General features: G+C 53.5%; 54 protein-coding genes, 3 tRNA genes and 1 pseudogene (2 of these 58 running past the window's edge). 23 read left to right on the top strand and 35 right to left on the bottom strand.

Annotated elements, in window-relative coordinates; genetic code table 11:
• On the top strand, nucleotides 1–523 hold the 3' portion of the coding sequence (gene comR, locus OGY10_RS18380) for a TetR family copper-responsive transcriptional repressor ComR (protein ID WP_008784432.1). Its footprint begins 113 nt before the window's first position; the window shows 523 of its 636 coding nt (coding positions 114–636); the start codon falls outside the window, past its left edge; the stop codon is at nucleotides 521–523.
• 254 nt (nucleotides 524–777) lie between these two features.
• Nucleotides 778–2958 carry a TonB-dependent siderophore receptor gene (locus tag OGY10_RS18375; protein ID WP_103014556.1) on the top strand — a complete coding sequence of 727 codons (2181 nt, stop codon included), beginning with the start codon at nucleotides 778–780 and terminating at the stop codon, nucleotides 2956–2958.
• Between the two features lie 57 nt (nucleotides 2959–3015).
• Here the strand turns inward: OGY10_RS18375 and OGY10_RS18370 are convergent, their stop codons facing one another.
• From OGY10_RS18370 to hinT, 8 genes are all read right to left on the bottom strand, one after another.
• Complete coding sequence (locus OGY10_RS18370) at nucleotides 3016–3555, bottom strand: glycine zipper 2TM domain-containing protein (protein ID WP_003030814.1); 540 nt, start codon at nucleotides 3553–3555, stop codon at nucleotides 3016–3018.
• Nucleotides 3556–3723: 168 nt separating this feature from the next.
• A complete protein-coding gene (gene ndh, locus OGY10_RS18365) occupies nucleotides 3724–5028 on the bottom strand; it encodes an NADH-quinone dehydrogenase (protein ID WP_003832263.1) in 1305 nt (434 codons plus the stop codon).
• Nucleotides 5029–5264: 236 nt separating this feature from the next.
• Nucleotides 5265–5807, bottom strand: a complete 543-nt coding sequence (gene ycfP / locus OGY10_RS18360) for an alpha/beta hydrolase YcfP (RefSeq protein WP_003030817.1) — start codon at nucleotides 5805–5807, stop codon at nucleotides 5265–5267.
• 21 nt (nucleotides 5808–5828) lie between these two features.
• Nucleotides 5829–6854, bottom strand: coding sequence for a beta-N-acetylhexosaminidase (gene nagZ, locus OGY10_RS18355; RefSeq protein ID WP_103014555.1), 1026 nt, complete (start codon nucleotides 6852–6854; stop codon nucleotides 5829–5831).
• 10 nt (nucleotides 6855–6864) lie between these two features.
• Nucleotides 6865–7689, bottom strand: a complete 825-nt coding sequence (gene thiK / locus OGY10_RS18350) for a thiamine kinase (RefSeq protein ID WP_071444742.1) — start codon at nucleotides 7687–7689, stop codon at nucleotides 6865–6867.
• Entirely contained in the window at nucleotides 7670–8311 is a 642-nt protein-coding gene (lpoB, locus tag OGY10_RS18345; protein WP_057066440.1) for a penicillin-binding protein activator LpoB, read from the bottom strand. Before lpoB ends, thiK begins: the two co-directional genes overlap by 20 nt.
• A gap of 13 nt (nucleotides 8312–8324) precedes the next feature.
• Nucleotides 8325–8699 carry a YcfL family putative periplasmic lipoprotein gene (locus tag OGY10_RS18340; protein ID WP_008784425.1) on the bottom strand — a complete coding sequence of 125 codons (375 nt, stop codon included), beginning with the start codon at nucleotides 8697–8699 and terminating at the stop codon, nucleotides 8325–8327.
• A gap of 2 nt (nucleotides 8700–8701) precedes the next feature.
• On the bottom strand, nucleotides 8702–9061 hold the full coding sequence (gene hinT / locus OGY10_RS18335) for a purine nucleoside phosphoramidase (protein WP_003030826.1): 360 nt from the start codon (nucleotides 9059–9061) through the stop codon (nucleotides 8702–8704).
• 349 nt (nucleotides 9062–9410) lie between these two features.
• Between hinT and fhuE the strand changes: the two genes are divergently transcribed.
• On the top strand, nucleotides 9411–11576 hold the full coding sequence (gene fhuE / locus OGY10_RS18330; RefSeq protein ID WP_191226156.1) for a ferric-rhodotorulic acid/ferric-coprogen receptor FhuE: 2166 nt from the start codon (nucleotides 9411–9413) through the stop codon (nucleotides 11574–11576).
• Between the two features lie 22 nt (nucleotides 11577–11598).
• On the opposite strand, the gene paaY is transcribed toward fhuE, so the two are convergent.
• The 13 genes from paaY to paaA all read right to left on the bottom strand — a co-directional run bounded on the left by paaY (nucleotide 11599) and on the right by paaA (nucleotide 22814).
• The gene (gene paaY, locus OGY10_RS18325; protein WP_191221591.1) at nucleotides 11599–12195 is read right to left on the bottom strand and encodes a phenylacetic acid degradation protein PaaY; all 597 of its coding nucleotides are present in this window, start codon (nucleotides 12193–12195) and stop codon (nucleotides 11599–11601) included.
• 11 nt (nucleotides 12196–12206) lie between these two features.
• Nucleotides 12207–13133 carry a phenylacetic acid degradation operon negative regulatory protein PaaX gene (gene paaX, locus OGY10_RS18320; RefSeq protein WP_020996484.1) on the bottom strand — a complete coding sequence of 309 codons (927 nt, stop codon included), beginning with the start codon at nucleotides 13131–13133 and terminating at the stop codon, nucleotides 12207–12209.
• Between the two features lie 157 nt (nucleotides 13134–13290).
• Nucleotides 13291–14610, bottom strand: coding sequence for a phenylacetate--CoA ligase PaaK (paaK, locus tag OGY10_RS18315; RefSeq protein ID WP_003832244.1), 1320 nt, complete (start codon nucleotides 14608–14610; stop codon nucleotides 13291–13293).
• Nucleotides 14611–14638: 28 nt separating this feature from the next.
• Nucleotides 14639–15844, bottom strand: coding sequence for a 3-oxoadipyl-CoA thiolase (gene pcaF, locus OGY10_RS18310; protein ID WP_191226157.1), 1206 nt, complete (start codon nucleotides 15842–15844; stop codon nucleotides 14639–14641).
• The gene (paaI, locus tag OGY10_RS18305) at nucleotides 15844–16266 is read right to left on the bottom strand and encodes a hydroxyphenylacetyl-CoA thioesterase PaaI (protein ID WP_003832239.1); all 423 of its coding nucleotides are present in this window, start codon (nucleotides 16264–16266) and stop codon (nucleotides 15844–15846) included. The genes pcaF and paaI overlap by 1 nt, the downstream gene beginning before the upstream one ends.
• Nucleotides 16259–17677: a 3-hydroxyacyl-CoA dehydrogenase gene (locus OGY10_RS18300; RefSeq protein ID WP_191226158.1), complete on the bottom strand. Its 1419-nt coding sequence runs from the start codon at nucleotides 17675–17677 to the stop codon at nucleotides 16259–16261. The genes paaI and OGY10_RS18300 overlap by 8 nt, the downstream gene beginning before the upstream one ends.
• A 3-nt stretch (nucleotides 17678–17680) precedes the next feature.
• Nucleotides 17681–18469: a 2-(1,2-epoxy-1,2-dihydrophenyl)acetyl-CoA isomerase PaaG gene (gene paaG / locus OGY10_RS18295; protein ID WP_100272613.1), complete on the bottom strand. Its 789-nt coding sequence runs from the start codon at nucleotides 18467–18469 to the stop codon at nucleotides 17681–17683.
• Between the two features lie 2 nt (nucleotides 18470–18471).
• On the bottom strand, nucleotides 18472–19239 hold the full coding sequence (paaF, locus tag OGY10_RS18290; protein ID WP_191226159.1) for a 2,3-dehydroadipyl-CoA hydratase PaaF: 768 nt from the start codon (nucleotides 19237–19239) through the stop codon (nucleotides 18472–18474).
• A complete protein-coding gene (gene paaE, locus OGY10_RS18285; protein WP_008784414.1) occupies nucleotides 19236–20306 on the bottom strand; it encodes a 1,2-phenylacetyl-CoA epoxidase subunit PaaE in 1071 nt (356 codons plus the stop codon). Before paaE ends, paaF begins: the two co-directional genes overlap by 4 nt.
• 7 nt (nucleotides 20307–20313) lie before the next feature.
• Entirely contained in the window at nucleotides 20314–20811 is a 498-nt protein-coding gene (paaD, locus tag OGY10_RS18280; RefSeq protein ID WP_191226160.1) for a 1,2-phenylacetyl-CoA epoxidase subunit PaaD, read from the bottom strand.
• A 12-nt stretch (nucleotides 20812–20823) separates the two neighbouring features.
• On the bottom strand, nucleotides 20824–21579 hold the full coding sequence (paaC, locus tag OGY10_RS18275; protein ID WP_191226161.1) for a 1,2-phenylacetyl-CoA epoxidase subunit PaaC: 756 nt from the start codon (nucleotides 21577–21579) through the stop codon (nucleotides 20824–20826).
• 7 nt (nucleotides 21580–21586) lie between these two features.
• The gene (gene paaB, locus OGY10_RS18270) at nucleotides 21587–21874 is read right to left on the bottom strand and encodes a 1,2-phenylacetyl-CoA epoxidase subunit PaaB (RefSeq protein WP_032943000.1); all 288 of its coding nucleotides are present in this window, start codon (nucleotides 21872–21874) and stop codon (nucleotides 21587–21589) included.
• Nucleotides 21875–21884: 10 nt separating this feature from the next.
• Complete coding sequence (gene paaA / locus OGY10_RS18265; RefSeq protein WP_032942998.1) at nucleotides 21885–22814, bottom strand: 1,2-phenylacetyl-CoA epoxidase subunit PaaA; 930 nt, start codon at nucleotides 22812–22814, stop codon at nucleotides 21885–21887.
• A 285-nt stretch (nucleotides 22815–23099) separates the two neighbouring features.
• Here paaA and paaZ point away from each other — a divergent pair, with 285 nt between their 5' ends.
• Nucleotides 23100–25145, top strand: coding sequence for a phenylacetic acid degradation bifunctional protein PaaZ (gene paaZ / locus OGY10_RS18260; protein WP_191226162.1), 2046 nt, complete (start codon nucleotides 23100–23102; stop codon nucleotides 25143–25145).
• 82 nt (nucleotides 25146–25227) lie between these two features.
• On the opposite strand, the gene OGY10_RS18255 is transcribed toward paaZ, so the two are convergent.
• Nucleotides 25228–25303: transfer RNA gene (locus tag OGY10_RS18255), tRNA-Asn, on the bottom strand.
• Nucleotides 25304–25463: 160 nt separating this feature from the next.
• Here OGY10_RS18255 and OGY10_RS18250 point away from each other — a divergent pair.
• Nucleotides 25464–26951 (top strand): EmmdR/YeeO family multidrug/toxin efflux MATE transporter, encoded by a 1488-nt coding sequence (locus tag OGY10_RS18250; RefSeq protein WP_003846749.1) that lies wholly within the window; start codon nucleotides 25464–25466, stop codon nucleotides 26949–26951.
• Nucleotides 26952–27050: 99 nt separating this feature from the next.
• Nucleotides 27051–27126 (top strand) — tRNA-Asn (locus OGY10_RS18245).
• Nucleotides 27127–27744: 618 nt separating this feature from the next.
• Here the strand turns inward: OGY10_RS18245 and cbl are convergent.
• Nucleotides 27745–28695, bottom strand: coding sequence for an HTH-type transcriptional regulator Cbl (cbl, locus tag OGY10_RS18240; RefSeq protein ID WP_032942990.1), 951 nt, complete (start codon nucleotides 28693–28695; stop codon nucleotides 27745–27747).
• Between the two features lie 101 nt (nucleotides 28696–28796).
• On the bottom strand, nucleotides 28797–29714 hold the full coding sequence (nac, locus tag OGY10_RS18235) for a nitrogen assimilation transcriptional regulator NAC (RefSeq protein WP_286577150.1): 918 nt from the start codon (nucleotides 29712–29714) through the stop codon (nucleotides 28797–28799).
• 326 nt (nucleotides 29715–30040) lie between these two features.
• Here nac and OGY10_RS18230 point away from each other — a divergent pair.
• The 11 genes from OGY10_RS18230 to OGY10_RS18180 all read left to right on the top strand — a co-directional run bounded on the left by OGY10_RS18230 (nucleotide 30041) and on the right by OGY10_RS18180 (nucleotide 41514).
• Nucleotides 30041–30116: transfer RNA gene (locus OGY10_RS18230), tRNA-Asn, on the top strand.
• 346 nt (nucleotides 30117–30462) lie between these two features.
• A complete protein-coding gene (locus OGY10_RS18225; protein WP_191226163.1) occupies nucleotides 30463–31446 on the top strand; it encodes an alpha/beta hydrolase in 984 nt (327 codons plus the stop codon).
• A 289-nt stretch (nucleotides 31447–31735) separates the two neighbouring features.
• Nucleotides 31736–32257, top strand: a complete 522-nt coding sequence (fecI, locus tag OGY10_RS18220) for a ferric citrate uptake sigma factor FecI (RefSeq protein ID WP_008784388.1) — start codon at nucleotides 31736–31738, stop codon at nucleotides 32255–32257.
• A complete protein-coding gene (fecR, locus tag OGY10_RS18215) occupies nucleotides 32254–33207 on the top strand; it encodes a ferric citrate uptake sigma factor regulator FecR (protein WP_286577148.1) in 954 nt (317 codons plus the stop codon). The genes fecI and fecR overlap by 4 nt, the downstream gene beginning before the upstream one ends.
• 86 nt (nucleotides 33208–33293) lie before the next feature.
• On the top strand, nucleotides 33294–35618 hold the full coding sequence (fecA, locus tag OGY10_RS18210) for a TonB-dependent Fe(3+) dicitrate receptor FecA (protein ID WP_286577146.1): 2325 nt from the start codon (nucleotides 33294–33296) through the stop codon (nucleotides 35616–35618).
• 73 nt (nucleotides 35619–35691) lie between these two features.
• Nucleotides 35692–36591, top strand: a complete 900-nt coding sequence (locus OGY10_RS18205) for a Fe(3+) dicitrate ABC transporter substrate-binding protein FecB (protein WP_267445817.1) — start codon at nucleotides 35692–35694, stop codon at nucleotides 36589–36591.
• Nucleotides 36588–37586, top strand: a complete 999-nt coding sequence (fecC, locus tag OGY10_RS18200) for an iron-dicitrate ABC transporter permease FecC (RefSeq protein ID WP_060682377.1) — start codon at nucleotides 36588–36590, stop codon at nucleotides 37584–37586. The genes OGY10_RS18205 and fecC overlap by 4 nt, the downstream gene beginning before the upstream one ends.
• Nucleotides 37583–38539, top strand: a complete 957-nt coding sequence (fecD, locus tag OGY10_RS18195) for a Fe(3+) dicitrate ABC transporter permease subunit FecD (RefSeq protein ID WP_191226167.1) — start codon at nucleotides 37583–37585, stop codon at nucleotides 38537–38539. The genes fecC and fecD overlap by 4 nt, the downstream gene beginning before the upstream one ends.
• Nucleotides 38540–39307, top strand: a complete 768-nt coding sequence (fecE, locus tag OGY10_RS18190) for a Fe(3+) dicitrate ABC transporter ATP-binding protein FecE (RefSeq protein WP_060682379.1) — start codon at nucleotides 38540–38542, stop codon at nucleotides 39305–39307.
• A gap of 371 nt (nucleotides 39308–39678) precedes the next feature.
• Nucleotides 39679–40281 carry a TetR/AcrR family transcriptional regulator gene (locus tag OGY10_RS18185; protein WP_032942979.1) on the top strand — a complete coding sequence of 201 codons (603 nt, stop codon included), beginning with the start codon at nucleotides 39679–39681 and terminating at the stop codon, nucleotides 40279–40281.
• A gap of 78 nt (nucleotides 40282–40359) precedes the next feature.
• A complete protein-coding gene (locus OGY10_RS18180) occupies nucleotides 40360–41514 on the top strand; it encodes an MFS transporter (protein WP_191226168.1) in 1155 nt (384 codons plus the stop codon).
• Nucleotides 41515–41708: 194 nt separating this feature from the next.
• Here the strand turns inward: OGY10_RS18180 and OGY10_RS18175 are convergent, their stop codons facing one another.
• Nucleotides 41709–41930, bottom strand: coding sequence for a hypothetical protein (locus tag OGY10_RS18175; RefSeq protein WP_111465785.1), 222 nt, complete (start codon nucleotides 41928–41930; stop codon nucleotides 41709–41711).
• Between the two features lie 97 nt (nucleotides 41931–42027).
• On the opposite strand from OGY10_RS18175, the gene OGY10_RS18170 reads away from it, so the two are divergent.
• From OGY10_RS18170 to OGY10_RS18145, 6 genes and pseudogenes are all read left to right on the top strand, one after another.
• On the top strand, nucleotides 42028–42540 hold the full coding sequence (locus tag OGY10_RS18170) for a GNAT family N-acetyltransferase (protein ID WP_032942975.1): 513 nt from the start codon (nucleotides 42028–42030) through the stop codon (nucleotides 42538–42540).
• Nucleotides 42541–42668: 128 nt separating this feature from the next.
• Nucleotides 42669–43313 (top strand): annotated as a pseudogene (gene leuE / locus OGY10_RS18165) (leucine efflux protein LeuE).
• A 191-nt stretch (nucleotides 43314–43504) separates the two neighbouring features.
• Nucleotides 43505–43957, top strand: coding sequence for a GNAT family N-acetyltransferase (locus tag OGY10_RS18160; protein WP_191226169.1), 453 nt, complete (start codon nucleotides 43505–43507; stop codon nucleotides 43955–43957).
• Between the two features lie 244 nt (nucleotides 43958–44201).
• Nucleotides 44202–45518 carry a shikimate transporter gene (gene shiA, locus OGY10_RS18155; protein WP_003832199.1) on the top strand — a complete coding sequence of 439 codons (1317 nt, stop codon included), beginning with the start codon at nucleotides 44202–44204 and terminating at the stop codon, nucleotides 45516–45518.
• A gap of 118 nt (nucleotides 45519–45636) precedes the next feature.
• Nucleotides 45637–47091, top strand: a complete 1455-nt coding sequence (locus OGY10_RS18150; protein ID WP_191226170.1) for an AMP nucleosidase — start codon at nucleotides 45637–45639, stop codon at nucleotides 47089–47091.
• Between the two features lie 15 nt (nucleotides 47092–47106).
• On the top strand, nucleotides 47107–48885 hold the full coding sequence (locus tag OGY10_RS18145; RefSeq protein ID WP_191226171.1) for an aminopeptidase P family protein: 1779 nt from the start codon (nucleotides 47107–47109) through the stop codon (nucleotides 48883–48885).
• Nucleotides 48886–48940: 55 nt separating this feature from the next.
• Here OGY10_RS18145 and ptsG read toward each other — a convergent pair whose 3' ends face one another.
• The 10 genes from ptsG to fabD all read right to left on the bottom strand — a co-directional run.
• Entirely contained in the window at nucleotides 48941–50374 is a 1434-nt protein-coding gene (ptsG, locus tag OGY10_RS18140) for a PTS glucose transporter subunit IIBC (RefSeq protein WP_003836725.1), read from the bottom strand.
• 416 nt (nucleotides 50375–50790) lie between these two features.
• Nucleotides 50791–51588, bottom strand: a complete 798-nt coding sequence (locus OGY10_RS18135; protein ID WP_020996495.1) for a metal-dependent hydrolase — start codon at nucleotides 51586–51588, stop codon at nucleotides 50791–50793.
• 10 nt (nucleotides 51589–51598) lie between these two features.
• The gene (gene holB / locus OGY10_RS18130; protein WP_191226172.1) at nucleotides 51599–52603 is read right to left on the bottom strand and encodes a DNA polymerase III subunit delta'; all 1005 of its coding nucleotides are present in this window, start codon (nucleotides 52601–52603) and stop codon (nucleotides 51599–51601) included.
• Nucleotides 52600–53241, bottom strand: a complete 642-nt coding sequence (gene tmk / locus OGY10_RS18125) for a dTMP kinase (RefSeq protein WP_048214457.1) — start codon at nucleotides 53239–53241, stop codon at nucleotides 52600–52602. The genes holB and tmk overlap by 4 nt, the downstream gene beginning before the upstream one ends.
• Nucleotides 53231–54253 (bottom strand): cell division protein YceG, encoded by a 1023-nt coding sequence (yceG, locus tag OGY10_RS18120; RefSeq protein ID WP_008784373.1) that lies wholly within the window; start codon nucleotides 54251–54253, stop codon nucleotides 53231–53233. The genes tmk and yceG overlap by 11 nt, the downstream gene beginning before the upstream one ends.
• 2 nt (nucleotides 54254–54255) lie before the next feature.
• Nucleotides 54256–55065, bottom strand: a complete 810-nt coding sequence (gene pabC, locus OGY10_RS18115) for an aminodeoxychorismate lyase (protein ID WP_079934888.1) — start codon at nucleotides 55063–55065, stop codon at nucleotides 54256–54258.
• Between the two features lie 135 nt (nucleotides 55066–55200).
• Complete coding sequence (gene fabF / locus OGY10_RS18110; protein ID WP_003036260.1) at nucleotides 55201–56442, bottom strand: beta-ketoacyl-ACP synthase II; 1242 nt, start codon at nucleotides 56440–56442, stop codon at nucleotides 55201–55203.
• Between the two features lie 85 nt (nucleotides 56443–56527).
• A complete protein-coding gene (gene acpP / locus OGY10_RS18105) occupies nucleotides 56528–56764 on the bottom strand; it encodes an acyl carrier protein (protein WP_000103754.1) in 237 nt (78 codons plus the stop codon).
• 154 nt (nucleotides 56765–56918) lie between these two features.
• Nucleotides 56919–57653: a 3-oxoacyl-ACP reductase FabG gene (gene fabG / locus OGY10_RS18100; protein WP_003036255.1), complete on the bottom strand. Its 735-nt coding sequence runs from the start codon at nucleotides 57651–57653 to the stop codon at nucleotides 56919–56921.
• A gap of 12 nt (nucleotides 57654–57665) precedes the next feature.
• Nucleotides 57666–57671 carry the end of an ACP S-malonyltransferase gene (fabD, locus tag OGY10_RS18095; protein ID WP_003832182.1) on the bottom strand. Its footprint extends 924 nt past the window's final position, so 6 of the gene's 930 nt are visible here — the last part of the coding sequence; its start codon lies off the right edge, out of view — the gene reads right to left on this strand; the stop codon is at nucleotides 57666–57668.

Here is a 57671-nt window from a genome sequence, read left to right as displayed (position 1 = left end):
AGCGACCTCGCTCGCCGATCTCGTGGAAGCCACCGGCGCAAAAGCGCCCACGCTGTATGCGGAGTTCACCAATAAAGAAGGGTTGTTCCGTGCCGTACTGGACCGCTACATCACCCGCTTTGCGGCGAAACACGAAGCTCAGCTGTTTTGTGAAGAAAAAAGCCTTGAGTCCGCACTGGAAGACTATTTCACCGCTATAGCGACCTGCTTTACCAGCAAGGACACCCCGGCGGGATGTTTCATGATTAATACTTCTGCGACGCTGGCAGCCTCTTCCCGCGATATTGCACACACGGTGAAATCCCGCCATGCAATGCAGGAACAGACGCTTACCCAGTTCCTTCACCAGCGCCAGCAACGAGGCGAAATTCCGGCCCATTGCGACGTGCAAAAACTGGCCGAATACCTGAACTGTATTTTACAAGGTATGTCGATCAGCGCCCGTGAAGGCGCAACGTTTGAAAAACTGATGCAGATCGCACACACAACCCTGCGACTGTGGCCCGAACTCGTCAAAGCTTAAGCCTTTCCCGCAATTCCCCCCTGTACTCACACCACCGGGAGCTGATAAAGCCCCCGGTTAGATTCCCGTTCTATTGTCCCTACATTTCTCATTGTTTTCATCGTGTTACCCGATCATTTTTTGTAAAAAGTATTGATAACGACAATTATTATCAGCAATATTCGCATTTGTTTTAATGCCTGTTTCACAATGTAACCATCGGTTTCTCTACCGCTATAACAAAAACAGACCGACTTTTTTTAAAAGGAATACAAATGCATAAGCGTCTCTGGGTGCTCAATCCTCTTCTGTTATCTTTAACTCTACCCGCTGTTGCGGCTGAGGAAGAGAACCTCATCGTCAGCGCCAACCGTAGCCAGCGCACCGTGGCAGAAATGGCGCAAACGACATGGGTTATTGAAGGAAGCGAGATTGAACAACAGGTTCAGGGAGGAAAAGAGTTCAAGGATGTTCTTGCTCAGCTAATCCCAGGAATCGATGTTAGTAGCCAGGGACGCACAAACTACGGCATGAACATGCGCGGTCGCGCCATTGTCGTGCTAATTGACGGCGTCCGTCTGAACTCCTCGCGAACCGACAGCCGTCAGCTTGACTCCATTGACCCATTTAACATTGCGCATATTGAAGTCATTTCAGGCGCAACCTCTCTTTATGGCGGTGGCAGTACCGGCGGATTAATCAACATTGTCACCAAAAAAGGTCAGCCGGAGCGTGAAGTAGAACTCGAACTGGGGAGCAAAAGCGGCTTCAACAATAGCAACGATCATGATGAACGCGTTGCCGCGGCGGTGAGTGGCGGAACCGATCGCGCTTCCGGGCGTATGTCCGTCGCGTATCAACGATTTGGCGGCTGGTATGACGGTAATCACGATGCCCTGCTGCTCGATAACACCCAAACCGGGTTACAGCACTCCGATCGTCTGGACGTCATGGGCACAGGGACGATTGAACTTGACGACAACCGTCAGTTGCAACTGGTTACGCAGTACTATAAAAGTCAGGGGGATGACGATTACGGGCTGGATCTCGGCGAGAACATGTCCGCCGTGACCGGAAACGGCAAAGCATATACCAGCAGCGGACTGAATTCCGATCGTATTCCCGGCACCGAACGTCATCTTATTAGTCTGCAATATTCAGATGCAGATTTTTTTGGCCAGAACCTGGTCAGCCAAATCTATTACCGTGACGAATCGCTGAAATTCTACCCCTTCCCTACGCTCAGCAAAGGCAAAGTCACCAGTTTCTCCGCATCACAGCAGGACACCGACCAGTTTGGTGCCAAAATTACCCTCAACAGCCAGTTGATGGATAACTGGGAGCTGACGTGGGGTGTCGATGCCGATCACGAAACCTTCGACTCCAATCAGAAATTCTTCGATCTGGCCTGGTCCCTGCCCTCCGGCGGTATGGATAACCGTACAGCTTATACCACCGGGCGTTACCCCGGTTACAGCATCACCAACTTCGCGCCTTTCCTGCAAAACAGCTATGACATTAACGATATCTTTACCCTCAGCGCCGGCGTGCGCTATCAGTGGACCGAAAACAGGGTTGATGATTTCGTTGGCTATGCTCAACAGCAGGGAATCGCGACCGGGCTTGCGAACTCTGCCGATACCATTCCAGGCGGCAAAACCGATTACGATAATTTCCTGTTCAACGCCGGTATCCTTGCCCACCTGACCGACCGTCAGCAAACGTGGTTTAACTTTTCTCAGGGCGTGGAGCTTCCGGACCCAGGGAAATATTACGGTAACGGTACCTATTCGCTGGTTGGCGATCATTACCAGCTCCAGCGCAGCGTCAACGTGGCGGATTCACGTCTGGAAGGGATTAAAGTTAACTCGTACGAACTGGGGTGGCGCTATACCGGCGATAGTCTGCGCACGCAACTGGCCGCTTACTACTCGACTTCAGATAAATCGATCGTTATCAACCGCAGCGATATGACCATTAACGTTCAGCCCGACGATCGCCGCATTTATGGCCTTGAAGGTGCGGTGGATTATTTCATTGCGGACACGGACTGGAGCCTGGGTGGCAACTTCAACGTCATTAAATCGGAAGTGAAACAGAACGGTAAATGGCAAAAATGGGATGTCACGCTGGCCTCACCGTCAAAAGCAACCGCGTGGGTCGGCTGGGCACCAGAACCGTGGACCTTGCGCGTACAGAGCCAGCAAACATTTGATCTGACCGACGCCAGCGGTAACAAGCTGGATGGCTATAACACGATGGACTTTATCGGCAGCTATCAGCTCCCGTTGGGTAAGCTGACCTTCAGCGTGGAAAACCTGCTGAATGAAGAGTACACCACACTGTGGGGACAACGTGCGCCACTACTGTATAGCCCAACCTACGGCAGCCCGTCACTGTATGAATACAAGGGCCGGGGTCGTACTTTTGGTCTGAACTACGCCTTAACCTTCTGATAAAAAAAGCCCCCCAGCCTGAGCGAATGGGGGGCTAATGTTCAGGATAATGCTATTTTACGCTTTGTTATTCAGTACCAACTGTCCGTTGTTATCCAACGGAATTTGCGCGCCGGGGTCCTTATCCATACGGATTTTCCCCTGCTGATCGCCAATTTTGTACGTCACGTCGTAGCCCAGCATCTTTTCAGATTTGTCATACACCGTTTTACAACGCTGCTGCGTGGTGGTGTAAGTATCGTTTTCCTGCATCGAACCCTGAATCTGGTTACCTGCATAGCCGCCGCCTAAAGCACCGGCCACGGTGGCAATATCTTTACCACGTCCGCCGCCAAACTGATGCCCAATTACACCACCCGCAACCGCGCCCAGTACGGAACCCGCGATACGGTTTTCATCTTGTACCGGCTTGCGGTGGGTGACCGTTACGTTCCGGCACTCCTGACGCGGTGTTTTTACCGACTCTTTAATCGGTGTTGCAGAGACAACTTGCGCATACTGTGGGCCACGCTCGAAAACGTTCAGACTGGCCACCGCTGCAACACCCAGCGCAGCAGCTACGCCAATCCCTATACCCGCCAACATTGATTTATTCACGGGACTACCTCCTTTTTTGCTATTAGCAACAACTTTGCAACAGAAGGTAAGGAATGCCAATCAGATTACGGATGAAAATAGCGGGAGGTGGAGAGAAAGCGGAATGATTCAGACAACTCTGAAGGAAGGCGTCGGATGCGTAAAATCATCCGACGCCACAGGTCGATATTAATGCAGTTTCAGACGCGGGCGAATCACCCGGTTGATACTGCCGACCAGCATCATCAGGCCGGTTTTGAAGTAGCCGTGCAAAGCAATCTGGTGCATGCGGTACAGTGAGATGTACACAAAGCGCGCAATACGTCCTTCCACCATCATCGAACCACGGGTCAGGTTGCCCATCAGGCTACCCACGGTAGAGAAGTTAGAGAGCGAGACCAGAGAGCCGTGATCTTTGTACTGATACGCTTTCAGCGGCTTACCGTTCATCTGTGCCAGAATATTGTTCATCGCGCAGGTCGCCATCTGGTGTGCTGCCTGAGCGCGCGGAGGCACAAAACCGCCTTCCGGGCGAGCGCAGGAAGCGCAGTCGCCAATCGCGTACACGTCAGGATCGCGCGTGCTCTGCAGAGTTGGCTCAACCACCAGTTGGTTAATACGGTTCGTTTCCAGACCGCCAATGTCTTTCATAAAGTCTGGCGCTTTGATACCCGCCGCCCACACCATCAGATCGGCTTTAATGTATTCGCCATCTTTGGTGTGCAGTCCCCCTTCGTCAGCGCTGGTTACCATCGTCTGGGTCAGTACGCGTACGCCCAGTTTGGTCAACTCATTATGCGCAGCACCGGAAATACGCGGCGGCAACGCAGGCAGAATACGCTCACCGGCTTCGACCAGCGTAACGTTCAGCGCGTCATTGGTCAGCCCTTTGTAACCATAGCTGTGCAGTTGTTTTACCGCATTGTGCAGCTCAGCGGAGAGTTCAACACCCGTCGCACCGCCACCCACAATGGCGATATTCACTTTTCCGTTAGCGCCCAGATTCGCGGAATACTTCAGGAACAGATTCAGCATCTCCTGGTGGAAACGACGCGCCTGATGCGGGTTATCGAGGAAAATGCAGTTTTCTTTCACGCCAGGGGTGTTAAAATCGTTGGACGTACTGCCCAACGCCATCACCAGCGTGTCATACGGCACTTTACGCTCAGGAACCAGCAGCTCACCCTTCTCATCGCGCAGCTCAGCGAGAGTAATGGTCTTCGCTTCACGATCGATATCCACCACCGAGCCTAACTGGAACTGGAAGCCATGGTTACGGGCATGAGCCAAATAACTCAGCGCATCCACACCTTCGTCCAGTGAACCCGTCGCCACTTCATGCAGTAACGGTTTCCACAAGTGACTGTGGTTTCTGTCTACCAGTGTGATTTTGGCCTTTTTCTTACGCCCGAGTTTTTTACCCAGCTGCGTCGCCATTTCCAGTCCGCCAGCACCGCCGCCGACAATCACGATCCTTTTCAATGGTGTAGTCAACGTGACCCCCTCAAATTTATTAACCAATTGTTAATTAAAAGTTATGAGTATAGCCTTTAATTAACAACAAGTTACGGTAATGAAAATGTTCTTCGAGAGTGAGAATAACACGAACGGTGCATTGGTCATACCAAAATTGATATGTATCAAGTTTTGATGCTGAAAAGATAGACAACCGGAACTTTAAGAACAAAAAAAACAGCCTGGCGGCTGTTTTTTTAAACGCTCAATAAGGATTAACCTAACGTCTTGAACGCTTTAATGCGCTGCAAATGCGGAGAGATATTCTTAAACTTATGCGTCTGCTCTTCGTCCCAGACTATCTCGTAAAAATGATGCAGCTCTTCCGACGAACGCTGACTGTTAAGCGCTTCATCATGACGTGACAGGATCACCAGGCAGCGATCGCGATTCTTCTCACGGAAATTGGTCACGCATTTTGTTGCGATGTCTGCATACTCCTCAGGTCTGTCGATTTTGCCTTCCATGTTCTCATACGGGAACAGGTTGGGATTAAACACTACCTGACGAATATCACACAGGAAACCAATCCGTTCAGCCCAATATCCCCCGAGCCCCACACCACAAATCAGCGGACGGTCATCCACATTCAGCTGCAGCATTTTGTCCACTTCTTTCAGCAGATGCTGCATATCATGTTTAGGATGCCGCGTACTGTAGCTAATCAGCCTGACATCCGGGTCGATGAATTGCAGCTGCAACACCTTCTCATGGTTGCCCGGGCTGTTAGAGTCAAAACCGTGTAAATAGATAATCATCGCATCCTCGCCAAACTTGCGTTAATGACCTGCTTTCTCTTCCTGCCAGCGCTCATGAAGTTGGTTAAGCTGAGTGCTTACCGTCTTCCAGCGTGCCGAGTCCATCAGTTCCTGACGTGAAAATGAACCTTTATGATACAAACGTGTAACACGTTCTGCATTGATCGGCGACAGATTATCTAACACACTGACCGCTCCCTTACGATTATTGCAGACCAGGATCATATCGCAACCTGCATCCAGCGATGCCTGTCCACGCTCCGCATAGCTTCCCATAATCGCCGCCCCTTCCATCGACAAATCGTCGGAGAAAATGACACCATCGAAGCCAAGCTCCTGGCGTAGCACCGTTTTCAACCAGTGAGGTGAGCCACTCGCCGGACGCGGATCGACATCACTGTAGATGACATGCGCAGGCATAATGGCATCCAGTTTGTTTTCCGTAATCAACGTCTGGAACACGGACATATCTTTCGCACGAATCTCGGCTTCTGGGCGTGGATCGGTTGGCGTTTCTTTGTGTGAATCCGCCGTCACCGCCCCATGTCCTGGGAAATGTTTACCGGTCGTTTTCATGCCAGCAGCATGCATCCCGTCAATGAAGCGGGTCGCCATCGCCAGCGCTTTTAGCGGATCGGCATGGTAAGAACGCTCGCCGATTGCCGCGCTGATATGGCCCACATCCAGCACGGGTGCAAAGCTGATATCAATGTCCATCGCGATCATTTCGCTGGCCATCAACCACCCGGCGTCCTGAGCCAGTTTGCCGCCCTCTTCCAGGCCGTGCAACGCAGCAAAGGATTGAGCCGCAGGCAGGCGGGTAAAGCCCTCACGAAAACGCTGTACGCGTCCACCTTCCTGATCTACCGCCACCACCAGATGGTTACGTGACGCAGCCCGGATCTGACGCACTAATTCACGCAGCTGTTCCGGGTCATGATAATTTCGGGTAAAGAGGATCAACCCACCTACCAGCGGATGTGCCAGAATCTCACGCTCTTCAGCGTCCAGCTCATACCCTTCGACATCCAACATTACTGGGCCCACACTGCTCTCCTTATCCTTTCATTGTTAGCTGCCGCCAGGTTTCATCGGCCAGCCTGATAAATTGTCGATCGCCGGTTTGCCGCCAGCGATACTCAAACCACCCCGCCTTCAGCATCATTATCCAGGGTTGCCATTGTCTGACCTGTCGCCACAAAACGTCTGGCTCAATGTGCGCTCGTTGGGCGTAGGTGCTAACCAACTGTTGGTGCTGGGATTCATCGCTAACCCATACTGCCGCCAGCTCCAGGGCAATATCACCGTCTCCGGCGTATTCCCAGTCAATCAGCCGCAACCCTGAAGTTGTACGTACGATGTTGTCACCGTGAACATCCATATGCAGCGGCCCCAGACGCAAAGGTCGAGGCTCACCTCGTTTCCTTAGCCGCTTCAGCGCGCGCAGCCAGCATGGTGTACGACGCGCCGGATCGCCACACTGCCAGTACTGTTCAAGTAGCGGAAGCAGGCTGATTCGCCAGCCCAATCGGGGTTGCTGGTGCAGATGATACAGTAAGCCTGCGAGTTCGTCGGCGTCCGGTAATCTGGATTCTACCTTACCGTGAAAAAACTCGACTGCCATCCACCCACGCGTATAAAAGTGAGGACGTGGCGCAAGGCTTTCTGGCAGGTGTTTTAGCGCATGATATTGGCGTAAGAAATGAGATTCCGGCGCGTCAGGATCGTGATGGCAGCGCAGTACCAGCCGGTGGGAACGGTGTTCAATGATGCAGCTCCCGCCGCTCAGACCGGTTTGGCTGGTTGCGACGGGATGATACTGCGGGAAATAGCGCGACAACACTTCGCCGCGCGTGAGTCTGTTATTGTTGCTGAACGGCACCTTTACCTGACCAGATTATCTCGCCAGTTTGTACCAGCATTAATTGCATTTGCAGCGCAGGCGAATTGACGTTGCCGGATGCGCTGGAATAAAGCACATACTGCGCGCCAACGTTACGGGCGATACCAATCGCTTTACTGCGCGTTCCCAAACTGTCATTCGGCGACAGACCTAACTGCTGTTTGGCGACAGCCAGCTGTTGGGCAGAAATCAGCGTAAACTTACCGTTATTCGCCAGCGCGTTACGTAAGGTTTCGGTGGCTTCACCCGCGTTCAACGAGCCGTTGGTGCGGTTATTCACGCTATCAACCAGCAGAACGCCGCCCGCTTTGACGCCGTCTGCCTGCAGCATTTTGCCGACCATCGGCTGCATAGCCCCGTTCCAGTCATAGTGACGTTGACGTGGCGTAGGCTGCGCCGTTTGGTCTTCATGCTCAATTGGACCCGGCTGCTGCGGTATGCTTGGCACCGTTGGCACAACCGGCACCGGCTGTTGCGGCTGCGCAGGCTGTTCCGGTACCGGCTTCACTTCCTCTACCGGCGCGGGCTCACGTTGCACCACACAGCCTGAGAGAAACATCGCCAGCGCGGCAATCAGTGCGTAGCGATTCATTTTGTTCATCAAGATTCACCCCTTACAAATAAAGATAAAGTCTAACCTTGTGCGCCCCCAGAAAATTGGCGCTGCCGTACAGCGTCACCGACGAATGAGCCGGAATAGTCACACTGCGTGGCGCTTCCAGAGGGTGCATTTCCAGCCCTCTGGCGTCATACCAGTAAAACCGATAATGAACGGTAACGGGTTCTTGCCTTTCGTTATAGAGTCGCGAGGATGCCGAGGCCTGAATATCAGACGTTGTTAACGTGGGCTGCTCTGCTGTAATACCCGCCGCCAGAATTGTTGATTCCATCACCAGCGACTGTTCATCACTTACCGGGATTTCAGGATGTGTTCGACAACCCGCCAGCAACAACAAACCTAGTGAAAGCGCAATGCATCCTCTGGTCATGCTTACAGACCTTTATGCGCAAGCATTGGGCCAAGCGCACGTCCACCCAGCAGGTGCATATGAATGTGATACACCTCCTGCCCCCCGTGGCGGTTGGTGTTCATGATTAAGCGGTACCCATCTGCAGCAATGCCTTCCTGCTCAGCAATTTTCGCCGCAACGGTGATCATGCGGCCCAATGCCTGTTCATGTTCCGCCGTCACATCATTGACAGTGGGGATCAGAATGTTAGGAATGATCAGGATATGCGTTGGTGCCTGAGGGGAAATATCACGAAACGCAGTGACCAGTTCATCCTGGTATACGATATCCGACGGAATCTCACGACGAATAATTTTGCTGAATATAGTTTCTTCTGCCACGACGTTTTCCTTTTTCATTAACAGCCCAAGCGTTTTGCCATGCTACGCCGGGTAACTCTGCGAGTATAGAGTATGAGCGAGTTACTCACGCTCTTTCAACTTTAACCCTCGATTTTTTAAGCGAAAACCCCAGTCAGTGCTGCTCTTATAACCATTTCCCTGCGCTATTGCTCAAGCATAGTACTGAAACAATATTTCATTTATGCCGTAGCATCTGTTTACACATTGAGTGCTAATGCGTATATTTCGCATTTGTATTTACATGCGCATTTAATAATTTACAACCAAAGGGTTCATCACAACTACCGGTGATTTGAACTTAATATTAATAATTATCAAGGACTTTTCGATGTCTTTCACAACACTCAACGGGAATGTTCAACGCCAACCGGGCCTTGCCCCTTCTTTGCTGGCAGCATGCATCACGCTAGCGCTTTTACCTTCCACCAGCCTCGCAGCCCCTGCTGAAGAGACAGTGATCGTGGAGGGTTCTGCTCCAGCCGCATCCAGTGAGGAGCAGGATTACAGCGTTAAATCGACGACCGCTGGCACAAAAATGCAGATGACACAGCGCGATATCCCGCAATCAGTCAGCATTGTCAGCCAGCAGCGCATGGAAGATCAGCAGTTGCAAACGCTGGGCGATGTGATGGATAACACGTTGGGGATAAGCAAAAGCCAGGCGGATTCAGATCGCAGCAGCTATTACTCGCGCGGATTTCAGATTGATAACTATATGGTCGATGGGATCCCGACCTATTTTGAATCCCGCTGGAATCTCGGTGACGCCCTTTCTGACACCGCCCTTTTTGAGCGTGTCGAAGTGGTCCGTGGCGCAAACGGGCTAATGACCGGGACGGGTAACCCTTCAGCCTCCATTAACATGATCCGTAAGCATGCCACCAGCCGCGAGTTCACCGGTAATGTTTCAGCGGAATATGGCAGTTGGAACAAACAACGCTATGTGACCGATCTGCAAAGCCCGCTTACAGCAGACGGCAACGTGCGCGGCCGCATCGTGGCGGGTTACCAGAATAACGACTCCTGGCTTGATCGCTACAATAGCGAAAAAATGTTCTTCTCCGGGATTGTCGATGCCGATTTGGGTGACACCACCAGCCTGTCTGCGGGCTATGAATATCAGCGCATTGATATCAACAGCCCAACCTGGGGTGGATTGCCGCGCTGGAATACCGATGGCAGTAAAAACAGCTACGACCGCTCGCGTAGCACTGCGCCGGACTGGGCTTACAACGATAAAGACTTCAACAAAGTGTTTGTCACCATCAAACAACGTTTTGCCGATACCTGGCAGGCGACCATGAACGCCACCCACTCCGAGGTCAAGTTCGACAGTAAAATGATGTACGTCGATGCCTATGTTAATAAGGCCGACGGCACGCTGATTGGCCCATATGGTAACGTCGGAGGAACCGGCTGGAACAGCGGCAAACGTAAAGTGGATGCTGTCGATCTATTTGCCGACGGCGGTTACGATCTGTTTGGTCGTCAGCATAATCTGATGCTGGGCGGCAGCTACAGTAAACAGAATAACCGTTATGAAAGCTCGTGGGCGAACGTTTTCCCCAACGAAATCGGCAGCTTCTATACCTACGATGGTAACTTCCCGGAAACCAACTGGAACCCGCAGTCATTGGCTCAGGACGATACCACGCACATGAAATCGCTATACGCCGCAACGCGTATTTCGCTGGCCGACCCACTGCATTTGATTGTTGGCGCACGTTACACCAACTGGCGTATCGACACCCTGACCTACAGCATGGAGCAAAACCACACCACGCCGTATGCGGGTCTGGTCTATGACATTGACGATAACTGGTCTACCTACGCCAGCTATACCTCAATCTTCCAGCCGCAGAACAAGCGCGACAGTTCCGGTAAATATCTATCTCCGATCACCGGCAACAACTATGAGCTTGGCCTGAAGTCCGACTGGATGAACAGCCGTTTAACCACCACGCTCGCGGTGTTCCGCATTGAACAGGATAACGTAGCGCAATCAACCGGTGTGCCAATCGCCGGTAGCAATGGCGACACGGCCTTTAAAGCGATGGATGGTACGGTCAGCAAAGGGGTCGAATTCGAGATTAACGGTGCGATCACCGATAACTGGCAGATGACGTTTGGTGCGACACGCTATGTTGCAGAAGACAACGAAGGCAATGCAGTAAACCCAAACCTGCCGCGGACCACGGTAAAACTGTTTACCCGTTATCGCCTGCCAGCCATGCCGGAACTGACCGTCGGCGGTGGAGTTAACTGGCAGAATCGTGTTTACAGCGATACGGTCACGCCTTATGGCACATTCCGCGCGGAACAAGGAAGCTACGCCCTGGTAGATTTGTTCACCCGCTACCAGGTAACAAAAAACTTCTCAGTGCAGGGTAACCTTAATAACCTGTTCGATAAAACCTACGACACGAATATCGACGGTTCTATCGTTTATGGTGAGCCGCGTAACGTCAGCGTTACCGCCAGCTATCAGTTCTGACACCGGGTATTGCGTAGAATCGCTAACTCGCTGACTTAGGTTGCAAATTCTCATCAAACTCCAGCCGCTTTCTGTCGGGTTCTACCGCAGTCAGCGGCTTCACTTCTGCAAGCGTCTGCTGACAGCGCTCCACCAGCACCTGATACTCGCGAGTGCCCTGTTTTTTCCACACCAGTTCCTGCTCAGTTAACATGCGAATCGCTTTTGCCGGGCTGCCGACAATCAGATGGTTGGCAGGCATCTCAGCGCGCGCTTTCACAAACGCCGAAGCACCAACGATACTGTTTTCACCGATGGTCGCGCCATCGATAATCACCGCGCTCATGCCGACCAGCGCGTTACGCCCAATCACACAGCCATGCAGAATCGCGCCGTGGCCGATATGTCCGTCCTCTTCCACCACCGTATCCTGGCCGGGAAATCCGTGCATCACGCAGTTATCCTGGATATTCGCCCCATCTTTAACCACGATACGCCCAAAATCTCCGCGCAGGCTGGCGTTGGGACCAACATAAACACCTTTGCCGAGAATGACATCGCCAATCAGCACTGCGGTTGGGTGAACATAGCTTTCTGCAGGAACTACCGGGATCATCCCGTCAATCTGGTAAATCGGCATGGCTTCTCCTGTTACACCTCGGCTAATCCGCCGAAGCGTTGATAATAGAGCGGACCCGGCGCGGGCAGTTCCCCCACCGAGCTCTCGCCTTTTTCGCTGACGAAAACCTGGGCGCCGGGCGCAACACGTTGATAAATATTAATGCACAGCTGACGCGCCGTCTGACCCAGCCAGTGAGCAGGCAACAATTCTTCCGGCAACAGCGGATCTTTGAGCACAACCCGACGATAGAAGTGAATGAGCAACAGGCGGATCTGGAAGCAGCGCTCTGGCGTAAGTTCGTCCGGCCCGGCGTCACGCAGTAGCGGTAACAACGGACGGAACAGCGTGATAAACGCCTCGTACATGGCATTTTGTTCGGTTAAGTGCCAGCACCCTTCTACCCGCTCACGCAGCGCAGCGCGGGAGAGTGCCAACGGCGAATGCGCCTCAAAAACGATGACGTTTTCCGCTACCCCAGCTTCATGAAGCAGCGACTGTACGTCCGCCAGCTTTTGCGATGGCGACGCCAGCAGACTCGGCGCCAGTACGCCAAAACCTTGCCATAACAGCTGCTTTTTAACTTCGGCCAGGGTATTTTTCTCCAGCCCCTCCGACAGCAGCAGCAGCCAGGTACCGTCCCACTCAGGGGCACTGGCACGGTAGATTTTGCTCTCGGCGCGGCGCGTCAAGCGTAGCCCTTTATCACTCAGGCGGTAGAAACTGCGGCGGCCGATACGTACTACGTCCAGCCATTCTTCTTTATTAAGGCGAAACAGCGCGGTACGTACAAAACGTTCACCAAAGCCAAGCCCTTCCAGCAGCGCGGCAACGCTACCAAGCCAGACTTCTCCACCGCGTTGCGATAAACAGTCTCCGTAAAGCGAGGCGATAAGAGAGGTGCCGCTGACCGGCATTGCGGTTACCGCCTGCTGAATAAAACTATCGAGTTTTTCCATATGATTCATACTGTTGTCTTTTTTGTCCTTTTTGAATCATAGCACAGGATAATTTGCGCGATATGGCAGGAATTTGTAGGCCGGATAAGGCAACGCCGCCATCCGGCAACTTGTGCGCTCTCGCCTGGTGGCGCTGCGCTTATCAGGCCTACGAGTCTTAACCGTTGGCGGCAACTTTGCGCAGGTCGAACACCCGGCACGCCTTTCCTTCTGAGCGCGGGATGCTGCCGCAGTTAACAATGCTTACGTCCGTTGAAATACCGACCATCGACTTAATACGATGACGCAAATGATGGCAAATCTGGCAGCGCTGCTCATGGCTTAGCACCAGGCTACTCTCTTTAAGCTCCACGCGTACCGAAAGCGAATCAAGATGTCCTCGGCGATCCACTTCCAACTGGTAATGCGGAGCCAGATGTTCAATCTTGAGGATCTCTTCTTCCACCTGCGATGGGAAGACGTTGACGCCGCGAATAATCAGCATATCGTCGCTGCGCCCGCTAATGCGATCCATACGACGCATCGTGCGTGCGGTACCCGGCAGCAGGCGGGTCAGGTCGCGGGTACGATAACGAATGACCGGTAGCGCTTCTTTCGTCAGCGTGGTGAACAGCAGTTCGCCGTGCTCTCCGTCGGCCAGTGGCGTACCGTCATCCGGATTGACCACTTCCGGGAAGAAATGATCCTCCCATATTGTCGGACCATCACCCGTTTCGATGCACTCCATCGCCACGCCCGGCCCCATCACTTCCGAGAGGCCATAAATATCCAGCGCCGTAATACCCAGGCGACGTTCGATCTCCGCGCGCATCCCCGTTGTCCACGGCTCTGCGCCAAAGACACCGGTACGCAGCGAACAACCCCGCGCGTCACCGCCCATCTGGCGCTCCAGCTCTTCAATCAGGTTCAGACAGTAGGATGGCGTGACCATAATCATGTCAGGTTTGAAATCGCGAATCAGCTGCGCCTGTTTCTCGGTTTGACCGCCGGACATCGGGATAACCGTTGCCCCCAGGCGTTCCGCGCCGTAGTGCGCGCCCAGTCCGCCGGTGAAAAGGCCATAGCCATAAGCGACGTGGATTTTATCTTTCGCGGTACCGCCTGCGGCACGCAGCGAGCGGGCGACGATGTTAGCCCAGGTATCGATATCATTTTGCGTATAGCCCACCACTGTCGGTTTACCCGTGGTGCCGGATGATGCATGGATACGCACCACCTGCTCCATCGGTACCGCGAAGGTGTCGAAGGGATAGTTGTCACGCAGATCCTGCTTGGTGGTGCAGGGAAACTTGCTCAGATCGCTCAGCTCACGGAAATCATCCGGGTGAACCCCCGCCGCGTCGAACTTACGGCGGTACATCGGGACATTTTCATAGGCGTGTTTTAACGTCCATTTCAGGCGCTCGGTTTGCAAAGCCTGTAATTCGTCACGCGATGCGGTTTCAATCGGATCTAATTTTGTTGTTGTCGTTGTCATTTTGTAGGGCACTCGCAGGTCAATTAGCTCACACTCGCTCAAGGATCATGGCAATGCCCTGACCCACGCCAATACACATCGTACACAGCGCATAACGTCCATTGCGTCGTTCCAGCTCCAGCGTTGCAGCCAGCGCTAACCGCACACCGCTCATCCCCAGCGGGTGACCTAAAGCGATAGCCCCCCCATGGGGATTCACGTGTTCTGCGTCATCTGCCAGTCCAAGCTGTCTCATCACACCCAACGCCTGGGCGGCAAAGGCTTCATTCAGCTCAATCACATCCATATCGTTGATATTCAGCCCGGCGCGCTCCAGCACTTTTCGTACCGCAGGAACTGGCCCAAGCCCCATAAACTTCGGCTCCACGCCCGCCGTCGCCATCGCGACAATGCGTGCACGCGGCGTTAGTCCCTGGGCCTTTATGTGTTGCTCGCTGGCTACGATCATTGCTGCCGCGCCGTCGTTCACCCCAGAGGCATTGCCTGCGGTAACCACGCCGTTCTTACGAAACGGTGTTTTCAGTTGTGCGAGTTGCTCCAGCGTGGTTTCTGCACGCGGATGTTCATCTTCACGTACTGCGCTAACTGCCCCTTTCTTGCCAATGATTTGTACCGGCACAATTTCCTGCGCCAGAATGCCGTCACGCTGGGCTTTCGCCGTGCGCTGCTGGCTGCGATACGCAAAGGCGTCCTGGTCCTCTCGGCTTATATTTAACAATTCAGCTACATTCTCCGCCGTTTCCGGCATGCTGTCAGTTCCGAATTGTTGCTGCATGAGCGGGTTCACAAAACGCCAGCCAATGGTGGTATCAAACATTTCTGCCTGACGCTGGTATGGCGTCGTTGCCTTACCCATCACGAACGGCGCGCGGGACATTGACTCAACACCACCAGCGATCAGCAGGTCGGCATCACCGGCTTTGATCGTGCGAGCAGCGAAGCCGATCGCATCAAGCCCGGAGCCGCACAGACGGTTGATGGTCGTGCCGGCAACACTGTGCGGATAACCCGCCAGCAGGGTCGCCATATGCGCCACGTTGCGGTTATCCTCGCCCGCCTGGTTGGCGCAACCGAAGATCACATCGTCAATAGCGCTGGGATCCAGGCGTGGGTTGCGGTTGAGTAATTCACGCAACGGGATGGCCGCCAGATCGTCGGCACGCACGCCTGCCAGCGCCCCGCCGTAGCGACCAATCGGGGTACGAATACCGTCACAAATAAATGCGTCACGCATTAGACTTCTCCTGTAATCGTGCCACCGATGCGGTGGGATTTGCCGCGAAACAGAGCCACGGTTTTGTGTTGCTGATTGACAATTTCAATGTCGTAAACGCCAGTGAGTTTGCCTTGCTGCTTGACCCGCGCGGTGGCGGTCAGTTTGTCACCTGCAAAGGCCGGACGCAGAAAGTCGATACTGGCTGCTGAGGCTACTGCTGCCAGTCCCTGACTGTTGCAGGCGTAAGCAAAGGCGGTATCCGCCAGCGAGAACAGTTGCCCGCCGTGACAGGTCTGATGGCCATTCAGCTGCGACGGCGACACGGTCATAGTCATCTGCGAATAACCGTCGTCCATCTCAATAATTTCAATCCCCAGCGCCTGCGCGCAGGTGTCTTTCACATACATGGCGCGGGCGTTGCGCCAGGCTTCATTACTCATGACGCATCTCCATCAGCGCTTTCTGGCGCAGCAGCGCACTCGGGCGATAGCGTTCCTCGCCATAGTGCTGTTGTAGATTTTCCAGCAGACGCAGCACACGTCCCCAGCCGAGCGATTCACCCCAGGCCAGCGGCCCGTGCGGGTAGTTGACCCCCAAGCGCATGGCGGTATCGATATCCTCGGCGCTGGCGACTCCTTTTTGCAGCGCATCCAGCGCTTCGTTCGCCAGCATCGCTACCGTGCGCCATACCAACAGCCCTGGGTAGTCGGCAATACGCAGCACTTTTTTGCCCTGCTGCTGGAAGTAGTACACCGCTTTGTCGGTGGCTGAAGCCGGGTTGGTTGGTGCGCTTGCCAGAACGACGGTGTCGCCCGCAGCATGGTCATACACCACCACCGGGCGCTGGTGCTGCGCGCTTAAGGCCAGCGCGGTTTCACCGGTCGTTTCAAGGAGCAGCACATCATCCAGTTCAGTGACAACGTCACGCTTGATATTTTTTGCTGCATTTCCAGGCGCTACCGCTGCAACAGCCAGTTCAGGCGATACCTCAGCAGGCCAGCAATAGACGCCGTGGCCACTCTTCTTGCCCAGACGCCCCGCCAGAGCGAGCTCCTGTTGCAGCAAAGACGGTAGAAAACGGCGGTCCTGCCAGAAGGCGTTAAACACCGAACAGGTCACGGCAAAGTTGACGTCCTGACCAATCAAGTCGGTCAGCGCCAGCGGTCCCATCGGGAAGCCGCCGCCGTCACGCAGCGCCGCATCAATCACTTCCGCTGACGCAACCTGTTCTTCCAGCGCGCGCCAGGCTTCAGCGTAATACGGACGTGCCACGCGGTTGACGATAAAACCCGGCGTTGAGCGGCAGCGCACCGGCTGCTTGCCCCAGGCAGTCACGCACTGGCAAAGCTGCTCGACTACCTCGGTTGAGGTGGCAAGCCCGCTCACCACTTCCACCAGTTTCATCACCGGTGCCGGGTTAAAGAAGTGCAGCCCCGCCACACGTTCCGGATGCTTCACTCCCGCCGCAATCGCGGTAATTGAGATCGACGAGGTATTACTGGTTAGCAGCGTTGACGGCAAACAGATCTCCGCCAACTGACTAAACAGCGCTTTTTTAATTTCCAGCTGCTCGGAAGCGGCTTCAATCACCAGTTGTGCATCGGCAAACTGATTCAGTTCAGTCGCGGGGGCGATCCGTGCCAGCAGCTCACTGGCCTGTTCCGCACTGATTTTTCCACGACCAACACGAACGTCGAGTCGCTGGCGAATACCCTCAATGGCGCGAGTAATCGCCTCAGCGGAAATGTCATACAGCAGGACCGAATGTCCGGCGCTGGCAGCCACCTCGGCAATACCTGCACCCATTGTTCCGCCGCCGATCACGGCAACGCGATGAAGAGTTTGCGTCATGGCTTATTTCCCGCTGAACTGTGGTGGGCGTTTGCCGAGAAAGGCGCTGACCCCTTCGCGGTAGTCGTCGCTGCGACCGGCCATGCGCTGGTAGTCGCGCTCAAGCTCAAGCTGCTGATCCAGCGTGTTGGTTTCGGAAAGCTGCAAGGCTTTCTTAATCAGCCCCAGGCCATAGGTCGGCTGCGTCGCGAAATGGCGCGCCATGGTCAACGCGGTATCTTTCAACTCGGCATCGTCGACCACTTGCCAGATCATGCCCCACTGCGCGGCCTGTTCGGCGCTGAGGTTATCGCCAAGCATCAGCAAACCCACGGCGCGAGCGCGACCGACTACGCGCGGCAGCACCCAGCTTCCGCCGCAGTCCGGCACCAGGCCGAGTTTGCTGAAGGCCATGACAAACTTCGCCGAGCGCGCGGCGAGGACGATGTCGCAGCCCAAGGCCAGTGTGGCACCAGCACCAGCGGCAACGCCGTTGACGGCGCAGATAACCGGCTTCGGCAACGCGGCTAAGCGGCGCACCAGCGGGTTGTAGAAGCGTTCCACCGACATGCCCAGATCTGGCGCGGGGCCGCTCGGGTCAACGTTACGGTCGTTCAGATCCTGTCCGGCGCAAAATCCGCGTCCGGCGCCGGTGATCAGCAGGCAACGAATGGTGTCGTCGCGCTCGGCCTGTTTCAGGCAATCGGCAAGCTGCTGGTGCATCACGTCGTTAAAGCTGTTGAGTCGGTCCGGGCGGTTCAGGATGATAGTCATCACGCCCTGCTCCACTTCGCTGAGAATAAATGCGTCCACGATTAGCGTCCTTTAAATTCCGGTGTGCGTTTTTCTAAAAAGGCGCTGACGCCTTCACGACGATCTTCGGTGCCGCTCAGCAGCGTAAACAGCTGACGTTCCTGCACCAGACCGGCCTGGAGCCCCACTTCTTGCGCAGCGCGTAGAGACTGTTTTGCCGCCCGCAGCGCCAGCGGTGAGTGACGGGCGATGGTCGCCCCCAGCTTGAGCGCGTATTCATCGGAGAGATTCACCGGGTGAATGTCACTCACCAGCCCGGCCTGTTGCGCTCGTTCTGCATCAATGCTTTCACCGCTCAGCACCATTCGGCTGGCCAGCGCTTTACCAACACAACGGATAAGCCGCTGCGTACCGCCCGCCCCTGGCATGGTGCCGAGAGTAATTTCCGGCAGGCCGAAGCGCGCGTTATCCCCGGCAATCACCAGGTCGCACAGAAGAGCCAGCTCGCACCCGGCTCCCAGCGCGTAACCGTTAACCACCGCGATCAGCGGCTTGTTGAAGGCATCAATACGTGCCCACAGGCGAGGACGAACATCGTCGAAAGTGGCGGGCAGATCTTTTTCCGCCATTTCGTTGAGATCGGCCCCGGCGGCGAAATAGCGCGTGTTGCCGCTAATCACGCAAACGCTGATGCTGGCGTCCGCCGCCGCGCTTTCCAGCGCGTCAGCAATCTGCGTTAGCAGCGCATTGTTCAGGGCGTTACGCGCCTGCGGACGGTTCAGAGTCAGTTGCAGTACACGGTCGTGACGGGAAATCAGCAGTTCGCTCATGCCATCCCCCGCGCATCGAAGTCGACCACTACGTCACCGCTGGTTGGCAGCGCCTGGCAGCTCAGCACATAGCCCGCCGCCAGTTCATCGGCTTCAAGGCTATAGTTGGCGGCCATCGCCACCTCGCCGCTGACCACCTTGCATTTGCAGGTGGCGCACACGCCGCCTTTACAGGCGAACGGCAGGTCAGCGCCCTGGCGCAACGCGGCGTCGAGAATGCTGTCATCTTCCGCATTCAGTGAAATCAGGCGATCGCGCCCATCCTGACGAAGGGTGACCGTGCGGCCTTCCGCCTGCACGCCGGTGGCGCGTTTCACGCTGGTCCCCGGCGTATTGAAACGCTCAAGGTGAATGGATTTTTCCGCTATGCCCAGTTCGCGCAGTGCCACTTCGGCTTCATCCATCATTGCCGATGGGCCACAGATAAAGGCGTCGTCAAAGCGGCTGAAATCGAGCAGGTTTTTGCCCAGCGCACGCAGTTTGTCGCCGTCAATACGACCCTGTAGCAGATCGCTGTCCATCGACTCCTGACTGAACAGGTGCACCACCTGTAAACGCTGCGGATAGCGGTCTTTCAGATCGGCCAGCGCCTGACGGAACATCATGCTGTGGCTGCTGCGGTTGCCGTAGATCAGCGTGAACTGGCTGGCCGGTTCGGTCGTCAGCGTCGCTTCAATAATCGCCATCATCGGCGTAATGCCGGACCCGGCGGCAATCGCCAGATATTCGGCTTCGCGCTCGGCCTGCGGCTGGTAGCCGAAGTGCCCCTGCGGCACCATCACTTCCAGCGCCATACCCTGCTGGATATCCTGCTGGGCATAGCGGGAGAAACGCCCACCGTCGATAGCTTTAACCGCGACGCTAATTTCCGACGGCGAGCGGCTGCGACAAATGGAGTAACACCGACGCAGCTCTTCTCCACCGAGGTGAGCTTTCAGCGTCAAATGCTGGCCCGGTCGAAAGGCGTAGTCATTACGCAGCGCGTCAGGAATGGTGAAAGTGATGGTCACCGCATCGCGCGTTTCCGCTTCGACGTTGGCCACGGTAAGCGAATGAAATGTTGTCATCGCAACCTCAAATACATTTAAAGTAATCAAAGGGTTCACGGCAGCTGTCGCAGCGATACAACGCTTTACAGGCCGTGGATCCGAATTCGCTAATCAGCGAGGTATGGGTGCTGGCGCAGCGCGGGCACTGTACGTCAGTTGGCATTTCGGCATGGCAGGCGTGGGCCTGCGGCGGGCTGATACCATACTGGCGCAGGCGTTCGCGGGCGTCCGGGCTCATCCAGTCAGTGGTCCACGGTGGGTCAAGCTGCAGGACGATATGTACTGGCGTATAGCCGTGCTCCGCCATCACCATGCGAATTTCACCCAGTAGATGCTCGGTGGCCGGGCAGCCGGAGTACGTCGGCGTAAAGCCAATCACCCAGCCGTCGCCGTGACGCTCAACGCGGCGCACCATGCCGAGGTCGGTAATGGTCAACACCGGGACTTCCGGGTCTGGAATGGCGCTTAGCAATCCCCAGACGGTACGCACCTCCGGGGGTGCGATAGCGGCGAGACGTTGCATAGCCACCTCCTGTTACCACTGCTGGCCGGGATACGACCGCTGCAAGTACTGCATCTCGGCCAGCATCGGGCCGAGATGTTCGCTGTGCAGCCCCTGCTTGCCGCCGCGACGGAACGCCGCTTCTTCAGGGATTTGCAGACCCGCATCGAGCAGCGCGGTGTGCACCGTGGTCTGCCATTCAGCTTCTAATTCGCGCGGGTCAACGGCGATGCCCTGCTCGCTCAGGCTGATGTCCAGCTCGTCGGCCATAAACAGTTCACCGGTGAAGCGCCACAGGTTGTTGACCGCCTGCTGCATCAGTTGCGCGGAGTAGTCAGTACCATTCCCCAGTCGTTCCAGCCAGCCGCGGCTGAAGCGCAGGTGATAACGCACTTCTTTCAGTCCTTTGGCAGCGATAGCCGCAATCTGCTTATCGCGGCTGTTAACCAAACGAGTGAACAGCGCCACATGCCAGACATCGATAAAGAACTGGCGAGCGATCGTGTCGGCAAAGTTGCCGTTAGGCTGTTCCACCAGCAACAGATTGCGGAACTGACGCTCGTCACGACCAAAAGCCAGTGTGTCTTCGTCGCCGCTACCCGCCAGTTCGGCGGCGTAGCTGAGGAAGTTGCGCGCCTGCCCCAGCAGGTCGAGGCCGATATTAGCCAGCGCCAGATCAATCTCCAGCTCCGGCGCATGACCGCACCAGGCACCCAGACGCTGAGCCAGCACCAGGCCGTTATCGCCCAGACGCAGGGCATAGGTTGCAACGGTATTCAGGTTATTCATCGTTGCCTCACATATGTTCCATGCCGTCCGGCACGGTGTAGAACGTGGGATGGCGATAGACTTTGCTCTCCGCCGGGTCAAAAAATTCACCGCGTTCTTCCGGCTGTGACGCAACAATTTCGCTGGCTTTCACCACCCAGATGGAGCAGCCTTCGCTGCGGCGTGTATAGGCATCGCGTGCATTTTCCAGCGCCATCTGGTCATCGGCGGCATGCAGACTGCCAACGTGACGGTGTGATAACCCCTGTTTGCTGCGGACAAAAACTTCGTATAACGGCCAGTATGTTTTGCTCATGACTCTCTCCTTACGCCGCGTCGCGGGCCTGTTGCTTTTCGGCGTGCGCCAGTGCGGCCTCGCGCACCCATGCCCCTTCTTCCCAGGCCTTACGCTTTGCGCCCAGACGTTCGTGGTTGCAGACACCACGACCGTTGATGACCTCATTAAATTCCTGCCAGTCGATCTCACCGAATCGATATTTCCCCGTCGCTTCATCAAGCTGTAGGTCGGCGTCCGGCACGGTCATACCGAGGATTTCTACCTGCGGGACCGTGTTATCAACAAAGCGCTGACGCAGTTCGTCATTGGAGTGCAGTTTGATTTTCCACGCCATGCTGCGGGCACTGTTCGGTGAGTTGTCGTCGTTCGGGCCAAACATCATCAACGCAGGCCACCAGAAACGGTTGATGGCGTCCTGCAGCATCTGACGCTGTTCCTCGCTACCAGTAGCCAGCGCCATACACGCTTCGAAGCCCTGACGCTGATGGAAGCTCTCTTCTTTGCAGATTTTGACCATCGCCCTGGCATACGGGCCGTAGGAGGTACGACACAGCGCCACCTGGTTAACAATCGCCGCGCCATCGACCAGCCAGCCGATCACACCGATATCCGCCCAGCTAAGGGTTGGGTAGTTGAAGATGGAGGAGTATTTCATCTGGCCGTCGAGCATCTTCTGGTACAGATCTTCACGCGCGCAGCCCAGTGTTTCCGCCGCGCTGTAGAGGTACAGACCGTGTCCGGCCTCGTCCTGTACTTTTGCGAGCAGAATGGCCTTACGCCTCAGCGTGGGTGCGCGGGTTATCCAGTTGCCTTCCGGCAACATGCCGACAATTTCCGAGTGCGCATGCTGGCCAATCTGGCGGATCAGCGTCTTACGGTATGCGTCCGGCATCCAGTCCTGCGGCTCGATGGCCGTTTCCTGCGCGATGCGCTGGTCAAAGCGTTGTTCTTCTGTCACGACATCACCTTATGATTCCGATAATTTCAACAAATCAATATTTGTGAATCACTTTGTTTTATAAAAGTTACATCTTGGTTAAATAAAACCACAAATTTTGTTTGCTGGTTTTGCGATACTTGTCGCAAATGGTTTTTGTTTATCCATTAATAACAGATAGATAACCAATGAAGGTAAAGTGTTCGCGATCTCATTGTTAATAAATTATTAAAATCTCGCTTGCATTTTGTGATTCATAAAAGAACTATTTAAAGAGATATTACGGAACACATCTGGAGATTAACGATGCAGCAGTTAGCCAGTTATTTATCCGGTGCCTGGCAGACAGGCCGGGGCCGCACCCGCACCATCCACCACGCCCTTACCGGTGAAGCGCTTTGGGAAGTGACAAGCGTTGGACTGGATATGGCGCAGGCGCGCCGCTTTGCTATTGAGCACGGCGGCAAAGCGTTACAGGCAATGAGTTTTATTGAGCGCAGCGCGATGCTAAAAGCGGTGGCGAAGCATTTAATGGAACTGAAAGCCGATTTCTATGCCTTATCCGCGCAAACCGGAGCAACGCGCGGTGACAGCTGGGTCGATATCGAAGGCGGCATTGGCACGCTTTTCACTTATGCCAGTCTCGGTGGCCGCGAGCTGCCGGACGATACGCTGTGGCCGGAAGACGAACTGATCCCGCTGTCCAAACAGGGCGGTTTTGCCGCACGCCACGTGCTGACCTCCAAATCCGGTGTTGCGGTGCATATCAACGCCTTTAACTTCCCCTGCTGGGGTATGCTAGAGAAGCTGGCGCCAACCTGGCTTGCCGGGATGCCAGCCATTATCAAACCTGCAACCGCCACCGCGCAGCTCACTCAGGCAATGGTGAAAGCGATTATCGACAGTGGCCTGGTACCGAACGGCGCAATTAGCCTTATCTGTGGCGGCGCGGGCGACCTGCTCGATCACCTCGACAGCCAGGATGTGGTGACCTTTACCGGTTCTGCTCATACCGGGCAACAGTTGCGCGTGCACCCCAATCTGGTGGCTAAATCGGTTCCATTCACCATGGAAGCGGATTCACTCAACTGCTGTGTGCTGGGTGATGACGTCACCCCAGAACAGCCTGAGTTTGCATTGTTTGTACGTGAAGTAGTGCGCGAGATGACGACCAAAGCCGGGCAGAAATGTACCGCTATCCGCCGCATTATCGTGCCACAGGCGCAGGTGAAAGCGGTCAGCGAGGCGCTGATTACCCGTCTGCAAAAAGTGGTAGTGGGCGATCCGGCGCAGGAAGGCGTGAAGATGGGGTCGCTGGTGAATAACGATCAGCGTCAGGACGTACAGGATAATGTGAATCGTCTGGTTGAAGCCGGGTGTGAGGTGCTGCTGGGCGGAAAAGCAGATCTGAGCACGGCTGGGGCTTTCTTCCCGCCAACGCTGCTGTTTTGTCCGCAGCCGGATGAAATTGCCGCGGTACATGCAATTGAAGCCTTTGGTCCGGTCGCCACGCTGATGCCGTATCAAAATACCGGGCATGCCATGACGCTGGCGCGCGCCGGTGAAGGCAGTCTGGCAGGAACACTGGTGACGGCGAGCGGCGAACTGGCGCGAGAGTTTGTCCTCGGTGCGGCCCGTGCCCACGGGCGTATTCAAGTGCTGAACGAAGAGTCCTCGGCGGAATCGACCGGTCACGGCTCTCCGCTGCCACAGCTGGTCCACGGCGGGCCTGGACGTGCAGGCGGCGGTGAAGAGCTGGGTGGGCTGCGCGCGGTGAAACACTACATGCAACGCACCGCCATTCAGGGCAGCCCAACCATGCTCGCGGCGGTAAGCCAACAGTGGGTGCGTGGCGCTCGGGTGGAGGAAGATCGTATTCACCCGTTCCGTAAATACTTCGAAGAGATCCAGCCGGGCGACAGCCTGCTGACGCCACGTCGTACACTGACCGAAGCGGATATCGTTAACTTTGCCTGCCTCAGCGGTGACCACTTCTACGCCCATATGGACAAGATTGCAGCAGCCGATTCCATTTTCGGCGAGCGCGTGGTGCACGGTTACTTCCTGATTTCCGCCGCAGCCGGTCTGTTTGTTGACGCGGGCGTCGGTCCGGTGATTGCCAACTATGGCATGGAAAACCTGCGCTTTATCGAGCCGGTTAAGCCGGGCGACACTATCCAGGTGCGTTTAACCTGCAAACGCAAAACGGTGAAACATCAGCGCAATGCCGAAGAAAAAGCGACCGGCGTGGTGGAGTGGTCGGTGGAGATCTTTAATCAGCACCAGCAGGCGGTGGCGCTGTATTCCATTCTGACGTTGGTTGCGCGTCAGCATGGGGATTTCCCGGCGTAAGATTCCGGTTTAGCTTCGCTCGATCAGGTTTGAAACATAAAGCAAAAAGCCTGCTTAGTTTCCTAAGCAGGCTTCTTAAATATGGCTCCTCTGACTGGACTCGAACCAGTGACATACGGATTAACAGTCCGCCGTTCTACCGACTGAACTACAGAGGAATCGTTGTGGAGGCTTATCTTAGCGGCGAAAAAAATTTTGTCAAACCCCATTTCCTCGAATGCGAATCAATTGATGCTTCTCTCGACAGTTTGTTGCATTTACAGACATTTTAAATAGAAAAAACTTTGCAGCTTTTTTGATTCTCCCTCATCATTTGAAATGAGGTTTCAACTTTCTTCGTTAAGGTCCACTTTGAACGTCTCCGCTGCCTTACGCCAGGTCGCTTCCCGCACGCCCTGGTATGCCAAACGCAAGAGTTATAAGGTTCTCTTTTGGCGCGAAATCACTCCGCTGGCTGTCCCCATTTTTCTGGAAAACACCTGTGTGCTATTGATGGGTGTTCTCAGTACCTTCCTGGTCAGTTGGTTGGGAAAAGAAGCGATGGCCGGTGTCGGACTCGCCGACAGCTTTAATATGGTCATCATGGCATTTTTCGCCGCCATCGATCTGGGCACCACCGTGGTTGTAGCATTTAGCCTCGGGAAACGAGATCGTCGACGGGCCAGAGCCGCGGCCAGACAATCACTGGTGATCATGACAATTTTTGCTACCGTTCTGGCAGCTGTCATTCACTATTTTGGTCAACAGATTATTGACGTTGTCGCAGGTGAAGCAACGCCAGACGTTAAAGCTTTGGCACTCACCTATCTGGAGCTGACGGTGCTCAGCTACCCGGCGGCAGCCATTGCGCTGATCGGCAGTGGCGCACTACGTGGAGCCGGAAATACAAAAATACCGTTGTTGATTAACGGCGGCATGAACATCCTGAATATCATCATCAGTAGCATCCTGATTTACGGGATCTTTTCCTGGCAAGGTCTGGGATTTGTGGGAGCAGGCCTGGGACTGACCATTTCGCGCTACATCGGGGCGATTGCCATCATCTGGGTACTGATGATTGGTTTTAACCCCGCGCTGCGAATTCCCTTCAAAAGCTATTTTAAGCCACTCAATCTCGCCATTATCTGGGAGGTGATGGGGATCGGCATTCCGGCAAGTATCGAGTCAGTGCTGTTCAATGGCGGTAAACTTTTGACGCAGATGTTTGTTTCAGGCATGGGAACCAGCGTTATCGCCGGGAACTTTATTGCATTTTCTATCGCCGCGCTTATCAACTTACCGGGGAATGCTTTAGGTTCCGCGTCGACAATCATTACCGGCAGGCGTTTGGGAAATGGCCAGATTGCCCAGGCTGAAATCCAGCTACGGCATGTATTCTGGCTGTCGACGATCGGCCTGACGGCAATTGCCTGGTTAACCGCTCCTTTCGCCGGGGTGATGGCCTCATTTTATACCCACGATCAGGATGTAAAAGAGGTCATAGTCATCCTGATTTGGCTCAACGCAGCATTTATGCCGATATGGGCAGCCTCCTGGGTGTTACCAGCAGGCTTTAAAGGTGCGCGAGATGCACGTTTTGCTATGTGGGTATCGATGCTGGGCATGTGGGGCTGCCGCGTAGTCGCGGGTTACACCCTGGGTATTGTATTAGGATGGGGAGTTGTCGGCGTTTGGTTAGGTATGTTCTTCGACTGGGCCGTACGCGCTGCGTTATTTTACTGGCGTATGGTCACCGGCCGCTGGTTGTGGAAATACCCGCGCCCCGAACGCGAAAAGTGCATAAAACAACCGGTTGCGTCTGAATAAGCGGCGAAATGGGGAATATTTCAGCAAACGATCGCATTTATCTATTCAGGCTTTGACAACGCTGAGCGGCATCGCTAATATTCGCCTCGTTCAAACGATTCCTCTGTAGTTCAGTCGGTAGAACGGCGGACTGTTAATCCGTATGTCACTGGTTCGAGTCCAGTCAGAGGAGCCATATTTAAGAAGCCTGCTTAGGAAACTAAGCAGGCTTTTTGCTTTTCTGCGATCCCATTCGCCAGGTAGAGCGCTTCACTCCACACCAGGTTTTTCCATACTGCCGACGGGAGAATGTCCGTCTGCTTATGCAAAATGTCTCTATGATCCAATTCGTTAACGTCAGGGTTAAGTATCTTATCGTGCAACGACATCAGAATGAGACCCATACTTGCCCATGCCGATACTGCTGAAAGCAGCGCTAACCGCTTTATTAGTAATCCCACTGAGTACAATAGCCGGTGAGAAAGTCACGCTACGTTGCCCGGACAGAGGCTGGGCGGAGGTGACATTTCATTTGTTCCAGCACGTTAGCGTGCTGTGGGAAAACAATAGTTTTTATATTTCCGATGCCCGCCGTAGTCAGAGTAATAAATTCTATACGTTTACCAATCGAGATGTTCTTTCGGTGAAGAATGGATTTCAGTTTATTTATGCGGATTCGGGCCGGGCGGTGTCTTGTTCGATATTGTCGCGGGTGCCGACGCAGGATCTGAGGCTGGAGACCTTGAGGTAACGCAGCTTTCTACCCGCCATTCAGCAACGTCAGAGAAGCCCGTTCGCTCACGGGCTTTTGTAGTTAAATCTGATAATCAATCACCGCTTCATCTGGCTCCATCGCCTGGCGCTTAATTTCATCGACGGATAGCCCTGCATTGCATAGCTCGATGAATCGCCAGACGTAGTTGCGCTGCAGCTGTCCGCGTTTAAGCCCTAGCCAAACGGTATTTGCATCAAACAAATGCCGGGTATCCAGACGGGTTAAGGTCCCCTCTTCCTGCTCGCCGCTGGATTGCTCTGCCACCAGCCCAATCCCCAACCCCAGCGACACGTAAGTTTTAATCACATCCGAGTCCTGGGCGCTGAGAATAATATCCGGTATCAGCCCTTTGCGAGCAAATGCTTCATCGATGCGGGAACGCCCTGTAATCCCCTGACGATAGGTAATTAACGGCCAGTGAGCAATAGACTCCAGCGTGAGCGGAGAGGCTTTCACTAATGGATGGTCGTGAGGAACAAGCAGGCTGTGGTGCCAACGAAACCAGGGAAAAGCCACCAACAATGGATCGCTGCTCAGCCGCTCACTGGCAATTCCGATATCTGCCCCGCCATTTTGTAGCAGGACATCAATCTCCTGTGGCGTACCCTGAATAAGTTCCAGACGCACCTCAGGGAACAGCTCACGAAAATCTTTTATCACCGCAGGCAAGCTATAGCGTGCCTGGGTATGCGTGGTGGCAATCGTCAGAACGCCGGACGTGTCATTGGTAAACAGATCCGCCAGTCGACGAACATTGCTGGCCTCATTCAGAATACGCTCGGCAATAACCAGCAAGGCTTTACCCGGTTCGGTCATGCCCAACAGGCGTTTACCGCGACGGATAAAAATCTCGATACCAAGTTCATCTTCAAGTTCACGAATGTGTCGGCTGACGCCCGACTGCGAGGTGTACAGTATATTCGCGACCTCTGTCAGGTTGTAATCCTGACGGGCCGCCTCGCGGATTATTTTAAGTTGCTGGAAATTCACGTTTCGCTCCGGGCACATCAGACATTACGCTATTGTTAAAGTCTGATGCCCGGCATAACAAATAATAAAAACCTGCATCTTATTCCTTGCGGGAATAAGGTTTAGCTGACCAGTTGCAGCTCGCGATTTTCCAGCGCCGGACGGCTGACCAGCGACAACAGGATCTCCTTCACGGCCTGCGCCTGGGGCGATAAACTCCCTCTGGCTGATACGTTCAACGATAATGGCAGATTCATCGATGGTGTTGTGATGCGCGCCATCCAGCCGTTAGCCGCATTGCATAATGAACGGGCGGCCGACTCAGGCAACACTGTGACACCCATACCACTGGCAATGGCGGCCGTTAGGGTGGAGATAGACTCAATTTCGCCAATCACTTTAGCCGTTAAGCGACGTAGCGAAAAAGCTTCATCCACGCGCAGGCGAACCGCGCTGTAATCCCGTGGCAAGAACAAATTCATCTGCGCCACTGCGGCTAAATCGACGCTTTGCCCCGGACACTCACGCGTGCCAACCAGGTACAGATCCTCTTTAAGCAACGGTTGACTGCTGATGCCCGCCACGGGTGAACGCTCATAGAGCACTGCCATATCTAATTGCCCGCTGAGCAGCTTGTCATTCAGCACTGCCCCACTGTTTTCATGCAAATAGACCAGCACATCAGGCAGTTCGGCACGTAGCGTCTGTAATAACGGCATGGTAATGGATGACGCGACTGTCCCCGGCGCAAGGCCGATAGAGACCTGTCCACTCAAGGTCTGGCCCACGTTATTAACCGCAAGTTGCGCCTGTTCGCACTGACGTAAAATCGTCCGGGCGTGGGTATATAGCACTTTTCCTGCTTCCGTCGGCGTGACGCCACGCTTGGTACGAATCAGCAATTGCTGATCCAGCTCACCTTCCAGCGTAGCGACCTGCTGGCTCAGCGCGTGTTGCGCAATGTGCAACACTTCCGCTGCCTGGGTCAGGCTACCAATATCGACGATTTTCACGAAATATTTCAGTCGTCTGAAGTTCATTTTGCCTCCTGTCGGAATACCAGAACCCGTGCTGGCAGTCATTAAATTCAGGATTGCAAGATGCTTGCCACTTTCGTCTAAAACGGTGTTTTACGGTTAAAGCCGCGTAAAGTCAGGAGTAAAAGCGAAGGAAGATCATTCTGCACACCTAAGTATCTCATTCAGGCTGCCCTGGAAGAGGTAGACACGCACCAGAATGGGGCAAAAGCATAAAAAGACGGAAAGATCGCCGCTTTGCTGATTTTGTCAGCAAACGAACACACAAATGTATTTACCCCTTTGACAAGCCTCACCACCCTCGCTAATATGCGCCTCGTTCAAACGATTCCTCTGTAGTTCAGTCGGTAGAACGGCGGACTGTTAATCCGTATGTCACTGGTTCGAGTCCAGTCAGAGGAGCCAAATTTAAGAAGCCTGCTTAGGAAACTAAGCAGGTTTTTTGCTTTTATGCTATTGCTCATTGCGCATATCAAAACCTCAACTTAGTCTGGCCAACACTTCATTCATAATAGCCGCAGGTATTTGTTCCAGACGCTTGCCGTTCCAGGCTTCCATATCAATAGACAGGAACAACAATGAGTTGAGATGTCCACTCTTCGCTCACAGTAGACTTTAAACTCACCCAGTACGTCCGCTCTGTGCCCAGAAGCGGCGTTTTCTATCGCCGCTGATATATTAATCAATGGAGAGCAGGCCATATTTATAATATAAATTGACGGATACGCTGAATTTTACAGGAACATCTCCAATGAATATTGCCGCCTCAATTGCCCTTTTGGGCGCTTGCCCATTTGTGAGTCTGGCGGCAGTACCGGAGACCTTTTCCGAAACTGTCCTGGATGCCGCAGGGCCAAAAGGCCCTTTGAAAGGCACGTTACTCACCCCGAATTCAAAACCAACAGCCGTTGTTCTTATCGTTCCTGGCTCCGGGCCAACCGATCGGGATGGAAACAACCCACTTGGTGTGAATGCATCGCCTTACCGACTTCTTGCTGAAGGCCTTGCTGCCAAAGGTTTTGCGACACTTCGTATCGACAAACGTGGAATGTTCGCTAGCGCAATGGCCGTAGAGGATGCCAATGCGGTGACGATTGCTGACTATGTTGACGACGTTCGATCCTGGGTAGACGTGCTTAGACGTCACATGCATACTCCCTGTGTTTGGGTTTTAGGACACAGCGAAGGGGGCCTAGTCGCACTTGCCTCGGCTCAAAAAGAGAATGTGTGCGGTGTGGTTCTTATCGCAACGCCTGGGAGGCCGATGGGCGAGGTGTTGAGGGGGCAACTTAACGCTAATCCGGAAAATGAAATTCTATTAAAGCAGGCGCTGCCGATAATTGATGCTCTGGAGCATCGGCGGCGAGTCGATATTACGAATATTCACCCAGCACTGCAAAGTATCTTTAATCCTGCTGTTCAGGGGTTTTTGATCAATGCGTTTTCATATAATCCGGGTCATCTCATTTCGAGTATTTCCAAACCCGTGTTAGTGCTACAAGGGCAACGCGATCTCCAGGTGGAAGAAACGGATGCAAGACTGCTTAAGGCCGCGAATCCTCAAGCGCCCCTGGTTATACTGCCCAATATGAACCATGTTATGAAAGAGGTGACTTCGGACGATCGCAAAGCGAATATCGCGACATACGCTGAACCCGCGCTCCCCTTAGCTCCCGGTTTAATCGACTCGATTGAGCATTTCCTGATCCGCAACTCACCTTTTCCAGAAAAGTAACAGCTGCTCTGCTCTCGGTGTCCTCCCAATACGGTTTACTTTTAAAGAGTTCAGCATGCTTTAAAGCATTCGTCTGCTCCATGCTCACAGCAGACATGGTCAGATGTCATTCCAACCGTCACATGCCAGAAGCAGACTCCCCTTCCCCATCCGATATCCACCTCATAACATTTTTATAAATAACAACGCATTAAGAAGTTCAACGTAATACAATTATATTTCTAATTGTAATGATAACCATTCTCATATTACTATAATCGCGTGATAATTAACTTTTGATACATTCCACATGTCTGACCACGCCACTACCACTGCTTCCTTTACGCTCGAGTCGCTTTATGGCGCACATCACGGCTGGTTGAAAAGCTGGCTGACGCGCAAACTCCAGTCCGCCTTTGATGCAGATGACATTGCCCAGGACACTTTTCTACGGGTAATGGGCAGCGACTCGCTCTCGACGATCCGCGATCCGCGCTCCTTTCTGTGCACTCTCGCCAAACGGGTGATGGTCGACCTGTTTCGCCGAAACGCGCTGGAAAAAGCCTATCTGGAGATGTTGGCGCTTATGCCGGAGGCGCTCGCGCCTTCCCCCGAGGAACGCGAGAGCCAGCTCGAAACCCTGCAACTCATCGACAGCATGCTTGACGGGCTGAACGGAAAAACACGAGAGGCGTTTCTGCTTTCGCAACTGGATGGTCTGACATACAGCGAGATCGCGCTGAAGCTCGGTATCTCCGTCAGCTCGGTGAAAAAGTATATGGCAAAGGCTATCGAACATTGTCTGCTGTTTCGTCTGGAGCACGGCCTGTGAACGCTTCTATCACCGATTCTCGCCGCCAGGCATTGCGCTCGGCATCGCACTGGTATGCTGTATTGAGCTGCGAGCGTATCAGCCCACAGCAAGAAGCGCGCTGGCAACAATGGTACGAAGAGGACAAAGATCATCAGTGGGCCTGGCAACAGGTTGAAAACCTGCGCAGCCAGCTCAGCCGCGTACCGGGCGATGTCGCCAGCCGGGCGCTGCACGATACGCGCCTTACCCGTCGTCATGTCATGAAAGGGCTACTGCTGCTACTCGGCGTAGGCGGCGGCTGGCAGCTCTGGCAGTCTGAAGCCGGTGAAGGTCTGCGCGCGGATTACCGCACCGCCAAAGGCGCGGTCAGCCATCAGCGGCTGGAAGATGGTTCTCTGCTGACGCTCAACACACAAAGCGCCGCGGACGTTCGTTTTGATACACGTCAACGCGCTGTCCATCTCTGGTACGGCGAAATTGCTATTACTACCGCAAAAGACGCGCAGCAGAGACCTTTCCGCGTTGTGACCCGCCAGGGCCAGCTCACCGCATTAGGCACAGAATTTACCGTCTACCAGCAGGACAACGTCACACGCGTTGTCGTTCAACAACACGCTGTTGAAGTCTTACTGGCAAATCGTCCGCAGGAAAAACGCATCGTCAGCGCTGGCGAGAGCCTGCAGTTTAGCGCGTCTGAATTTGGTGCAATAGCCTCAGCGGATGATGAAAGCGCCACCTGGACGCAGGGCATTCTGAGCTTCAGCGATAAACCTTTGAGTGAAGTGATTGCCACGCTGAGCCGTTATCGCAACGGCGTGCTGCGCTGCGATCCGGCTGTAGCCGGGTTACGCCTGAGTGGCACTTTCCCGCTGAAAAATACTGATGCAATCCTGGATGTTATTGCCAAGACTCTTCCAGTGAAAATTCAGTCAGTTACGCGATACTGGGTAAATATTTCCGCACTGTAAGAAAAATAATTCTCATTTCGATTGTCCTTTTTCCCCTTCTCATTCGACTCATAGATGAACACAACAAAAATGATGATGGAGAAGGTATGACGCCTTTACGCGTTTTTCGCAAAACAACACCTTTGGTTAACGCCGTTCGCCTGAGCCTGCTGCCGCTGGCCGGGCTGTCGTTATCCGCCTTCGCAGCGCAGGTTGATATTGCACCGGGTTCGCTCGACAAAGCCCTTAATCAGTATGCCGCGCTCAGCGGAATTACCCTATCGGTTGACGCCAGCCTGACGCGCGGCAAACAGAGTAACGGTCTTCACGGTGACTACGACGTCGAAACTGGCCTGCAACACCTGCTGAACGGTAGTGGCCTGCAGGTGAAATCGCTGGGTAATAATAGCTGGACGCTGGAGCCCGCACCAACACCGCAAGAAGATGCCCTGACCGTGGTGGGCGACTGGCTGGGGGATGCGCGCGAAAACGACGTATTCGAGCATGCCGGCGCACGTGACGTTATCCGCCGTGAGGATTTTGCCAAAACCGGCGCAACATCCATGCGCGAGGTACTGAACCGCATTCCTGGCGTTACCGCCCCAGAAAACAACGGCACCGGTAGCCACAATCTGGCAATGAACTTTGGTATTCGCGGCCTGAATCCGCGCCTGGCCAGCCGTTCAACGGTGCTGATGGACGGTATTCCCGTGCCGTTTGCCCCTTACGGCCAGCCGCAGCTTTCACTGGCGCCCGTCTCACTCGGAAATATGGACGCCATCGACGTGGTTCGCGGCGGTGGCGCAGTGCGTTACGGGCCACAGAGCGTGGGCGGTGTGGTGAACTTTGTTACCCGCGCTATTCCGCAAGACTTCGGCATCGAAGCCGGCGTGGAAGGCCAGCTCAGCCCAACATCTTCACAAAATAACCCAAAAGAAACGCACAACCTGATGGTGGGCGGCACGGCGGATAACGGTTTTGGTACCGCCCTGCTTTACTCCGGTACACGTGGAAGCGACTGGCGCGAACACAGCGCGACCCGCATCGACGACCTGATGCTGAAAAGCAAATATGCGCCAAACGAAGTGCATACCTTCAACAGTCTGTTGCAATACTACGACGGTGAAGCTGACATGCCCGGTGGCCTGTCTCGCGCGGATTACGACGCTGACCGCTGGCAATCCACGCGCCCTTACGATCGCTTCTGGGGGCGCCGCAAGCTGGCAAGCCTCGGCTATCAGTTCCAGCCGGACAGCCAGCATAAATTCAATATTCAGGGCTTCTACACTGAAACCCTGCGCAGCGGCTACCTGGAACAGGGAAAACGCCTCACCCTTTCACCGCGTAACTACTGGGTACGCGGCATTGAACCACGCTACAGTCAGAGCTTTATGGTGGGTCCTTCCGCGCACGAAGTGGGCGTGGGATACCGCTATGTGAGCGAGTCGACGCATGAAATGCGTTACTACACGGCCACCAGCAGTGGACAACTGCCGTCCAGCGCCAGCCCTTACGATCGCGACACTCGTTCGGGCACCGAAGCGCACGCCTGGTATCTGGATGACAAAATCGACATTGGCAACTGGACTATCACACCGGGTATGCGCTTTGAACATATCGAGTCATACCAGAACAACGCCATCAAAGGCACACATGAGGAAGTAAGCTACAACGCCCCACTTCCGGCGCTAAATGTGCTTTATCACCTGACTGATAGCTGGAATCTTTATGCAAACACTGAAGGCTCATTCGGCACCGTACAGTACAGCCAAATTGGCAAAGCTGTGCAAAGCGGCAATGTGGAACCGGAAAAAGCGCGAACCTGGGAGCTCGGAACCCGATACGACGATGGCGCGCTGACGGCGGAAATGGGGCTGTTCCTGATTAACTTTAATAATCAGTACGATTCCAACCAAACCAACGACACCGTTACTGCACGCGGTAAAACGCGTCATACCGGACTGGAAACTCAGACTCGCTATGATCTCGGCACATTGACGCCAACGCTCGACAACGTTTCAGTCTACGCAAGCTATGCGTATGTGAACGCTGAGATTCGCGAGAAAGGCGATACCTATGGCAATCAGGTGCCCTTCTCACCAAAACACAAAGGCACGTTGGGCGTGGACTATAAGCCGGGCAACTGGACCTTCAATCTGAATAGCGATTTCCAGTCCAGCCAGTTTGCGGATAACGCCAACACCGTTAAAGAGAGCGCTGACGGCAGTACCGGTCGCATCCCTGGCTTTATGCTCTGGGGCGCACGCGTAGCCTATGACTTCGGCCCGCAGATGGCAGACCTGAACCTGGCGTTCGGTGTGAAAAATATCTTCGACCAAGAGTATTTCACCCGCTCTTACGACGACAACAACAAAGGCATCTACGCAGGCCAGCCGCGCACGCTGTATATGCAGGGTTCGTTGAAGTTCTAAACCCCGTTTACCCGGCCTGCATGCTGTTTTGTAGGTCGGGCAAACGAAACGCCACCCGACGCAGGCAATTTACATGTTCACACCATTACGCACGCTATTCGCCGCTCTGCTGCTCACCGGCCATGCTTTTGCCGCCACGGTTCATGACGAACATGGCACCTTTACGCTTGATAAAACGCCACAACGGATAGTGGTGCTGGAACTTTCGTTCGCGGACGCACTGGCTGCTGTCGATGTCAGTCCGGTCGGCATTGCCGACGATAACGATGCCACACGCATTCTTCCAGAGGTTCGTGCCCATCTGAAACCCTGGCAGTCTGTCGGCACGCGTGCGCAGCCGAGTTTAGAAGCCATCAGCGCGCTGAAACCGGATCTGATCATTGCCGACAGCAGCCGCCATGCGGGTATTTACAACGCCTTACAGCAAATAGCACCTGTGCTGCTGCTCAAGTCTCGCAATGAAACCTACGCTGAAAATCTGCAATCTGCGGCCATCATCGGTGAAATTGTGGGTAAAAAAGCACAGATGCAGTCACGCCTGGCGCAACACCAACAACAGATGTCAGCGTGGGCCAGCCAACTGCCAAAAGACACGATGGTGGTGTTTGGTACGTCCCGGGAGCAGCAGTTCAACCTGCACACGCAGGAGACCTGGACCGGGGGCGTCCTGACCTCTCTGGGGCTGACGGTGCCTGCAGCTATGGCGGGTTCGTCTATGCCGTCCATCGGTCTGGAACAGGTGCTGGCGCTCAATCCGGCATGGCTGCTGGTCGCGCACTATCGTGAAGAGAGCATCGTGAAACGCTGGCAACAAGACCCGCTGTGGCAGATGTTAACTTCGGCGCAAAAACAACAGACGGCGTCGGTCGACAGTAACGCCTGGGCGCGGATGCGCGGCATTTTCGCAGCCGAACGCATTGCCAGCGACACGGTAAAAATCTTTCACCACCAGCCTTTATCCGATGTGAAATGACAGTTTTCAAACATCCAGCGCTACAGTGGGGTCTTCCCCTTGTCGCGCTTATCGCTATCTTCTGGCTGAGTCTGTTTTGCTACTCGGCCATTCCTGTTTCCGGCGTTGACGCCATTCACGCCCTGCTGCCAGGCCATACGCCGACGCTTCCACAAGCGCTGGTGCAAAACCTTCGTTTGCCGAGAAGCCTGGTCGCCATTTTGATCGGCGCAAGCCTGGCTCTGGCGGGAACGCTGCTGCAGACCCTGACGCATAATGCAATGGCCTCCCCTTCACTACTCGGTATTAACAGTGGCGCAGCGCTGGCGATGGCGCTTACCAGCGCCATCAGCCCTGTGCCCGTTGCGGGTTACTCTATCGCTTTTATCGCCGCCTGCGGTGGCGGCGTAAGCTGGCTGCTGGTGATGACCGCAGGCGGTGGATTTCGCCACACCCAGGACAGAAACAAACTGATCCTGGCGGGCATCGCGTTCTCGGCTTTCTGTATGGCCCTAACCCGCATCACCCTGCTGCTGACGGAAGATCACGCTTACGGCATTTTTTACTGGCTCGCGGGGGGCGTATCCCACGCACGTTGGCAGGAATTCTGGCAGCTTTTCCCGATGGTGGCGGTTGCTGTACCGGTGGTGTTGCTGCTGGCTAATCAACTGAACCTGCTTAACGTCAGTGACAGCACCGCCCGCACGCTGGGGGTGAATCTGCCGAAGCTCCGTTTGATCATCAATATTCTGGTGCTGCTTCTGGTCGGTACCTGCGTCAGCGTGGCAGGCCCGGTAGCGTTTATCGGTCTGCTGATGCCACATCTGGCTCGCTTCTGGGTGGGATTCGATCAGCGCAAGGTCCTGCCGATGAGCATGATTATGGGTGCCACGCTGCTGCTGCTGGCGGATGTTCTGGCCCGAGCGCTGGCCTTCCCTGGCGAATTGCCCGCAGGAGCAGTAGTGGCGCTGATTGGTGCCCCCTGTTTTGTCTGGCTGGTCAGGAGGCGTGGATGAAAATTGCGATAGTCATTTTCATCGCCCTCGCGCTGGCAGGATTTTCGACTCTGTCATTGCAAATGGGGGTGATCGCCGTTCCCTGGCATGCCCTGCTAACCGACTGGCAGAGCGGGCGCGAATATCATTACGTATTAACGGCGTACCGCCTGCCGCGACTGCTGCTGGCGTTGCTTGTCGGTGCCGCCCTCGCGGTGGCAGGCGTTCTGGTGCAGGGGATCGTGCGTAACCCTCTGGCATCGCCGGATATTCTCGGCGTAAACCATGCCGCCAGCCTGGCCTCTGTGGGGGCACTGCTTCTCTTGCCGTCACTACCGGTGATTTCTCTGCCGCTGCTGGCCTTTGCCGGTGGCATGGCGGGCCTGATCCTGCTGAGAATACTGGCGAACACCAGCCAGCCGATGAAGCTGGCGCTCACGGGTGTTGCGCTCTCTGCCTGCTGGGCCAGCCTGACGGATTATCTGATGCTTTCGCGTCCGCAGGATGTGAACAGCGCCCTGCTGTGGCTGACCGGCAGCTTATGGGGCCGTGACTGGAGCTTTGTGAAAATAGCCGCCCCACTGCTGATTTTGTTTCTGCCGCTGAGTCTGCGCTTTTGCCGCGATCTCGACCTCCTGGCATTGGGCGATGCGCGCGCCACCACGCTCGGTATGTCGGTGCCGCGTATTCGGCTCCAGGCTTTGCTACTGGCCGTCGCCATGACATCGACCGGCGTGGCCGTCTGCGGCCCAATTAGCTTTATTGGTCTTGTGGTGCCGCATATGGTGCGCAGCATTACTGGTGGACGTCACCGCTGGCTGCTGCCCGTTTCAGCCATGACAGGTGCGTTACTGCTGGTGGTTGCCGACCTGCTGGCGCGAATTATTCATCCTCCTCTGGAACTTCCGGCTGGCGTGCTGACCGCCATTATCGGTGCACCATGGTTTGTCTGGCTGCTTGTGAGAATGCGATAAATGACATTACGAACTGAAAATCTGACGGTCTGTTACGGGATAAACAAGGTGCTTGATGGCGTTTCACTCACCCTACCAGCGGGGAAGACAACCGCCCTGCTCGGCCCTAACGGCTGCGGGAAGTCAACGTTGTTAAACTGTTTTTCACGACTGTTAACACCGCAGTCCGGAGGCGTATTTCTCGGCGATAGTGCCATCAATACGCTCTCATCACGCCAGCTAGCCCGCAGGCTGGCGCTGCTGCCCCAGCACCATTTAACTCCCGAGGGGATCACCGTCCAGGAGCTTGTTTCGTACGGTCGCAACCCGTGGTTGTCACTCTGGGGGCGTCTCTCCGTTGAAGACAATACGCGGGTCCATGATGCTATGAACCAGACCCGGATCCAACATCTTGCCGACCGACGGTTAACCGATCTTTCTGGCGGTCAGCGACAGCGCGCATTTCTGGCGATGGTCCTGGCGCAGGATACGCCCGTTGTACTACTCGATGAGCCAACCTCCTATCTCGATATCAATCATCAGGTGGAACTGATGCGGCTGATGGGCGAACTCCGGGCTCAGGGGAAAACGGTGGTCGCCGTGCTGCACGACCTTAATCAAGCCAGCCGGTACTGCGACCATCTGGTGGTAATGGCGAACGGACATGTTATGGCGCAAGGCACACCAGAAGAGGTGATGAACCCTGGATTGCTGAGAACCATATTCAGCGTGGATACGGAGATACACCCCGAACCAGTATCTGGCAGGCCGATGTGTGTAGTGAGGTAGATGATACAGTCTGTAATGGTACCATGGCTTCAACAGGTCGCCTGTCATATCACTCACGCTGCAATGACTTTACTCTGCCCTGTGAGTTCAATCGGTCGATGCAACGCTATCCTTAATCGAAGGGGGACGTTGGACGTTCGCTAGAATACGGTAGATTCCGGTGTGATGATTAACCATTACGCGTGGTTGCCGTTGTATCAACGTACTATCCTGGAAAGGATAAAATCCACACATCCCTCTATAGAAACGCATAGCAATTCATAAGAAAATCTGTCTGCGCGTCATCGCTGATTTATTTATGAAAATTATTTGACTGATCGTTCCATAATCAATACTATGCCGCCTCAACTCATTTCAAGTCCCACATCCCTATGAGTGCTGAAAAACCAACCTTTCCAGGTCGTCCACGAAAGTTCGAAGATCAGGATGTCATTGATGCTGCCGTCGCTGTTTTCAGCGCCAATGGTTATGCAGGCACCTCCGCGCAAGATTTATGCAATGGTACGGGATTAGGGCGGGGAAGCCTATACAATGCCTTTGGAAGCAAGCAAGCCCTGTACGAGCAAGCTTTGTTGCGCAGCCACGAACAAACTATGTCAGCACAGTTAACAATACTCACACAACCAGGTCTGGTAAAAGAGCGATTGCATACCCTTCTGCTCTGGGGTATTGCCGAAGATCTTTCTCAGCCAGAGCAGCATGATGCGATGGTCTTATTTTCAGCCTTAGAGATGGGCAGTAAAGATGAAGCCGTTGCGAGCCTGAATAATGAATATCGTCAGCATTTAGAAAAAACGCTGGTGTCGGTATTCATCGAAGGCCAACGAAGCGGCGAACTGAACAATAAAGCATCAGCCGTCGAAATGGCGAGAGGCTTTATGGCAGGCTATTACGGTTTACGTGTACTGAATAAAAACATTACAGATAGAAAAATCCTCGAAGATGTCGTCGCTGGTCTGTTAATCAATTTATAAATTTAAGCGAAAAAATTCATTATTTACTTGCACTCATTTTTGTAACGATCATTCCAATACAAGGAAAAATAAAAAAACATGCCATTAGTCGTTTATATTTTAGGGTTAGCCATTTTTTCATTAGGTACAGCAGAGTTAATGGTGGCGGGTATGATGACCACGCTATCGGAAGCATTTGGTGTTACAGTCGGCGAAGTCGGGCATTTGATTTCATATTATGCATTCGGTGTAATGCTAGGTGGCCCGGTATTAACCTACACCTTTCTTAAGTTTAAAGCGCCCTATCGCTCAACGTTATTATGGCTGTTAGGGTTATATGTTATCGTACAAGGATTAAGCGTCTTTGCCTCTGATTACAATGTGTTAGTTGCCATTCGCATCGTGACAGGTATTTTATGTGCAGGGTGTTTAAGTCTTTCACTCGCGACAAGTATGGCTCTTGTATCTGTTGAAAATCGCCCTCGTGCCGCATCAATAGTGATAGCTGGTTTTATGGTATCCAATGTCTTTGGTGTACCTATCGCGACAATCATTGACCAGCACTGGGGCTGGAAAATAAGTTTTGGGCTGGTCGCGGTCCTGGTTTTCATATGCTTGCTAGCATTAGTACGTTTATTGCCACATATGAGCGGCGGCGGTGCTATCAAGATGGCTGAAGAGATTAAGGCATTTAAAAATAAAGCCTATTGGAAAGCCTGTGCAACCAGCTGTTTGATTTTAGGAGCAAGTTTTGCGGCATTCAGTTATTTTGTTCCCGTGCTGACTGATGTCAGTGAATTTACAATGCAGACAGTTCCCTTCATTCTGATGCTTTATGGACTAGCCAATATCATCGGGAATATGGTAACGGGACGTCTTGCATATCGCCATAGTTTAACTGTTATGGTTGTCGGCTTAACAATATTGAGTATTTCTTTGCTCGGCATGGCGCTATTTGTTCAATATCAGGTCATTGCTCTTCTGGCTGTTATACTTATCGGTTTATCTGGCGTACCAATGAATCCGGCAATGATGGCAAGAATTGTCAGCGTGGCACATCCAGGGCCAATGGTCAATGCCGTTCATACTTCCGTGATCAATATTGGATTAGGTGGCGGTTCTTATTTAGGTGGAATGGCAATTTCATCTGGATTCGGTTTACGTTCAGCTCTATGGATTGGAATGGTATTAGCGGTTCTGGCTTTATTATCCGTATTACCTTATATCCGTCGTAGAAAACAAGGCTGGAGTTAATAGGTTCTGAAGATAAAAATGCCCCACTTATAAAAATTACGGGGCGTCGATTTAGCCGTTAAATTTTATTCAAAACTCACTGGCTGCATGTCGCTCAAAGTTGCCCCTCAGCTCCACGACAGGCGCGGAGTAAACGCATCCGTGTAAGAGCATAATTTTCATGTGCCACTAAAGCAGCGTGTTCCCTTCGACATTCAGTCAGCTTTATACGCCTGCCACTCGCGCCAGACATTCTCAGGATCAATATCGCGGTAGCCACGCTCTCTGATTATATCCTCGGCTGCTTCGGCTGGCAGGCGGATGGCTGTAGCGCCATCGCGAATGGACTCAACCTCATCGCGGGTCAATTCCCGTCCCATGTCCTGTTCTTTATCAATCAGGACGGCGATCAACGCAGGGATAAAAACAATCTTCATACTGATAAGCCTCTGAAATATTCGCATACCACTGTATCACTGACAGTTTTGATATAGTTCAGTAATCGTTAATTTATTACCAGGACAGGAATCATTCATGACATTACAAATCCGTGAAGCCACACCTGCCGACGCGATGTTGCTTAATGCGCTGGGCTACCGCATCTACCGCGCACACTTTGAACATCTGTGGGAGTCAAAGTCTGAACTGGAAGCTTTTTTAGCAAGCGAATATTCTCTGGACGAGCTGGAACAGAGCCTGAATGAGCAAGCGGTCTGTTGGTATGTAGCAGAGACCGATAGGCCAATTGGTTTTGCGAAAGTGACCTATGAAAGCAGCATCCCTGATACGAATATGTCAGGGATGCTGCTTAACAAGCTCTATCTTGATCCTGCAGACACCCGTAAAGGTTACGGTCAGGTCATGTTTGACACCGTCAAAGACCTGGCCCGGGCCAGGGGGAAAGACTTTGTATGGCTGGAGGTTCTTGAACAGAACGAACGCGCCTGTAATTTCTACCGCAAACAGGGCATGACCTTAATTAAAAGAGACTATTTCAAAACAGCTTCACAGCAGAGCGTCATCAGGATTATGGGGATTGCTGTCTAGCGGGTGACCGGCCGCTCCGTGCCAGGAGCGGACATTGGCCGAATAAATAGAAAGCAGCCGTGATGTGTTTTCATTAACGCTGGTTACGTTAGAATAGCCTCGATGAAAACGAGAGAACTGGAGTAAAAATGTTTGCTGATTTTGGTATCGTGAATTTCTGGACGTATCTGCTTGGTGCGACACTGATAGTTCTTGCTCCTGGCCCTGAGACCATGTTCGTGATTAAAACAAGCATTACGAGCGGCATTAAACGAGGCTTTGCTGCAATATTTTCCATTCTCATGAGTGACGTACTTCTGGTTCTGCTGGCATGGTGTGGGCTGGCCGCAGTCATAAGCTCAACTCCAGCCTAGTTTAACGCCATCAAATACGCAGGTGCTGCCTATCTTTTCTATCTCGGTGTCCAGACGATACGCGCTATCTTTAAGCCAACTGTTGAAACAAGTCAGGAAAAGAAATCGTCAGCTGATGCTAAGGGGATTATCGGGCGTGGAATGCTGGTTACTCTACTGAATCCAAAGACGCTGCTGTTCTATATCTCTTTCTTCGCCCAGTTCATCAATGTTCAGGCTGAACATTCCTGGATGGCGTTTATCATCCTTGCAGCAGTAATGTTCGCAATTACTCTCGTTTATTTCGGTTTCCTCGTTTTCTGCGGCTCTTATCTGCTAAGCCGTCTGAAAGGCAACCGTAGATTATCAACCATTGGAAACGCGCTGGTAGGTATGTTCTTCATTGGATTTGCAGCACGACTCGCAAGCGCAACCTCCTAACGAGACAGCTAAACCGCCTCACGGCGGTTTTTTTTACGTTCTTACGCTGGATGGGACAGCCGCTCTTCGCTCAAAGCGGATCGTCAGGCAAGTTAACAAGTCCGCTCCGTGCCAAGAGCGGACATTGAACAAGATTTGATGTAGGGTATTGCGCGATTCGTATAGCCGCAACGCTAATGAGAGCCAGACTTATGAACTACTTTATTCGACCAGCTACGCCTGACGATATCAATAAAATCATCGAATTCACCACTCAGGAAGCACAAGAATCTGAAGGTTCAGTGATTGACCTTGTTGCTGTGGAGCGTGGCGTTTCGTCGGCGTTTAGTGAAAACCCACGTTCAAAATATTGGGTCATGGAAGATTCTTCAGGAACAGTGATCGCCAATACCTCTGTCGTAAAAGAATGGAGTGATTTTCATGGAAATGACTACTGGTGGATCCAAAGCTTTTATATCGCCCCGGAGCATCGTGGGATGGGATTAGCTGATGAGCTCATCAAACATTTTACAAAAGAAGCTAAATCAGAAAAGGCACTGGAGCTTCGCTTATATGTCCACGGAGATAACGGGCGTGCGATTCGTGCTTATGAGCGATGTGGTTTCACCGAATCTCCGTATACCATTATGAAAGTGGGTTTATAACTTCCCCAAATACAGCGCTCCTAATGCTCCACCTGAAATCAGAACACTCCTGACAGGCCACGATTCCACCAGGTTCAGATTTCTCATTCATCTTATTTTTCATGTTGCCATCAGATGAGGGAGATAATCGTTTTCACTTCCCGTCTGTCGCGGTAATCTCATAACGGTCGTTAATATTGCGACTGCAATGTGTGTAACCCAACTCAAATACTAATAACTAAAAAACAGTACAGACAGGATAACTATGGATTCCTCCCTCACCTCCACGGGTCCCCAACAGGACGCCTCTTCACTTAACCGCGCCCGACGCGCTGCGCTTGGTAGCTTCGCGGGTGCCGTGGTCGACTGGTATGATTTTCTGCTTTACGGCATCACTGCCGCACTGGTCTTTAACCGCGAGTTCTTCCCGCAAGTCAGCCCAGCGATGGGGACACTTGCCGCATTTGCTACCTTTGGCGTCGGATTTTTGTTCCGCCCGTTAGGCGGGGTGATCTTCGGCCACTTCGGCGATCGCCTGGGGCGTAAACGTATGCTGATGCTCACCGTCTGGATGATGGGGATCGCCACTGCACTGATAGGGATTATTCCTTCCTTTGACACCATTGGCTGGTGGGCTCCCGTTCTGCTGGTGACGCTGCGTGCTATTCAGGGATTCGCCGTTGGCGGTGAATGGGGCGGGGCGGCGTTGCTCTCGGTCGAAAGCGCGCCGAAAAATAAAAAAGCCTTCTACAGCAGCGGTGTTCAGGTCGGTTATGGCGTCGGGCTACTGCTTTCTACCGGTCTGGTCTCGCTGATTAGCTCGCAAACCACCGATGAGCAGTTCCTGAGTTGGGGCTGGCGTATTCCATTCCTGTTCAGCATCGTGCTGGTATTGGGCGCGTTGTGGATGCGTAACCGAATGGATGAATCAGCCGAATTCGAACAGCAGCAGCAGGCACCGCAACCAGAGAAAAAGAGACTACCGGTAGTCGAGGCGTTAATCCGTCATCCAGGTGCCTTTTTGAAAATTATCGCTCTGCGCCTGTGTGAACTGCTGACGATGTATATCGTCACCGCGTTTGCCCTAAATTACTCCACGCAGAATCTGGGCTTACCTCGCGAACTGTTTCTGAATATCGGCTTATTGGTAGGTGGACTGAGCTGTCTGACCATTCCCTGCTTTGCCTGGCTCGCCGACCGCTTTGGTCGCCGGCGCGTTTACATTACCGGCGCACTGGTCGGGACGCTCAGCGCATTCCCGTTCTTTATGGCGTTAGAAGCGCAATCCATTTTCTGGATCGTGTTTTTCGCAATTATGTTAGCCAACATTGCACACGATATGGTGGTCTGCGTGCAGCAACCTATGTTTACCGGTTTGTTTGGCGCAAGCTATCGCTACAGCGGTGCGGGCGTTGGTTATCAGGTAGCAAGCGTGGTTGGCGGCGGTTTTACCCCCTTCATTGCTGCTGCGCTGGTAACATTCTCCGGCGGAGACTGGCACAGTGTGGCCATTTATCTGATGGCGGGTTGTCTTATTTCCGCCACTACAGCATTGCTGATGCGGGATAAGCAGCACGGTTAAGCCCGGGTGCGGAGGCCGTCCGGTCTTCGCACAATCTTCCTCAACGTCTGACTTTTGTTTCACATTCCTGTGACATACTATCGGGAGAGCTGTACATCTGAGGAACAAGGAGACAGACATGAACAATAAGGGCTCCAGCCTGACCCCGGCTCAGGCACTGGATAAACTGGACGCGCTGTACGAGCAGTCGGTAAAAGCACTGCGTAGCGCCATTGGTAAGTATATTGAAACAGGGACGCTCCCTGACGTAATCGCCCGCCATAACGGTCTTTTTGTTTACCCATCACTGTGTGTCACCTGGGATGGCAGCGCCACCAATCCCCCTAAAACCCGCGCCTATGGTCGTTTTACCCATGCGGGCTGCTACACCACTACGATTACCCGTCCGTCGCTTTTTCGTCCGTATCTTGAAGAACAACTCACGCTGCTGTATCAGGATTATGATGCGCATATCTCCGTTGAGCCGTCGCAGCATGAAATCCCCTATCCGTATGTCATTGACGGTTCTGAACTGACGCTCGACCGCTCGATGAGTACCGGCCTAACGCGCCACTTCCCCACAACCGAGCTGTCACAGATTGGCGATGAAACAGCCGACGGTACCTATCATCCGGCGGAATTCTCCCCGTTGTCGCACTTCGACGCCCGACGAGTAGATTTTTCGCTGGCGCGACTGCGCCACTACACGGGAACACCGGTTGAACATTTTCAGCCGTTTGTGCTGTTCACCAACTACACCCGCTACGTCGATGAGTTTGTGCGTTGGGGTTGCAGCCAGATCCTCGACCCGGACAGCCCGTATATCGCGCTTTCTTGTGCGGGCGGGATCTGGATCACCGCTGAAACTGAAGCGCCTGAAGAAGCGATCTCCGATCTCGCCTGGAAGAAACACCAGATGCCCGCCTGGCATTTAATCACCGCCGACGGTCAGGGGATCACGCTGGTCAATATCGGCGTTGGCCCGTCTAACGCCAAAACCATTTGCGATCATTTGGCCGTACTGCGTCCTGATGTCTGGCTGATGATTGGTCACTGTGGCGGGCTGCGTGAAAGCCAGGCGATTGGCGACTATGTTCTGGCCCATGCTTATCTGCGTGACGACCACGTGCTGGATGCCGTACTGCCGCCAGATATTCCAATTCCGAGCATCGCGGAAGTGCAGCGCGCACTGTATGACGCTACCAAAGAAGTCAGCGGTATGCCCGGCGAAGAGGTTAAACAACGCCTGCGTACCGGTACCGTCGTCACCACTGACGATCGCAACTGGGAGCTACGCTATTCCGCTTCTGCGCTACGCTTTAACCTCAGCCGCGCGGTGGCTATCGATATGGAAAGCGCCACCATCGCCGCCCAGGGATATCGTTTCCGCGTTCCGTACGGCACGCTGCTGTGCGTTTCCGACAAGCCGCTGCACGGTGAGATCAAACTGCCTGGTCAGGCCAACCGTTTTTATGAAGGTGCCATTTCTGAGCATCTGCAAATAGGTATCCGGGCTATCGATCGTTTGCGTGCTGAAGGCGACCGACTGCACTCCCGTAAATTACGTACATTCAACGAACCGCCGTTCCGTTAAGACCTGAAGGTAACTATGCACAACTCAACTCCTCTTTCCGCCCTGCGCAACCTGCTGATAGCGCAGGGGCTGGATGGCATGATTGTTCCGCGCGCCGATGCTCATCAAAGTGAAGATTGTACGCCGCATGACAATAAACTAGCCTTGCTGACCGGTTTTAGCGGCTCTGCTGGCCTCGCGTTGGTCCTTCGGGATCGCGCGTTAATGTTTGTCGATGGACGCTATCAGGTCCAGGTACGCAATGAAGTCTCGCTGGATGATTTTGAAATTCATCATTTACACGATGAGCCGCTGGCCGACTATTTGCAGTCTCATGTTGCAGCAGGTAAACGTATCGGCTTTGAACCAATGCTGATGGTCAATAGTCAGTTTGAAGCACTGTCGGCAACCCACTGCGAGCTGGTGCCTCTTGAGCAAGATCCTTTTGACCAGGTATGGCTAGACCGCCCGGCAGCACCCTGCGGCATCATTCGTGAAATGCCCATTGAAATCAGCGGGGAAAGCAGCACGCAAAAGCGTGCCCGCGTCGTGGAACAACTCGCTCAACACCAGGCTGACGTGCTGGCAATTACTCTGCCGGATAACATTGCCTGGTTATTGAATGTGCGTGGTTCGGATCTGTCCATGGTACCAGTGCCGTTTTCGTTTGCCCTGCTCCATCGCAGCGGTGAGCTGGAATGGTTTGTGGATAGCAATAAAACGCAACAGCTCCCCGCATCACTGCTGGATACGCTTACTCTGGCCCCGCAAGAGAATTTTCTGACTCGCTGCCAGCAATTAGCTAATGGGAAGCGTTTCCTGGTCGATAAAGACTACGCCCCGGTCGCATTGCGTTTTGCCATTGAAGAACACGGTGGCAACGTTCTTTGGGCGCCCGATCCCATCACTCTGATGAAATCCCACAAAAATGACGTTGAACTGGCAGGCTATCGGGAATGCCATGAACAAGATGGCGCAGCCTGGGTAAACTTCCTTGCCTGGCTGGCCCATGAAGTTCCTTTGCGCGAAGCGGCAGGCAATCCGGTCACCGAGCTGGAAGCGCAGGCCAAGCAACTGGAATTTCGCCAGCAGCAGCCGGGATTTATCGAGCAAAGTTTCAGCACGATTTCGGCCTCTGCCAGCAATGCCGCAATGTGCCATTACCACTCCAGTGAAAAAACCAATACGCCAATTACCTCACAGGCCATGTATCTGAATGATTCCGGTGGCCAGTACCACAATGGTACGACGGATACGACGCGTACCCTCGCATTTGGCCCACAGGATCCGCAACGTCGCCTGCATTACACCGCCGTGTTGAAAGGCTTTTTGTCGCTTATTTCGCTGCAGTTTCCCAGCGGGACTCAGGGCCATCAACTGGATGCTTTTAGCCGCCGGGCGTTGTGGGAGCTGGGACTGGATTTTGATCATGGCACGGGACACGGCGTGGGTCACCAGTTGCTTATTCATGAGCAGCCACATCGCATTGCCAAAAAAGTAAACCCGTGGCCACTGGTCGCAGGCAACATCATCACCATCGAGCCAGGTTATTATCTTGCCGGACAATATGGGATCCGCATTGAGAATCAGGTGGAGATTATCAACAGTCGTCCTGGTTTCTGTCGTTTCTCAACGCTGACGCTGGTACCGATTGATTTGAATCTGGTCGAACTGCATCTGCTGAGTGATGCTGAGAAACAGTGGATTGATGATTACCACCAGCAGGTCAGAGAGACGCTATCCCCGCGCGTGAACGCAGAGGCACGTCCCTGGCTGTTCGCCGCCACCGCACCGATTCGTGTTCAGGCTAATTAATGCAATAAAAAAGGCAGCCCGCAGGCTGCCTTAGTTCTCCCCAACTTCTTACTGCTTAGCTGTTACGGATGTACTCATCCATTTCAGTTTTCAGGTTATCGGACTTAGTCCCGAAGATAGCCTGAACACCGGAACCAGCTACCACAACGCCTGCCGCACCCAGTTTCTTCAGGCCAGCCTGATCCACTTTAGCAACGTCAGCCACGCTGACACGCAGACGAGTGATGCACGCATCGAGGTTAGTGATGTTTTCTTTACCGCCGAATGCAGCAACCAGAGCCGGAGCCATTTCACCGGTCGCACCTGCTTTGCTGTCTTCGGTAGCATCTTCACGACCTGGCGTTTTCAGGTCCAGCGCTTTGATCAGCACACGGAAGATGGTGTAGTAAACTATCGCATAACCGATACCGACAATCGGGAACAGCCATAGTTTGCTGCTGTTACCGGACAGAACGATAAAGTCGATCAGACCGTGGGAGAACGACGTACCGTCGCGCATACCCAGCAGGATACAGATCGGGAATGCCAGACCAGCCAGAATCGCGTGGATGATGTACAGGATCGGCGCCACGAACATGAAGGAGAACTCGATCGGCTCGGTAATACCGGTCAGGAACGAGGTCAGCGCCGCGGAGATCATGATACCGCCCACTTTCGCGCGGTTTTCTGGTTTAGCAGAGTGCCAGATAGCGATAGCAGCAGCCGGCAGACCGTACATTTTGAACAGGAAGCCACCGGACAGTTTGCCCGCAGTCGGGTCACCCGCCATATAGCGAGGAATATCACCGTGGAACACCTGGCCCGCAGCGTTGGTGTATTCACCGATCTGCATCTGGAATGGAACGTTCCAGATATGGTGCAGACCAAACGGTACCAGGCAGCGCTCAATGAAGCCATAGATACCGAACGCCACGACCGGGTTCTGGTATGCAGCCCACTGAGAGAACGTCTGAATAGCAGTACCAATCGGCGGCCAAATGAAGGACAGAACCACACCTGTGAAGATGGCAGCCAGACCAGAAATGATAGGAACGAAGCGCTTACCCGCAAAGAAGCCAAGATACTCAGGCAATTTGATACGGTAGAAACGGTTAAACATATACGCTGCAATCGCACCGGAGATAATCCCCCCGAGAACACCCGTATCAGCAAGGTGTTTAGCGGCGATCTCTTCAGCAGGTAAATGCAGAACCAGCGGCGCAACAACAGCCATGGTCTTAACCATGATGCCGTAAGCAACAACGGATGCCAGTGCAGATACACCGTCATTATTAGTGAAGCCTAACGCAACACCGATAGCAAAAATCAGCGGCATGTTCGCAAAAACAGAACCGCCTGCTTCTGCCATTACGTGCGATACAACGGCTGGCAGCCAGCTGAAGTTAGCGGAACCGACGCCCAGCAGGATACCTGCAATCGGGAGTACGGATACCGGCAGCATCAGCGATTTACCGACCTTTTGCAGGTTAGCAAATGCATTCTTAAACATAATTAGGAGTGCTCCTGAGTATTTGTGCTTATACACTTCATCCTTCAAACCGCCTCAGGGCGGGCTGCGCTCGCTCATCCCAGTCACTTACTCTAGTAAGCTCCTGCAATTCACTCACTTGCCGCCTTGATGCAGCTTGATTGACTTTGTGTATTCTACGTTCTCACGCATTGGCGAGGGGGGAGAACCTCGCCGTGTACAGGGCATCTAAGTACCCTTTATTTATTACACAGAGTAAAATAATTCAGTTTGTTTTTGTTTGACGGCTATCACAGTTCAGTCGTGAATGGCCGCAAAATCCGCACATTCCGATAAAATGCGTTTCTGAATGTGTCAAACTGATTATTCACCGCCCATTTTGTGGCGGTGAACTTTACCCGCATTAGTGATTAATTACGAGCTTTAAAAAAAGTCAGTTAACGAACAGATTGCAGGCGAGAAGCGTCGATGTGAAACAGGCGGGCAAAGTTATCAGTGGTTGCCTGCGCCAGTTCTTCAACGGCAACACCTTTCACTACGGCCATGTACTCAGCAACGTCACGAGTCATGGCGGGCTGGTTCTCTTTTCCACGATGCGGTACAGGCGCAAGGTAGGGAGAATCCGTCTCGACCAATAACCGGTCCAGAGGAACATAGCGGGCGGCATCACGGAGCTGCTCTGCATTTCGGAACGTGACGATGCCGGAAAACGAGATATAGAATCCAAGGTCCAGTAATTTGCCCGCCGTTTCTCTGTCCTCTGTAAAACAGTGTAGTACGCCGCCACAATCCGTCACTTTTTCTTCGCGCAGAATAGACAGCGTATCGGCTCGCGCATCGCGGGTATGCACGATAACCGGCTTCTGTAACTCACGGCCGATCTGAATATGGTGGATAAAAGATTCCTGCTGGCGCACCTTTGTTTCCGGCGTGTAAAAATAGTCCAGCCCGGTTTCTCCCATCGCCACAACCCCCTCTTCGGCGGCAAAACGACGCAGGTCCTCAACATCATAGGTTTCATCCTGATTTAACGGATGCACGCCGCAGGAGAAAACCACATTGTCACGCTCACCGACCAGTTCGCGCATACTGCGATATCCTGGCAGAGTGGTCGCAACGGCAAGACAGAATTTCACATCACGTGCGGCCGCTTTTGCCAGCACGTCATCCACGTCCTTATGCAGAGATTGATAATCCAGGCCATCAAGATGGCAGTGTGAGTCGACTAAAAACATAATGTCTCTCTCAAAGATGGGGAACAGGCAGTACGGTGCCCGGTTGCAGGTAATGCTCAATACGAAGAATAAGATCGGTTAACACCAGTTCACGGTTTACGCCCGTTACGTTCAGCAGTTGCTGACGACAATGACAAACGTCACCGAGTATCGCCTGTATCTGGGCAACGGATAACCGTTCTGCGATAGAAGATATCAGGTCCAACGCATCAGGATTCGTTAAATGGGAAACGCCATACGGACGTTTCAACGCATCGGTCAACAACGTTGCCAGCCAGTGTAAACGGGCGGCAGCCTGATCGTGATTTAACGCCGCGAGCAAGATATACCAGTCGCCTGTGTTTAATGTGTTCATCAGTGCCGCACAAAAATCTGTGCGGTGCGCCCAGCTTTCAGCCTGTAACAACGTAAGTGCCGCGCCTGGCGAACCTGCACTCAGGCGTAACGCGCTCAGCAGCGCTTCTGACGATGCAGTCACCTCACGAGCAAGCCAGGAAATCGCATACGACTCCGGCGGTGGTGCAAGATGATGTAACCGACAACGGCTGCGTAATGTCGCCAGCAAGCGAGCTGGCTCTGTGCTGGCGAGGAAAAACCAGGTTTGTGCCGGGGGTTCTTCCAGCGTTTTCAGCAAGGCGTTGGCGGCGGCATCGGTTAACTGGGCAGCATCCGGGATCCACACGACCTTCGCACCGCCGAGACGCGAATGCTCGTACAGCTTTTCACTGACTTCGCGTACCGCATCAACCCCGAGCGTGCTTTTGCCTTTTTCCGGCAGCAGCGAATAGTAGTCAGGGTGCGTCCCCGCCTGCATTAGCTGACAGCCGCGGCACTGTCCACAGCTTTTATGCCCTTCCGGCTGCTGGCACATTAAATAGCGGCTGAGGGCGTAAATCAGCGCGTCGTCGCCCATTCCGGGTAACGCCTGAATCAGTAACGCATGGTGACCACGACCCGTCTGGTAGCTGGCTACCAGTTTTTCAAAATCCGGTCGTAACCATGGGTACCATTTCATGCGCCCTGCTCCTTCACCCATTGGGTGATGGTATGACGGATATCAGCCATCACAGCCTCCAACGGCTGCGTAGCGTCTATAGTACGAATGCTGGCGTCTTTGGCAGCCAGCTCAAGATAGCGCGCGCGAGTACGATTAAAGAAGTCGAAAGATTCCTGCTCAATACGATCCAGCTCGCCGCGGGCACGGGCACGCTTCAACCCGACTTCTGGCGTCACATCCAGATAGATCGTCAGGTCCGGGCGAAAATCACCAAGCACCGCATCACGCAGGGTTGCCAGCATGTTTTGATCGATACCGCGTCCGCCGCCCTGATACGCCTGGGTCGACAGATCGTGACGATCGCCAATTACCCACGCGCCTTTCGCCAGTGCAGGTTTAATAACGGTTTCGACCAACTGTACACGCGCCGCGTAAAACATCAGAACTTCGGCTTTATCGGTAATGACCTCGTCACCGACCGATTTAATATCCAGCACCAGACTTCTTAGTTTCTCAGCCAGCTGCGTTCCACCAGGTTCACGGGTGAAAACCATGTCACGAATACCGAGTTGCTCAAGTGTCTCCACCACCACGTTACGCGCGGTGGTTTTTCCGGCGCCTTCCAGGCCTTCAATGACGATATAGTTACTGCCCATTTTTTTCCTTAAGCACTTTCAGGTAATCCTGCACGGACCGGTTATGGCTGGCAAGATTGGTGTTAAACGTGTGGCCGCCTTTACCGTCAGCCACAAAATAGAGATACGGCGTTTTTGCCGGATGCGCCGCGGCCTGCAACGAGGCCTCTCCCGGCATGGCAATCGGGCCTGGCGGCAGTCCCGTGATGGTATAGGTGTTATAGGCGGTCGGGGTGTCTAAATCCACACGCGACAGTTTGCCATTATACCGTGTACCCATCCCGTAAATCACGGTCGGATCGGTTTGTAAACGCATACCGATACGTAAGCGGTTAATAAAGACCGAAGCCACCTGGTCGCGCTCGCTGGCAACCGCAGTTTCTTTTTCAATAATAGAAGCCATGGTTACCAGCTGATTTTTGTCCTGATAAGGCAGGCCATCAGCGCGCCCCTCCCAGACAGTATCCACCGCTTTAACCATTTTCTGATGCGCGCGTTTTAGCAACGCTACGTCAGTAGTATTGGCGGTATACATCCAGGTATCTGGCCAGAACCAGCCTTCTACCCATTGCGGGTTTTCCAGCTTAAGTGCCTCGGCCACGGTCTCATAGCTATCGTCGCTTAACGTATGTTTGATATACGGGGCATCACGCAGCTGTTTGAGGTAATCGCTCAGGCGCATCCCTTCAACCAGACGTAGCGGGAACTGCGCCTCTTTGCCGCTTTCCAGCAGTTGCAGCATGTCCCGCACCGTCATGTCAGGCGTGAAGCGATATGTTCCGGCCTTAAAATGCGACAGCTCGGGCTCCACACGCAGCAGCCACTGGAACACGCGCGGACGATTGATAACTTTGTCTGCATACAGCTGTTCGCCGAGAGCCAGACGGCCCGTCCCCGCTTTCAGCGTAAAAATCGTTTCTTCTTTAATCAATAATTTGCTGTCCGCCAGATGGCGAACTTTCCACATTCCCACTCCAGCGGCAATGCCCAGCACAACCAGCAATAACAGGACAACAAGTAACAGTTTTTTCATGACTAATTCGGGTGCTCACAAAGTGGGGCTAAATAATCGAATAACAAACGTGAAGACAACAACGTGTCGCCACAGGCACGCACGGGAATAATGGGCATTAACGCGTTACAGACGACGATTTCATCAGCCTGCATTACCTCCTCCAACCCGGCATACACTTCGACAATACTGAATGGCGATTGTGCCAGCATCCGGATACAGAATTGTCGCATAATACCGTTCACTCCGGCCTGGTCCAGCCGGGGCGTGTAAACCACATCGCCTTTACGCCAGAACAAATTAGCCGCACAGCATTCCGTAACCCATCCCTCGCTGTCAAGAACCAGCGCTTCATCGGCGTCCGTCTGTTCAAGATGAGAGCGAATCAACACCTGCTCCAGTCGATTCAGGTGTTTAAGCCCGGCAAGCAGTGGATTACGTCCCAGCCGCACTGGGCTTAGCGCCAGCGTAATACCTTCTTGCCGCCAACGATCGTAATGATCGGGCCAGGATGAAACGGAGAGGATGCGTGTGGCACTATGACAATTTTTGCCACTGTAACCCCGGCCTCCACTGCCACGGCTGATAATCACTTTCAACACTCCGCGTACGTGCCCTTTCGCCAGCATTTTCATTTCATTTTGCAGCTCGGACCAATCTTCAAAAGAGATCAGCAGTTTTTGGCAAGCGTCTTGTAAACGCGCAAGATGCGCTGCAAAGAGAGGAATTTCACCGTCGATAATACAGGCAGTGGTAAAACAGCCATCACCAAATTGGGTCGCTCGATCGCTTGCGGCCAGCATATCTTGCTCGCAGCCATTAATTAAGAACATGGTGGCTCCTTATTTCTGGTCCGCTAGTTTGGCAGGATGAGTAACACAGGACAAGGGCGGAAAACCGAATAAAAAAAGGCCCGACAAGCGGACCTTTTCAATTTGCTATCGATGCTAGCGCATCACCTGACGGACTTAAATCTTTTTAAAGATCAAAGAGCCGTTGGTACCACCGAAGCCAAAGGAGTTACACAGCGCATACTCCAGACCACTAACCTGACGCGCTTCATGAGGTACGAAGTCCAGGTCACAACCTTCATCCGGGTTATCCAGGTTGATGGTTGGCGGAATAGCCTGATCGCGCAGCGCCAGGATAGAGAAAATAGACTCTACCGCGCCCGCCGCACCCAACAGGTGTCCGGTCATGGATTTGGTGGAGCTTACCATCACACGGCTTGCCGCATCGCCAAAGACAGATTTCACTGCCTGGGTTTCAGCTTTATCGCCTGCAGGCGTAGACGTACCATGCGCGTTGACATAGCCAATCTGACCCGCTTCAATAGCCGCATCGCGCAGTGCGTTGACCATTGCCAGCGCAGCGCCTGCACCGTTTTCCGGTGGCGACGTCATGTGGTAAGCATCGCTGCTCATACCGAAGCCAACGACTTCAGCATAGATTTTTGCACCGCGCGCTTTCGCATGCTCGTACTCTTCCAGTACCACCATGCCAGCGCCGTCGCCCAGCACAAAGCCGTCACGCTCTTTGTCCCATGGGCGGCTTGCCGCTTGCGGGTTATCATTACGCGTAGACAGTGCACGTGCCGCGCCAAAGCCACCCACACCCAACGGCGTACTGGCTTTTTCAGCACCACCCGCAACCATCGCGTCTGCATCGCCGTATGCAATGATACGTGCGGCATGACCGATGTTATGCACGCCTGAAGTACAGGCGGTCGCGATGGAGATGCTTGGCCCTTGCAGGCCGTACATGATGGTCAGATGACCAGCCACCATGTTAACAATCGTCGACGGAACGAAGAACGGGCTGATCTTACGCGGTCCACCGTTTACCAGTGAGGTATGGTTTTCTTCGATAAGACCGAGACCGCCAATACCAGAGCCGATAGCGGCGCCAATACGATGAGCGTTCTCTTCCGTAATTTCGAGGCCAGAATCCTGCATGGCCTGAACGCCAGCGACAATTCCATATTGAATGAAGGCATCCATCTTGCGCTGTTCTTTGCGCGAGATAATGTCTTCACAGTTAAAATCCTTTACTAAGCCAGCAAATTTCGTTGCATAGGCGCTAGTATCGAAATGGTCGATCAGGCTGATGCCACTCTGACCGGCAAGGAGAGCTTTCCAGGTAGACTCTACGGTATTGCCGACAGGAGACAACATGCCCAGTCCGGTCACAACTACACGACGCTTAGACACGGTTGTCCTCCAGGGAGGGAAAATAATTCAAGTGGGATAAAAAGATAAAACTCAGGCGGTCGAATGACCGCCTGGAGATGTTCACTTACGCCTGGTGGCCGTTGATGTAATCAATGGCAGCCTGAACGGTAGTGATTTTCTCAGCTTCTTCGTCCGGAATCTCAGTATCAAACTCTTCTTCCAGAGCCATTACCAGCTCAACGGTGTCAAGAGAATCTGCGCCCAGGTCTTCAACGAAGGAAGCATTGTTGGTTACTTCTTCCTGCTTAACGCCCAGCTGTTCGCCGATAATTTTCTTAACGCGTTCTTCGATAGTGCTCATACTCTTAAATTTCCTATCAAAACTCGCTTTCGCGATGGTTTTCGTAGTGTATAAAATGTTGAAAAATTTGCAACTAAATCCCGGCAGGTCTTACCACGATTTTACGTTATTTTGAGGCCAAGACCTACAATAACGCAAATATTTTTCATCGTGGTTAAACCATGTACATCCCGCCGTTGACGTGCAAAGTCTCACCTGTGATGTAACTTGCTTCGTCAGAAGCTAAAAATGCAACCGCACTGGCGATTTCCTGAGCGCCACCGAGGCGACCCGCAGGAACCTGCGCCAGAATACCCGCACGCTGATCATCAGACAGCGCACGCGTCATGTCCGTTTCAATAAAGCCCGGAGCAACAACGTTTACAGTAATGCCACGAGACGCAACTTCGCGCGCCAGTGATTTACTGAAGCCGATCAGACCCGCTTTCGCCGCAGCGTAGTTAGCCTGACCCGCATTTCCCATGGTACCAACCACAGAACCGATAGTGATAATACGCCCATGACGCTTTTTCATCATAGCTCGCATTACCGCTTTTGACAGACGGAAAACAGATGACAGGTTGGTTTCGATGATATCGTTCCACTCGTCATCTTTCATGCGCATTAACAGGTTATCACGAGTAATCCCGGCATTATTGACCAGGATATCGACTTCACCAAATTCTGCGCGAATATTTTCCAGAACAGATTCGATAGATGCCGGATCGGTCACATTCAACATTAGACCTTTACCATTTGCACCTAAGTAATCGCTAATGGCCTGCGCGCCGCTTTCGCTGGTAGCAGTACCGATAACTTTCGCGCCACGGGCAACAAGTGTCTCAGCAATTGCGCGGCCAATGCCACGGCTTGCACCGGTAACCAGCGCGATTTTTCCTTCAAAACTCATGGTCTTCCTCTTTTATTG

It is taken from the genome of Citrobacter sp. Cpo148 (assembly GCF_030332375.1).
GTDB lineage: Bacteria > Pseudomonadota > Gammaproteobacteria > Enterobacterales > Enterobacteriaceae > Citrobacter > Citrobacter portucalensis.
Note: the sequence above shows the minus strand (reverse complement) of the source record. Positions and strands in the feature narration are given on the sequence as shown.

What these genes read in the sequence shown, in the direction of transcription:
- lpoB (WP_057066440.1), bottom strand. Translation starts at nt 8,311, where the DNA reads ATGAACAAAATGAATCGCTACGCACTGATTGCCGCGCTGGCGATGTTT.
- OGY10_RS18205 (WP_267445817.1), top strand. Translation starts at nt 35,692, where the DNA reads ATGTTCACACCATTACGCACGCTATTCGCCGCTCTGCTGCTCACCGGC.
- paaC (WP_191226161.1), bottom strand. Translation starts at nt 21,579, where the DNA reads ATGAATAACCTGAATACCGTTGCAACCTATGCCCTGCGTCTGGGCGAT.
- OGY10_RS18160 (WP_191226169.1), top strand. Translation starts at nt 43,505, where the DNA reads ATGAACTACTTTATTCGACCAGCTACGCCTGACGATATCAATAAAATC.
- OGY10_RS18175 (WP_111465785.1), bottom strand. Translation starts at nt 41,930, where the DNA reads ATGAAGATTGTTTTTATCCCTGCGTTGATCGCCGTCCTGATTGATAAA.
- OGY10_RS18145 (WP_191226171.1), top strand. Translation starts at nt 47,107, where the DNA reads ATGCACAACTCAACTCCTCTTTCCGCCCTGCGCAACCTGCTGATAGCG.
- fhuE (WP_191226156.1), top strand. Translation starts at nt 9,411, where the DNA reads ATGTCTTTCACAACACTCAACGGGAATGTTCAACGCCAACCGGGCCTT.
- ycfP (WP_003030817.1), bottom strand. Translation starts at nt 5,807, where the DNA reads ATGATTATCTATTTACACGGTTTTGACTCTAACAGCCCGGGCAACCAT.
- pabC (WP_079934888.1), bottom strand. Translation starts at nt 55,065, where the DNA reads ATGTTCTTAATTAATGGCTGCGAGCAAGATATGCTGGCCGCAAGCGAT.
- OGY10_RS18300 (WP_191226158.1), bottom strand. Translation starts at nt 17,677, where the DNA reads ATGACGCAAACTCTTCATCGCGTTGCCGTGATCGGCGGCGGAACAATG.
- OGY10_RS18375 (WP_103014556.1), top strand. Translation starts at nt 778, where the DNA reads ATGCATAAGCGTCTCTGGGTGCTCAATCCTCTTCTGTTATCTTTAACT.
- paaZ (WP_191226162.1), top strand. Translation starts at nt 23,100, where the DNA reads ATGCAGCAGTTAGCCAGTTATTTATCCGGTGCCTGGCAGACAGGCCGG.
- nac (WP_286577150.1), bottom strand. Translation starts at nt 29,714, where the DNA reads ATGAACTTCAGACGACTGAAATATTTCGTGAAAATCGTCGATATTGGT.
- OGY10_RS18150 (WP_191226170.1), top strand. Translation starts at nt 45,637, where the DNA reads ATGAACAATAAGGGCTCCAGCCTGACCCCGGCTCAGGCACTGGATAAA.
- yceG (WP_008784373.1), bottom strand. Translation starts at nt 54,253, where the DNA reads ATGAAAAAACTGTTACTTGTTGTCCTGTTATTGCTGGTTGTGCTGGGC.
- fecE (WP_060682379.1), top strand. Translation starts at nt 38,540, where the DNA reads ATGACATTACGAACTGAAAATCTGACGGTCTGTTACGGGATAAACAAG.
- fecC (WP_060682377.1), top strand. Translation starts at nt 36,588, where the DNA reads ATGACAGTTTTCAAACATCCAGCGCTACAGTGGGGTCTTCCCCTTGTC.
- fabG (WP_003036255.1), bottom strand. Translation starts at nt 57,653, where the DNA reads ATGAGTTTTGAAGGAAAAATCGCGCTGGTTACCGGTGCAAGCCGTGGC.
- paaE (WP_008784414.1), bottom strand. Translation starts at nt 20,306, where the DNA reads ATGACAACATTTCATTCGCTTACCGTGGCCAACGTCGAAGCGGAAACG.
- OGY10_RS18225 (WP_191226163.1), top strand. Translation starts at nt 30,463, where the DNA reads ATGAATATTGCCGCCTCAATTGCCCTTTTGGGCGCTTGCCCATTTGTG.
- paaB (WP_032943000.1), bottom strand. Translation starts at nt 21,874, where the DNA reads ATGAGCAAAACATACTGGCCGTTATACGAAGTTTTTGTCCGCAGCAAA.
- fecI (WP_008784388.1), top strand. Translation starts at nt 31,736, where the DNA reads ATGTCTGACCACGCCACTACCACTGCTTCCTTTACGCTCGAGTCGCTT.
- acpP (WP_000103754.1), bottom strand. Translation starts at nt 56,764, where the DNA reads ATGAGCACTATCGAAGAACGCGTTAAGAAAATTATCGGCGAACAGCTG.
- tmk (WP_048214457.1), bottom strand. Translation starts at nt 53,241, where the DNA reads ATGGGCAGTAACTATATCGTCATTGAAGGCCTGGAAGGCGCCGGAAAA.
- OGY10_RS18180 (WP_191226168.1), top strand. Translation starts at nt 40,360, where the DNA reads ATGCCATTAGTCGTTTATATTTTAGGGTTAGCCATTTTTTCATTAGGT.
- OGY10_RS18340 (WP_008784425.1), bottom strand. Translation starts at nt 8,699, where the DNA reads ATGACCAGAGGATGCATTGCGCTTTCACTAGGTTTGTTGTTGCTGGCG.
- paaI (WP_003832239.1), bottom strand. Translation starts at nt 16,266, where the DNA reads ATGAGTAATGAAGCCTGGCGCAACGCCCGCGCCATGTATGTGAAAGAC.
- OGY10_RS18250 (WP_003846749.1), top strand. Translation starts at nt 25,464, where the DNA reads ATGAGGTTTCAACTTTCTTCGTTAAGGTCCACTTTGAACGTCTCCGCT.
- OGY10_RS18185 (WP_032942979.1), top strand. Translation starts at nt 39,679, where the DNA reads ATGAGTGCTGAAAAACCAACCTTTCCAGGTCGTCCACGAAAGTTCGAA.
- OGY10_RS18135 (WP_020996495.1), bottom strand. Translation starts at nt 51,588, where the DNA reads ATGTTTTTAGTCGACTCACACTGCCATCTTGATGGCCTGGATTATCAA.
- paaY (WP_191221591.1), bottom strand. Translation starts at nt 12,195, where the DNA reads ATGCCGATTTACCAGATTGACGGGATGATCCCGGTAGTTCCTGCAGAA.
- paaK (WP_003832244.1), bottom strand. Translation starts at nt 14,610, where the DNA reads ATGACAACGACAACAACAAAATTAGATCCGATTGAAACCGCATCGCGT.
- ptsG (WP_003836725.1), bottom strand. Translation starts at nt 50,374, where the DNA reads ATGTTTAAGAATGCATTTGCTAACCTGCAAAAGGTCGGTAAATCGCTG.
- paaD (WP_191226160.1), bottom strand. Translation starts at nt 20,811, where the DNA reads ATGCAACGTCTCGCCGCTATCGCACCCCCGGAGGTGCGTACCGTCTGG.
- shiA (WP_003832199.1), top strand. Translation starts at nt 44,202, where the DNA reads ATGGATTCCTCCCTCACCTCCACGGGTCCCCAACAGGACGCCTCTTCA.
- holB (WP_191226172.1), bottom strand. Translation starts at nt 52,603, where the DNA reads ATGAAATGGTACCCATGGTTACGACCGGATTTTGAAAAACTGGTAGCC.
- fecD (WP_191226167.1), top strand. Translation starts at nt 37,583, where the DNA reads ATGAAAATTGCGATAGTCATTTTCATCGCCCTCGCGCTGGCAGGATTT.
- OGY10_RS18170 (WP_032942975.1), top strand. Translation starts at nt 42,028, where the DNA reads ATGACATTACAAATCCGTGAAGCCACACCTGCCGACGCGATGTTGCTT.
- fecA (WP_286577146.1), top strand. Translation starts at nt 33,294, where the DNA reads ATGACGCCTTTACGCGTTTTTCGCAAAACAACACCTTTGGTTAACGCC.
- paaX (WP_020996484.1), bottom strand. Translation starts at nt 13,133, where the DNA reads ATGGAAAAACTCGATAGTTTTATTCAGCAGGCGGTAACCGCAATGCCG.
- pcaF (WP_191226157.1), bottom strand. Translation starts at nt 15,844, where the DNA reads ATGCGTGACGCATTTATTTGTGACGGTATTCGTACCCCGATTGGTCGC.
- paaF (WP_191226159.1), bottom strand. Translation starts at nt 19,239, where the DNA reads ATGAGCGAACTGCTGATTTCCCGTCACGACCGTGTACTGCAACTGACT.